This is a genomic window from Citrobacter sp. Cf125 (assembly GCF_030333935.1).
Taxonomy (GTDB): domain Bacteria; phylum Pseudomonadota; class Gammaproteobacteria; order Enterobacterales; family Enterobacteriaceae; genus Citrobacter; species Citrobacter freundii.
Map to the genome: position 1 here is coordinate 230,687 of NZ_JAOWEY010000022.1, position 57,127 is coordinate 287,813.

60 protein-coding genes and 1 pseudogene (2 of these 61 cut by a window edge) are annotated in these 57,127 nt (G+C 50.1%); 26 read left to right on the plus strand and 35 right to left on the minus strand.

Annotated elements, in window-relative coordinates:
• A protein-coding gene (locus OGV89_RS05215) for a putative bifunctional diguanylate cyclase/phosphodiesterase (RefSeq protein ID WP_003840816.1) crosses the window boundary here: on the plus strand, positions 1-720 show its 3' end. The gene continues 1,395 nt to the left of window position 1, outside the view; the window shows 720 of its 2,115 coding nt (coding positions 1,396-2,115); the start codon falls outside the window, past its left edge; the stop codon is at positions 718-720.
• 67 nt (positions 721-787) lie between these two features.
• Positions 788-2,020 (plus strand): sensor domain-containing diguanylate cyclase, encoded by a 1,233-nt coding sequence (locus OGV89_RS05220; protein ID WP_286558245.1) that lies wholly within the window; start codon positions 788-790, stop codon positions 2,018-2,020.
• A gap of 12 nt (positions 2,021-2,032) precedes the next feature.
• On the opposite strand, the gene smrA is transcribed toward OGV89_RS05220, so the two are convergent.
• The gene (gene smrA, locus OGV89_RS05225; RefSeq protein WP_003843940.1) at positions 2,033-2,596 is read right to left on the minus strand and encodes a DNA endonuclease SmrA; all 564 of its coding nucleotides are present in this window, start codon (positions 2,594-2,596) and stop codon (positions 2,033-2,035) included.
• A 225-nt stretch (positions 2,597-2,821) separates the two neighbouring features.
• Here smrA and ogt point away from each other — a divergent pair, with 225 nt between their 5' ends.
• From ogt to uspE, 3 genes are all read left to right on the plus strand, one after another.
• Positions 2,822-3,337 carry a methylated-DNA--[protein]-cysteine S-methyltransferase gene (ogt, locus tag OGV89_RS05230; RefSeq protein WP_003840811.1) on the plus strand — a complete coding sequence of 172 codons (516 nt, stop codon included), beginning with the start codon at positions 2,822-2,824 and terminating at the stop codon, positions 3,335-3,337.
• 194 nt (positions 3,338-3,531) lie between these two features.
• Positions 3,532-4,284 (plus strand): fumarate/nitrate reduction transcriptional regulator Fnr, encoded by a 753-nt coding sequence (gene fnr / locus OGV89_RS05235; protein ID WP_003020397.1) that lies wholly within the window; start codon positions 3,532-3,534, stop codon positions 4,282-4,284.
• Between the two features lie 151 nt (positions 4,285-4,435).
• Complete coding sequence (gene uspE / locus OGV89_RS05240; RefSeq protein ID WP_003840808.1) at positions 4,436-5,386, plus strand: universal stress protein UspE; 951 nt, start codon at positions 4,436-4,438, stop codon at positions 5,384-5,386.
• A 48-nt stretch (positions 5,387-5,434) separates the two neighbouring features.
• Here uspE and OGV89_RS05245 read toward each other — a convergent pair whose 3' ends face one another.
• Positions 5,435-5,695, minus strand: a complete 261-nt coding sequence (locus OGV89_RS05245) for a DUF2534 family protein (protein WP_003020403.1) — start codon at positions 5,693-5,695, stop codon at positions 5,435-5,437.
• Positions 5,696-5,939: 244 nt separating this feature from the next.
• Here OGV89_RS05245 and OGV89_RS05250 point away from each other — a divergent pair, with 244 nt between their 5' ends.
• A complete protein-coding gene (locus OGV89_RS05250; RefSeq protein ID WP_003843943.1) occupies positions 5,940-6,971 on the plus strand; it encodes a mechanosensitive ion channel family protein in 1,032 nt (343 codons plus the stop codon).
• A 36-nt stretch (positions 6,972-7,007) separates the two neighbouring features.
• On the opposite strand, the gene OGV89_RS05255 is transcribed toward OGV89_RS05250, so the two are convergent.
• Positions 7,008-7,517: a zinc-binding dehydrogenase gene (locus OGV89_RS05255; RefSeq protein WP_003843945.1), complete on the minus strand. Its 510-nt coding sequence runs from the start codon at positions 7,515-7,517 to the stop codon at positions 7,008-7,010.
• A 172-nt stretch (positions 7,518-7,689) separates the two neighbouring features.
• The gene (locus tag OGV89_RS05260) at positions 7,690-8,073 is read right to left on the minus strand and encodes a VOC family protein (RefSeq protein ID WP_003843946.1); all 384 of its coding nucleotides are present in this window, start codon (positions 8,071-8,073) and stop codon (positions 7,690-7,692) included.
• Between the two features lie 120 nt (positions 8,074-8,193).
• On the opposite strand from OGV89_RS05260, the gene OGV89_RS05265 reads away from it, so the two are divergent.
• A complete protein-coding gene (locus OGV89_RS05265) occupies positions 8,194-8,964 on the plus strand; it encodes a DeoR/GlpR family DNA-binding transcription regulator (RefSeq protein WP_003843948.1) in 771 nt (256 codons plus the stop codon).
• Here the strand turns inward: OGV89_RS05265 and OGV89_RS05270 are convergent.
• Complete coding sequence (locus tag OGV89_RS05270) at positions 8,961-9,245, minus strand: Rho-binding antiterminator (RefSeq protein WP_003843950.1); 285 nt, start codon at positions 9,243-9,245, stop codon at positions 8,961-8,963. The two genes, OGV89_RS05265 and OGV89_RS05270, sit on opposite strands and share 4 nt — an antisense overlap.
• Positions 9,246-9,311: 66 nt before the next feature.
• Entirely contained in the window at positions 9,312-9,542 is a 231-nt protein-coding gene (locus OGV89_RS05275) for a glutaredoxin family protein (RefSeq protein ID WP_003843952.1), read from the minus strand.
• Positions 9,543-9,656: 114 nt separating this feature from the next.
• Here OGV89_RS05275 and OGV89_RS05280 point away from each other — a divergent pair, with 114 nt between their 5' ends.
• Positions 9,657-10,220 carry a MarR family winged helix-turn-helix transcriptional regulator gene (locus OGV89_RS05280; RefSeq protein ID WP_003840791.1) on the plus strand — a complete coding sequence of 188 codons (564 nt, stop codon included), beginning with the start codon at positions 9,657-9,659 and terminating at the stop codon, positions 10,218-10,220.
• Between the two features lie 37 nt (positions 10,221-10,257).
• Here OGV89_RS05280 and mppA read toward each other — a convergent pair whose 3' ends face one another.
• Positions 10,258-11,871 carry a murein tripeptide ABC transporter substrate-binding protein MppA gene (mppA, locus tag OGV89_RS05285; protein ID WP_003840789.1) on the minus strand — a complete coding sequence of 538 codons (1,614 nt, stop codon included), beginning with the start codon at positions 11,869-11,871 and terminating at the stop codon, positions 10,258-10,260.
• 184 nt (positions 11,872-12,055) lie between these two features.
• On the opposite strand from mppA, the gene mpaA reads away from it, so the two are divergent.
• Positions 12,056-12,784: a murein tripeptide amidase MpaA gene (gene mpaA, locus OGV89_RS05290; RefSeq protein ID WP_003020433.1), complete on the plus strand. Its 729-nt coding sequence runs from the start codon at positions 12,056-12,058 to the stop codon at positions 12,782-12,784.
• On the opposite strand, the gene ycjG is transcribed toward mpaA, so the two are convergent.
• A complete protein-coding gene (gene ycjG / locus OGV89_RS05295; protein WP_003020435.1) occupies positions 12,759-13,724 on the minus strand; it encodes an L-Ala-D/L-Glu epimerase in 966 nt (321 codons plus the stop codon). The two genes, mpaA and ycjG, sit on opposite strands and share 26 nt — an antisense overlap.
• A gap of 115 nt (positions 13,725-13,839) precedes the next feature.
• Here ycjG and tpx point away from each other — a divergent pair, with 115 nt between their 5' ends.
• Positions 13,840-14,346 carry a thiol peroxidase gene (gene tpx, locus OGV89_RS05300; protein ID WP_003020437.1) on the plus strand — a complete coding sequence of 169 codons (507 nt, stop codon included), beginning with the start codon at positions 13,840-13,842 and terminating at the stop codon, positions 14,344-14,346.
• Between the two features lie 53 nt (positions 14,347-14,399).
• Here tpx and tyrR read toward each other — a convergent pair whose 3' ends face one another.
• The 4 genes from tyrR to pspE form a co-directional block, all read right to left on the minus strand.
• Complete coding sequence (gene tyrR, locus OGV89_RS05305; protein ID WP_003843956.1) at positions 14,400-15,944, minus strand: transcriptional regulator TyrR; 1,545 nt, start codon at positions 15,942-15,944, stop codon at positions 14,400-14,402.
• Between the two features lie 146 nt (positions 15,945-16,090).
• Positions 16,091-17,152 carry a YcjF family protein gene (locus OGV89_RS05310; protein WP_048998921.1) on the minus strand — a complete coding sequence of 354 codons (1,062 nt, stop codon included), beginning with the start codon at positions 17,150-17,152 and terminating at the stop codon, positions 16,091-16,093.
• The gene (locus OGV89_RS05315) at positions 17,149-18,546 is read right to left on the minus strand and encodes a YcjX family GTP-binding protein (RefSeq protein WP_003843959.1); all 1,398 of its coding nucleotides are present in this window, start codon (positions 18,544-18,546) and stop codon (positions 17,149-17,151) included. The genes OGV89_RS05310 and OGV89_RS05315 overlap by 4 nt, the downstream gene beginning before the upstream one ends.
• A 142-nt stretch (positions 18,547-18,688) precedes the next feature.
• Positions 18,689-19,006, minus strand: coding sequence for a thiosulfate sulfurtransferase PspE (pspE, locus tag OGV89_RS05320; RefSeq protein ID WP_003020447.1), 318 nt, complete (start codon positions 19,004-19,006; stop codon positions 18,689-18,691).
• A gap of 228 nt (positions 19,007-19,234) precedes the next feature.
• On the opposite strand from pspE, the gene OGV89_RS05325 reads away from it, so the two are divergent.
• Entirely contained in the window at positions 19,235-20,245 is a 1,011-nt protein-coding gene (locus tag OGV89_RS05325) for a LacI family DNA-binding transcriptional regulator (RefSeq protein ID WP_003843961.1), read from the plus strand.
• Positions 20,246-20,277: 32 nt separating this feature from the next.
• On the opposite strand, the gene OGV89_RS05330 is transcribed toward OGV89_RS05325, so the two are convergent.
• The 15 genes from OGV89_RS05330 to pspA all read right to left on the minus strand — a co-directional run bounded on the left by OGV89_RS05330 (position 20,278) and on the right by pspA (position 34,689).
• A complete protein-coding gene (locus OGV89_RS05330) occupies positions 20,278-21,183 on the minus strand; it encodes an OmpG family monomeric porin (protein ID WP_003843963.1) in 906 nt (301 codons plus the stop codon).
• Between the two features lie 67 nt (positions 21,184-21,250).
• Positions 21,251-22,333 (minus strand): ABC transporter ATP-binding protein, encoded by a 1,083-nt coding sequence (locus OGV89_RS05335; RefSeq protein ID WP_003843964.1) that lies wholly within the window; start codon positions 22,331-22,333, stop codon positions 21,251-21,253.
• Positions 22,334-22,343: 10 nt separating this feature from the next.
• The gene (gene pgmB, locus OGV89_RS05340) at positions 22,344-23,012 is read right to left on the minus strand and encodes a beta-phosphoglucomutase (protein WP_003843966.1); all 669 of its coding nucleotides are present in this window, start codon (positions 23,010-23,012) and stop codon (positions 22,344-22,346) included.
• The gene (locus tag OGV89_RS05345; RefSeq protein WP_286558252.1) at positions 23,009-25,285 is read right to left on the minus strand and encodes a glycoside hydrolase family 65 protein; all 2,277 of its coding nucleotides are present in this window, start codon (positions 25,283-25,285) and stop codon (positions 23,009-23,011) included. Before OGV89_RS05345 ends, pgmB begins: the two co-directional genes overlap by 4 nt.
• A complete protein-coding gene (gene ycjS / locus OGV89_RS05350) occupies positions 25,282-26,337 on the minus strand; it encodes a D-glucoside 3-dehydrogenase (RefSeq protein WP_044710888.1) in 1,056 nt (351 codons plus the stop codon). The genes OGV89_RS05345 and ycjS overlap by 4 nt, the downstream gene beginning before the upstream one ends.
• A 10-nt stretch (positions 26,338-26,347) precedes the next feature.
• Positions 26,348-27,136, minus strand: coding sequence for a 3-dehydro-D-guloside 4-epimerase (ycjR, locus tag OGV89_RS05355; protein WP_044710889.1), 789 nt, complete (start codon positions 27,134-27,136; stop codon positions 26,348-26,350).
• Between the two features lie 16 nt (positions 27,137-27,152).
• Positions 27,153-28,205, minus strand: coding sequence for a D-guloside 3-dehydrogenase (gene ycjQ, locus OGV89_RS05360; RefSeq protein WP_139935452.1), 1,053 nt, complete (start codon positions 28,203-28,205; stop codon positions 27,153-27,155).
• A gap of 27 nt (positions 28,206-28,232) precedes the next feature.
• The gene (locus OGV89_RS05365; RefSeq protein WP_003020474.1) at positions 28,233-29,075 is read right to left on the minus strand and encodes a carbohydrate ABC transporter permease; all 843 of its coding nucleotides are present in this window, start codon (positions 29,073-29,075) and stop codon (positions 28,233-28,235) included.
• Positions 29,062-29,943: a carbohydrate ABC transporter permease gene (locus OGV89_RS05370; RefSeq protein WP_003840754.1), complete on the minus strand. Its 882-nt coding sequence runs from the start codon at positions 29,941-29,943 to the stop codon at positions 29,062-29,064. The genes OGV89_RS05365 and OGV89_RS05370 overlap by 14 nt, the downstream gene beginning before the upstream one ends.
• Positions 29,944-29,963: 20 nt before the next feature.
• Positions 29,964-31,256 carry an ABC transporter substrate-binding protein gene (locus OGV89_RS05375; protein WP_286558255.1) on the minus strand — a complete coding sequence of 431 codons (1,293 nt, stop codon included), beginning with the start codon at positions 31,254-31,256 and terminating at the stop codon, positions 29,964-29,966.
• Positions 31,257-31,272: 16 nt separating this feature from the next.
• Positions 31,273-32,979: a sugar phosphorylase gene (locus OGV89_RS05380; protein WP_106902105.1), complete on the minus strand. Its 1,707-nt coding sequence runs from the start codon at positions 32,977-32,979 to the stop codon at positions 31,273-31,275.
• A gap of 164 nt (positions 32,980-33,143) precedes the next feature.
• A complete protein-coding gene (gene pspD, locus OGV89_RS05385) occupies positions 33,144-33,374 on the minus strand; it encodes a phage shock protein PspD (RefSeq protein ID WP_003020493.1) in 231 nt (76 codons plus the stop codon).
• Positions 33,375-33,382: 8 nt separating this feature from the next.
• The gene (gene pspC, locus OGV89_RS05390; protein ID WP_003020497.1) at positions 33,383-33,742 is read right to left on the minus strand and encodes an envelope stress response membrane protein PspC; all 360 of its coding nucleotides are present in this window, start codon (positions 33,740-33,742) and stop codon (positions 33,383-33,385) included.
• Positions 33,742-33,966, minus strand: coding sequence for an envelope stress response membrane protein PspB (pspB, locus tag OGV89_RS05395; protein WP_003843975.1), 225 nt, complete (start codon positions 33,964-33,966; stop codon positions 33,742-33,744). The genes pspC and pspB overlap by 1 nt, the downstream gene beginning before the upstream one ends.
• 54 nt (positions 33,967-34,020) lie before the next feature.
• Entirely contained in the window at positions 34,021-34,689 is a 669-nt protein-coding gene (gene pspA / locus OGV89_RS05400; RefSeq protein WP_003020532.1) for a phage shock protein PspA, read from the minus strand.
• 155 nt (positions 34,690-34,844) lie between these two features.
• Here pspA and pspF point away from each other — a divergent pair, with 155 nt between their 5' ends.
• Together pspF and OGV89_RS05410 are read left to right on the plus strand one after the other, a co-directional pair.
• Positions 34,845-35,834, plus strand: coding sequence for a phage shock protein operon transcriptional activator (gene pspF / locus OGV89_RS05405; protein ID WP_161799276.1), 990 nt, complete (start codon positions 34,845-34,847; stop codon positions 35,832-35,834).
• A gap of 44 nt (positions 35,835-35,878) precedes the next feature.
• A pseudogene (locus OGV89_RS05410) lies at positions 35,879-36,166 on the plus strand (pentapeptide repeat-containing protein); the annotation flags it as partial.
• Positions 36,167-36,174: 8 nt separating this feature from the next.
• Here the strand turns inward: OGV89_RS05410 and OGV89_RS05415 are convergent.
• Positions 36,175-36,498: a hypothetical protein gene (locus tag OGV89_RS05415; RefSeq protein WP_003840736.1), complete on the minus strand. Its 324-nt coding sequence runs from the start codon at positions 36,496-36,498 to the stop codon at positions 36,175-36,177.
• 311 nt (positions 36,499-36,809) lie between these two features.
• Here OGV89_RS05415 and sapA point away from each other — a divergent pair, with 311 nt between their 5' ends.
• From sapA to sapF, 5 genes are read left to right on the plus strand one after another with little or no spacing between them, the layout of a single operon-like run.
• Positions 36,810-38,453 (plus strand): ABC transporter substrate-binding protein SapA, encoded by a 1,644-nt coding sequence (gene sapA, locus OGV89_RS05420; RefSeq protein WP_003840735.1) that lies wholly within the window; start codon positions 36,810-36,812, stop codon positions 38,451-38,453.
• Positions 38,450-39,415: a peptide ABC transporter permease SapB gene (gene sapB / locus OGV89_RS05425; protein WP_003020545.1), complete on the plus strand. Its 966-nt coding sequence runs from the start codon at positions 38,450-38,452 to the stop codon at positions 39,413-39,415. Before sapA ends, sapB begins: the two co-directional genes overlap by 4 nt.
• On the plus strand, positions 39,402-40,292 hold the full coding sequence (gene sapC / locus OGV89_RS05430; protein WP_003020550.1) for a peptide ABC transporter permease SapC: 891 nt from the start codon (positions 39,402-39,404) through the stop codon (positions 40,290-40,292). Before sapB ends, sapC begins: the two co-directional genes overlap by 14 nt.
• Positions 40,292-41,284: a peptide ABC transporter ATP-binding protein SapD gene (sapD, locus tag OGV89_RS05435; protein ID WP_003020556.1), complete on the plus strand. Its 993-nt coding sequence runs from the start codon at positions 40,292-40,294 to the stop codon at positions 41,282-41,284. The genes sapC and sapD overlap by 1 nt, the downstream gene beginning before the upstream one ends.
• Before the next feature lies 1 nt (position 41,285).
• Positions 41,286-42,092 (plus strand): peptide ABC transporter ATP-binding protein SapF, encoded by an 807-nt coding sequence (gene sapF / locus OGV89_RS05440; protein WP_003020558.1) that lies wholly within the window; start codon positions 41,286-41,288, stop codon positions 42,090-42,092.
• A 37-nt stretch (positions 42,093-42,129) separates the two neighbouring features.
• On the opposite strand, the gene OGV89_RS05445 is transcribed toward sapF, so the two are convergent.
• On the minus strand, positions 42,130-42,819 hold the full coding sequence (locus tag OGV89_RS05445; RefSeq protein WP_048217504.1) for an EAL domain-containing protein: 690 nt from the start codon (positions 42,817-42,819) through the stop codon (positions 42,130-42,132).
• 442 nt (positions 42,820-43,261) lie between these two features.
• On the opposite strand from OGV89_RS05445, the gene fabI reads away from it, so the two are divergent.
• From fabI to osmB, 7 genes are all read left to right on the plus strand, one after another.
• Complete coding sequence (fabI, locus tag OGV89_RS05450) at positions 43,262-44,050, plus strand: enoyl-ACP reductase FabI (protein ID WP_003020565.1); 789 nt, start codon at positions 43,262-43,264, stop codon at positions 44,048-44,050.
• 197 nt (positions 44,051-44,247) lie between these two features.
• Positions 44,248-45,393, plus strand: a complete 1,146-nt coding sequence (locus OGV89_RS05455) for a CMD domain-containing protein (RefSeq protein WP_286558262.1) — start codon at positions 44,248-44,250, stop codon at positions 45,391-45,393.
• 89 nt (positions 45,394-45,482) lie between these two features.
• Positions 45,483-47,417: an exoribonuclease II gene (locus OGV89_RS05460; protein WP_016150330.1), complete on the plus strand. Its 1,935-nt coding sequence runs from the start codon at positions 45,483-45,485 to the stop codon at positions 47,415-47,417.
• Between the two features lie 264 nt (positions 47,418-47,681).
• Positions 47,682-49,673: a cyclic di-GMP phosphodiesterase gene (gene pdeR / locus OGV89_RS05465; protein ID WP_286558265.1), complete on the plus strand. Its 1,992-nt coding sequence runs from the start codon at positions 47,682-47,684 to the stop codon at positions 49,671-49,673.
• Between the two features lie 182 nt (positions 49,674-49,855).
• Positions 49,856-50,038, plus strand: a complete 183-nt coding sequence (locus OGV89_RS05470) for a YciZ family protein (RefSeq protein WP_003020577.1) — start codon at positions 49,856-49,858, stop codon at positions 50,036-50,038.
• A 95-nt stretch (positions 50,039-50,133) separates the two neighbouring features.
• Positions 50,134-50,886 (plus strand): DNA-binding transcriptional regulator YciT, encoded by a 753-nt coding sequence (yciT, locus tag OGV89_RS05475; protein ID WP_003020580.1) that lies wholly within the window; start codon positions 50,134-50,136, stop codon positions 50,884-50,886.
• A gap of 268 nt (positions 50,887-51,154) precedes the next feature.
• Positions 51,155-51,373: an osmotically-inducible lipoprotein OsmB gene (gene osmB, locus OGV89_RS05480; protein WP_003020583.1), complete on the plus strand. Its 219-nt coding sequence runs from the start codon at positions 51,155-51,157 to the stop codon at positions 51,371-51,373.
• A gap of 91 nt (positions 51,374-51,464) precedes the next feature.
• Here osmB and yciH read toward each other — a convergent pair whose 3' ends face one another.
• From yciH to pgpB, 5 genes are all read right to left on the minus strand, one after another.
• A complete protein-coding gene (gene yciH, locus OGV89_RS05485) occupies positions 51,465-51,791 on the minus strand; it encodes a stress response translation initiation inhibitor YciH (RefSeq protein WP_286558266.1) in 327 nt (108 codons plus the stop codon).
• Positions 51,792-52,529: an orotidine-5'-phosphate decarboxylase gene (pyrF, locus tag OGV89_RS05490; protein WP_286558267.1), complete on the minus strand. Its 738-nt coding sequence runs from the start codon at positions 52,527-52,529 to the stop codon at positions 51,792-51,794.
• Between the two features lie 189 nt (positions 52,530-52,718).
• Positions 52,719-53,888, minus strand: coding sequence for a lipopolysaccharide assembly protein LapB (gene lapB / locus OGV89_RS05495; protein ID WP_003020592.1), 1,170 nt, complete (start codon positions 53,886-53,888; stop codon positions 52,719-52,721).
• A gap of 6 nt (positions 53,889-53,894) precedes the next feature.
• Entirely contained in the window at positions 53,895-54,203 is a 309-nt protein-coding gene (locus tag OGV89_RS05500) for a LapA family protein (RefSeq protein WP_003020595.1), read from the minus strand.
• A gap of 149 nt (positions 54,204-54,352) precedes the next feature.
• Positions 54,353-55,117 carry a phosphatidylglycerophosphatase B gene (gene pgpB, locus OGV89_RS05505; RefSeq protein ID WP_003840717.1) on the minus strand — a complete coding sequence of 255 codons (765 nt, stop codon included), beginning with the start codon at positions 55,115-55,117 and terminating at the stop codon, positions 54,353-54,355.
• 202 nt (positions 55,118-55,319) lie between these two features.
• Between pgpB and ribA the strand changes: the two genes are divergently transcribed.
• Positions 55,320-55,910, plus strand: a complete 591-nt coding sequence (ribA, locus tag OGV89_RS05510) for a GTP cyclohydrolase II (protein WP_003020601.1) — start codon at positions 55,320-55,322, stop codon at positions 55,908-55,910.
• A 49-nt stretch (positions 55,911-55,959) separates the two neighbouring features.
• Here the strand turns inward: ribA and acnA are convergent, their stop codons facing one another.
• Positions 55,960-57,127, minus strand: partial view of an aconitate hydratase AcnA gene (gene acnA, locus OGV89_RS05515; RefSeq protein ID WP_032935577.1) — the 3' portion only. 1,508 nt of this gene lie beyond the right edge of the window; 1,168 of the gene's 2,676 nt are visible here — the last part of the coding sequence; its start codon lies off the right edge, out of view; it ends in the stop codon at positions 55,960-55,962.

Consider the following 57,127-nt stretch of genomic DNA (forward strand, 5'->3'; position numbering starts at 1 on the left):
GAAGCATTATTACGCTGGCATCATCCGGAACGCGGCATGCTGCTGCCAGCCGAATTTCTTTCTGCGTTGGAAGATACGGGCCTGATTATTCCCGTTGGGAAATGGGTTATCCAGCAGGCATGCCTGCAGTTGCATCAATGGAAATTACAGGGAAATACAGAATGGACGCTCGCCGTTAACCTCTCACCCGCCCAGTTTGAACAGCATGATATTATTGATGTTGTTTGTAATGCCCTGGCGCAGTATCAACTGTCACCTGCCTGCCTCACGCTGGAACTCACTGAAAGCACCGCCCTTAAAAATTTGAAACGCAGTGTGGAAGTCCTGAATGCTTTTTCTGCTTTGGGGATCACCGTATCTATTGATGATTTCGGTACAGGTTATTCAAATATATTGATGCTGAAGTCTCTTCCGGCGCGCGAATTAAAAATTGACAGGATATTTGTCAAAGATATCAGCGAGAACAGCAAAAACACAAAAATTGTGTCTACCATTATTGACATAGCTCACTCCATGAATATGCGTGTGGTGGCAGAAGGAATAGAAACCCAGGAACAGGAAATACTCCTTACTCAGATGGGGTGTAGCATGCTGCAAGGTTTCTTGTTTGCAAAACCGCTGCCAGCACATAAGATTCATGAATTGATACAACAAGAAAACAGCATCAAGCAAAAGCCAGTTGTACCCCCCTTGTCTCACCGACAATCAATAACATTGTGAGACGTAATATCTAAAAATATTCGCCATTTAACAGGCAACACAGCAGATAAAAATAACGGGATTATCGATGAGCACAACCGAGCTGCATTCACTGGATTTATTAACCATTCCGGTGTGGATTGTTTTGCCACATACCGAAGAGCTGGTGTTCGCTAATAACGTTGCACGGGAGCTAATGCAGGGTCTCTGTTTTTCCCCGCTCCGCAAGGGAACATTTTCAACGCATGCTCAAAATGATTTAACTATGTATCTCAGCGACTTGAGAAATCATCACCATGTAGTGGAAATTCTCACGGTTTACCGCGACGGTGAAGAGATTGCGATGGCAAGTCGCCTTTCCATTAAATCCCTACCAGGCATGGGTGAAGTCATCCTTTTCGAAGGCATTGAGACGCCTACTGCACAGGGTCTGAAAGCGAGCCGTTCAGCAACCTATCAGCGGAAAAAGCAGGGATTTTATGCACGCTTCTTCCAGACTAATTCCGCGCCAATGTTACTTATTGATCCGTCACGCGATGGGTTGATCGTGGATGCAAACCTCAGTGCGCTCAATTTTTATGGATACACTCATGATGTGATGTGTCAGAAACATACATGGGAAATCAATATGCTGGGCCGCCATATACTTCCAGTGATGCATGAAATCGCCCATCTGCCCGGCGGCCATAAACCTTTGCATTTTGTCCATAAACTGGCTGATGGGACTTCCCGTCATGTGCAAACCTACGCCGGACCGATCGAAATTTACGGTAATAAACTGATGTTGTGCATTATTCATGACATTACCGAACAAAAGCGGCTGGAACAGGAGCTGGAGCGTGCGGCCCTGCGAGATGTTTTAACGGGATTACTTAACCGCCGACATTTTTATCAGGTAACCGAGCCGGAACAGACGCATGCGATATCATTGACGCAGGACTACAGCCTGTTGTTGATCGATACAGATCGCTTTAAAAGCATTAACGATCTGTTTGGCCATTTAAAAGGCGACGAAGTGCTTTGTGCTCTGGCACGCACCCTGGAATCCTGTGCGCGAAAAGACGATCTTATTTTTCGCTGGGGTGGTGAAGAATTTGTGCTGCTCCTGCCGCGAACGTCGCTGGATGTCGCTCTCAACCTAGCAGAAGTGATCCGTGCGACAGTGGCAAAGGTGACTCTCCCTGGCCTTCCCCGCTTTACCGTCAGCATTGGTGTAGCACGGCACGAAACAAATGAAAGTATCGATGAGTTATTCAAACGTGTTGACGACGCGTTGTACAAAGCCAAGACCGAAGGCAGGAACAGAGTGCTGGCCGCCTGATGTTTACGTCGTTCAGCGACTACGTTTAGCGTGACGCTCCCAGTTATCCTGCTTTGCCTGCGCGGTTTTACGCAATGCCACATAGCATGCCCCGCTGCCGCCGTGATGCGGCAGTGCGGCGCAATATGCTTGCACGTCGTCAAATTCCGTCAACCAGCGCGCTACGTAGCTGCGAATGATATTGGCATGAGAATTATCGTCACGTCCCTTGCCGTGTATCACCAGCACATTACGCAACCCTTCTTGCTGCGCCTGCAGAATAAAGCTAAAGAGCATCTGACGACATGTTTCAACAGGTTGGCGAATAAGATTAAGACTCGCCTGCTGCGGATATTTTCCGTTTCGCAGCTTGTCAGTCACACCGTTCTGTAAACCTTCGCGACGAAACTCGAGCGGCACACTTAACGGGACAATATCGAGAAATCCCGTCGAAAGAAAATTATCCAGTTGAAGCGTATCGATACGCGCCGGAGTGCGAAGATTACGCATGGGCTGCCAGTGTACATCGGTATGGCTTTTCAGCGGTTGAACATCCCCCATAGCGTCAAGAAACAACGATGCATCATCAAGGTTCATGTTTCATCCTCCAGCGTATTGCGACGGGCATTATCATAACCGCGCACTATTATACCGACAACTATACCGGTAACGGTTTACGGTTATTTCCAATAATTAACCGGATCCGTCGCGCTGAACCGATCTACTCACGACAAGTTGATATCCATTTTTAGAGGTATAGCTGCGACGGTCACTGGCGTGATAATGTGTAGCCTCGCCTGAATGCTGTAATGAGAGAAACGGATGCTTAACTTACTGGAAGACACCATCGACACGCCGCTGGGCCCGCTGTGGGTCATTTGTGATGAGCAATTTCGCCTGCGCGCAGTGGAATGGGATCAGCACAGCGATCGCATGGAACAATTGCTGGATATTCATTACCGCACAGAAGGTTATCAGCGCATTACCGCCAAAAACCCAGGTGGATTAAGCGACAAACTCGCTGAGTATTTTGCCGGAAACCTCAGCATCATTGACACGCTGGAAACGGCAACCGCTGGGACGCCTTTCCAGCGTGAAGTCTGGCAAGCGTTACGCACTATCCCCTGCGGGCAGGTCATGCATTATGGTCAACTGGCCGAACAGTTGGGACGCCCCGGTGCTGCAAGAGCCGTCGGCGCAGCTAATGGCTCCAATCCAATAAGCATTGTGGTCCCCTGTCATCGCGTCATTGGACGTAACGGCACCATGACCGGATATGCCGGTGGCGTACAACGAAAAGAGTGGTTATTGCGTCACGAAGGTTATTTGCTACTCTAGATTCCAGGCAATTAATGCCTTATCCATCACACTTCCGCATAATGCGATCCCAAATTAATTGTGATTAATCAAGCATATACAAATATTCACTCCAGTTATGCTTGAATTATTCTCTCTTGGGAGTAGCTCAGGCTTACGTGCTCACCAAAAAGATGTTAAAATTGACAAATATCAATTACGGCTTGAGCAGACCTATGATCCCGGAAAAGCGAATTATACGGCGCATTCAGTCTGGCGGTTGTGCTATCCATTGCCAGGATTGCAGCATCAGCCAGCTTTGCATCCCGTTCACACTTAACGAGCATGAGCTTGACCAGCTCGATAACATCATCGAGCGCAAAAAGCCTATCCAAAAGGGGCAGACGCTCTTTAAAGCAGGTGATGAGCTTAAATCACTCTATGCTATCCGCTCCGGAACGATTAAAAGCTATACCATTACCGAACAAGGCGATGAGCAGATTACTGGCTTCCATCTGGCGGGCGATCTGGTCGGTTTTGACGCGATTGGCAGCGGACATCACCCGAGCTTTGCTCAGGCGCTGGAAACCTCGATGGTATGCGAAATTCCTTTCGAAACCCTTGATGACCTGTCCGGCAAAATGCCAAATCTGCGTCAGCAGATGATGCGTCTGATGAGTGGCGAAATCAAAGGCGACCAGGATATGATCCTGTTGTTGTCGAAGAAAAACGCTGAAGAGCGCCTGGCGGCCTTTATCTACAATTTGTCTCGTCGCTTTGCCCAGCGTGGATTCTCGCCTCGTGAATTCCGCCTGACCATGACCCGTGGCGACATCGGTAACTACCTCGGTCTGACGGTTGAAACCATCAGCCGCCTGCTGGGTCGTTTCCAGAAAAGCGGTATGCTGGCGGTGAAAGGCAAATACATCACTATTGAGAATAGCGACGCGCTGGCAGTTCTTGCTGGCCATACGCGTAACGTTGCGTAATCTTTCCGCAAGCATCTCTGTTATCCTTCTGTCAAATCGCTAAATTATCCCGATTTATTGATCTGGCAGGAGGTTATTCCCTGTTTCAAACCACATTATTGGGTTACTCTTTTAGTTACAAACTGCGATGACAGTTGTAAGGAGACCCTGTATGGCTATGTATAAAAATATGCTGGTCGTCATCGACCCGAACCAGGACGATCAACCAGCATTACGGCGAGCTGTTTATTTGCATCAACGGATTGGTGGCAAAATTAAAGCCTTTTTGCCGATCTATGACTTTTCCTATGAGATGACTACCCTGCTGTCGCCCGATGAGCGTACGGCAATGCGTCAGGGGGTTATCAGCCAGCGAACTGCATGGATACGTGAACAAGCGAAATACTATATCGAAGCAGGGATCCCTCTGGAGATTAAAGTGGTCTGGCATAACCGACCCTTTGAAGCCATTATCCAGGAAGTCATCAGCGCCAAGCATGACCTGGTCCTCAAGATGGCGCACCAACACGACCGCCTCGAAGCCGTAATATTTACGCCAACCGACTGGCATTTATTGCGTAAATGTCCAAGTCCGGTATGGATGGTGAAAGACCAGCCATGGCCTGAAGGGGGTAAAGCACTGGTTGCAGTAAACCTCGCCAGTGAAGAGGCTTATCACAACGCGCTCAATGAAAAACTGGTCAAAGAGACGCTACAGCTTGCAGAACAGGTTAACCATACCGAAGTGCATCTGGTAGGCGCCTACCCTGTTACGCCAATCAACATCGCGATTGAACTGCCTGAATTTGATCCCAGCGTTTATAACGACGCAATCCGTGGACAGCATCTGCTGGCCATGAAGGCGCTACGCCAGAAATTCAGTATTGATGAGAAAGTGACGCACGTTGAAAAAGGCTTACCTGAAGAGGTCATTCCTGATTTAGCCGAGCACCTACAGGCAGGTATTGTGGTATTGGGGACCGTCGGACGTACCGGTATTTCTGCCGCGTTCCTTGGTAATACCGCGGAACAGGTTATCGATCATCTACGCTGTGACCTGCTGGTCATCAAGCCAGATGAATATCAGACGCCAGTTGAACTGGACGACGAAGAAGACGATTAACCACATAATAAAATGCCGGATGGCGATATCATCCGGCATTTTAAACGCCTAGTGTTGCTCCTCGCCGCCGAGGAAATAGATACCAAGCGGGATAGCCAACAGAATCGTAAACACCATGCTGTAGACACAAATCATTGCAGATTGAATGGCATACATTGAAGCGGTCCAGTCGGATAGCGGAATGTCATACTGTTCAATAACGCCGCCGATCGTCGCGCGCGTCACGACCGACGCTGCGATAATAAACACTCCAAGCAGGCACAACAAAAATTTCCGTCCCTTCGCTGTTTTCAGCTTAGCCATGATCATAGTACTGTCCTTTTGCAGATGAAAACCTTGTTACTTTGCGCTAACAATACCATGACATCAACTGACTGTCTGCTACATAAACCGCATACAGGGTTGACGTCAGCACTATTTCGCTGAAAATAATGCTGATTGCATTATTTATCTCTCCTTTTGATTAATGATCTGACCGCCCTAACTGAGTAAAATATCCGGGGATTAAGATGTCAGATGATATTTAGATAACATGGAGTTGCCAGGAAGAATCATGATCGCTGAACTGTTTATGAATAATGCGTTTAATTTGACGGTAATTCTCAGCTGCTGTGCCGCGCTGGTCCTGATGAGTGTCTGGTATCATCGTGGAGAGCGTCGCTGCAAAGGATTCATATTTCATGCCGCACAATTTTTTGTCTATGCCATTATCATTGGGACGTTTGGCAGCATTGCTAATAACGTTATCGAAAGTTACAGCCTGAAATTTATCTCCCCCAGCGTGGTCGACTTTATCTGCACCTCATTGATTGCGTTAATCCTGACCATCAAACTTTTTCTGGTGATTAATCAGTTTGAAAAGACGCAGATTAATAAAGGCAGAGATATCACCAGCGCGAGGATCCTGTCGCGTATCATCAAGATTACCATCGTGGTTGCCATCATTTTACTGTATGGCGAACACTTCGGTATGAGCTTATCCGGCCTGTTAACCTTTGGCGGCATTGGCGGTATCGCTGTGGGTATGGCGGGGAAAGATATTCTGAGCAACTTCTTCTCAGGCATTATGCTCTATTTCGACAGACCGTTTAGCATCGGCGACTGGATCCGCTCCCCGGACCGCAATATTGAAGGCACAGTGGCCGAAATTGGCTGGCGAATGACTAAAATAAACACCTTCGACCATCGTCCGTTGTATGTGCCAAACTCGATTTTCTCCTCCATCAGCGTAGAAAATCCAGGGCGCATGACCAACCGGCGTATTAAAACGGTGATCGGGTTACGATATGAGGATGCCGATAAAGTCGGTGCTGTTGTCGAGTCGGTCAGAGAAATGCTGCAAAACCATCCAGGAATAGACCAGAAACAAACTCTGTTGGTCTATTTTAATGAATTTGCCGATTCATCGTTGAATATCATGGTGTATTGCTTCACGAAAACCACCGTCTGGAAGGAATGGCTCGCGGTACAGCAAGACGTTTATTTAAAGATTATCACGATAGTCCAGGCAAATGGCGCCGACTTTGCGTTCCCCAGCCAGACGCTGTATATGGATAATCCTGAAGCATCGCCGTCGACACACTAACAAAAAAAGACGCGGAAGTCCGCGTCTTTTTTGTACTTATTTCAATGAGGCAATATCAATTACAAAGCGGTATTTCACATCGCTTTTCAACATCCGCTGCCAGGCATGATTAATATCCTGAATATTGATCACTTCGACATCGGCGGTAATACCATGCTGACCGCAAAAATCGAGCATCTCTTGCGTTTCGGCAATACCGCCAATAACTGAACCCGCCACAGACCTACGTCCAAGGATCAGGGGAACCGTATTCAGAAACGGATCCAACGCACCGAGATAACCAACCAGCACCAGCGTACCGCTTAGTGCCAGGGTTGGGATATACGGGTTCAGGTCATGAACGTAGGGCACAGTATCGATAATCAGATCAAACTGATTCGCTGTCGCTTTCATCTGCTCACTGTCAGTGGAAAGCACAACATGACTGGCACCCAAACGTCTGGCATCAGCTTCTTTGCCCGGTGAACGCGTAAACAGCGTAACTTCCGCGCCCAGTGCATTTGCAAGTTTGTTGAGCGTGAGTCCCGCATCCAGTTGGTATTGCATATTCGACTCTCCAGAGCGGTGGCAACATTGCACCACCGGGGGCTGAAAACAGTAAAATTATAGAGACTCGACGTGTCGGTGATTAGAGAGGAAAAGAAGGACAAACTTATGAGCTGAGCTCATCAATAATAAGTAGCAGGTACTCTTTATTTGCAGGTTACTGATTGATGGCTTACGCCACAATTTCAATCAGGTTACCGTCCGGATCTCGTATCACCGCTTCGTAATAACCATCGCCCGTAGTGCGCGGACCTGAGACTAATATCCCCTGTTTCTGCGCTTGCATTGCAACGGCATCAACATTTTCATTGCCGCCAACAGAAATGGCGAGGTGTACCCATCCGCAACGATTATTGTCAGGTTGCTGCCCGACAAGACCCGGTTTGGTCATTAACTCAATTGCAATATCCTCGCCAATTTTGACAAAATAAGATTCAAACCCAGGGTTGGTTTTACTGCAGTATTTCTCGTTGATCTTACCGTCAAAAAATGAGACCCAGAAGCGAGCTTGCTGCTCGAGATTCTGTGTCCATAACGCCATATGCGCAATTTTCATAGCTTACCTCTTTCCGTTGTATCCAGAATAGTACGGTCCCTGTAAGGGATGTTGACATCGTTAATCATAATGCACGATCATGCACTTTATTGCTCGATGTTTATTTTACCTGGAGTATCTATGCTCGATTACGCCGCATTCCCGGAACAGCGCCAGGCGCTTATCTATCAGATCCTGCAAGAAAACGGCAGAGTCATTTGTTCTGAACTCGCGAACCGATTAGGTGTTTCTGAACATACAATTCGTCGTGACTTGCATGAATTGAGCAAAGATGGCGTGTGCAAGAAGGTCTATGGTGGCGCGGTAATTGCACTCCCTGAATCCGAAGACATTGCCGTGCGCAAGGGTATTAATGTGGCCAAAAAGAGCAACATCGCGCAGCGATGTGCCAGACTGGTCAAATCCGGAAGCTGTATTTTTATCGACACGGGTAGCACCAATCTGGCGATGGCAGAAGCTCTGCCCGCCGAACTGGCGTTAACCGTGGTGACAAATTCACCGGAGATTGCCGCCGTTTTGCTAAAAAAACCGCTGTTTGAGGTCATTATGCTGGGCGGCGCGGTACAGAGATCTTCTGGCGGGTGTGTGGGAGCTTCCGCCATCGCGCAAGTGCAGGACATTTTATTCGATCAGGGATTTATTGGCGGCTGTGCGATGTCGCCTGAATCCGGCTTAACGGGGTTTGATTACGCGGATTGTGAGTTCAAAAAAGCGGTGATCAAACAATGTAATGAAACTATCGTCGCGCTAACCGCTGAAAAAATCCCAGCCGTCGCCCGATATGTCGTTACCGAAAGCAGCAATATTGATGTGATTGTTGTAGAGGACAACATCAGCAAAGAGTACGCCACAGCATTCCAGGCGCACGATATTCGGATTTATACCGTCTAACCGCGGCAGGCTCTCTGAAAACTTACTGTGCTAAACGTCGCTCCTGGCGTCAGCGCGGTGATAGCTGACAGACAATCCAGACGGATTTTTTGCTGATTTTCAGATTGCCCCACTACCAGAAATTCTTCTTTTTCCACGGTGGTACACGTCGTCAACGCTTTAGCATCAAAACATGTGCCATCCGTTAGTTCAATGCGCAACCAATAGTGGTACATGCAGGCGATTTCCAGATAATCATGAAGATCGCAATCTATCGGGTGATACTCTTCGGTCGTGTTCATCGCGTTACCTTCCCCAACGTCTTGTATATTCGGGAAATCGCCAACGCAACTTCCCGAACTATCCAGCTATTTCAACGCTTCAATGGGAGCGCCAAAATTAATATGCAGCACATTGCCGTCAATCACCAGCGCCGGAACAGATTTCACGCCAGCCACTTCAGCCTCGGCAACCCGATCAGGATGCTCTCCCAGATGAACCACATCGATTTCAACATCCGCAGACAAGTGCTGCAGAAGAGCTTGTTCTGCGGAAACACAAACCGGGCAACCTGCATGATAGAAACGAGCTTTAGTCATGATACATCTCCTTTAGATTATAGTATCGATTCGATACTATAATTTATAGTACGTTGCTTTTATTCTTTGTCAATATAGTTTTCAATCGATACTATATGCCGAGGAGGATTTGTTATGACCGACATGTCACTTTTCGACGTACTTGACCGGCTTTCCAGCCTGACACGGATGTGGTTTCGCCAGCATCCTTTACTGGTGGATCTCCAGCCAGTACAACTTAGTGCGTTAATGTATCTGGCCCGTTGTAACCGTTATTCCAATACGCCGCTTGGCGTGACAGACTACCTTGGTCTCACCAAAGGTACCGTGTCGCAATCGCTGAAGCTGTTGGAAAACAAAGGGTTGATTGTTCGCAAACCGGATGACCGTGATAAACGTAGCGTCCATCTACACTTAAGTGAGTCGGCCAATACCTTATTGGAAGCCCTGCTGCCCCCCACGTTTTTAGTGGAGGGTGAATCGGCAATGGGTGAACGGGCGAGCGTACTCAGAGAGCTGCTGTTAGAACTGTTACGCGGGATCCAGAGGACCAACAATGTGCCTGGCTTTGGTCTTTGCCATAGCTGTCGGTTCCACCAAAAAATTGACGGCCAGGGATTTTGTAATCTGACGAAAGAGAGATTAAGTGAAGAAGACTCGTTGCTGATTTGCCGTGAGCATCAACCGCCGGAAACGTAGAATGGCTGATGCAAAATCACACCAGCCATTATCTCTGTCAGTGCTTAACGATATACATTGTGCGGCTATAGGCCACATCTTCAGGGTTAGTAATCGGATACCCTTTCAGCCACGGTTTAATTAAACGCCCATTAGTGTACTGATAGATCGGCGCAATAGGCGCCTGTTCCATCAGAATTTTCTCCGCAGCGTTATAATCAGCATTCCGCGCTTTTTCTGTATTCTCCAGAGTAGCCTGGGTCAACACTTTATCGTATGCCGGATTATTAAAGCGGGAGATATTGCCCGTATGGGTCGATGTTAATAGCGACAAGAACGTAGAAGGTTCATTGTAGTCACCCACCCAGGAGGCACGGATCACATCAAAGTTGCCGGTATTACGACTATCAATATAGGTTTTCCACTCCTGGTTTTGCAGTTTCACGTCAACACCAAGGTTTTTCTTCCACATAGAAGCCACTGCGATAGCAATCTTCTGATGATTTTCTGAGGTGTTGTACAGCAGCGTCAGTTTAAGCGGTTTCTGTGGACCATAGCCCGCCGCACGCAGCAGCGTTTTCGCCTGCGCATTCAATTCTTCCTGACTCATTTGCTCAAACGGTGAAGGTTCCGGCACAAATCCTGCCGTTACATCCGGCGTAAAATGCCATGCAGGCTTCTCACCGGTACCCAGCACCTTCTCCGCCATCAGGCGACGATCGATAGTCATGCTGAGCGCCAGACGCACGCGTGAATCGGCAGTCGGTCCCTTCTGGGTATTAAAGGCATAATAATAAGTACCAAGCTGCGGCGGGGTGTAAACCTGACCCGGGATATCCTTCAACAGTTTCTGGTACATATTTTTCGGGAAGGATTCCGTGATATCAATATCACCAGCAAGATAGCGCTTGGTCGCTGCCGATTCCTGGTTAATTGGCAGGAAGGTAACTTTTTGCAGCACTGTTTTGGCGTTGTCCCAATAATGCGTGTTCGGGACAACTTCCAGCTTTTCGTTCACGACGCGATTTTTTAGCACATAGGCGCCGTTACCAATCAGGTTGCCCGGTTTGGTCCACTCTTTGCCGCTCTCAACGTTGGCTTTTTGTACCGGATAAAATGCAAAACTCGCCGTCAGATTGGCAAACCAGGGCAGCGGTTTATCCAGTTGAACTTTCAATGTCCGTGCATCGACAGCACTAACGCCAAGTTTATCAGGCGTGGCTTTGCCATCGATAATAGCCTGAGCATTATTAATACCCGCCAGCGCAGCAAACCAGGCAAACGGCGACAGCGTTTTTGGATCAACCAGACGCTGCCAGCTGTAGACAAAATCCTGCGCCGTTACGGGCGTACCATCCGCCCATTGTGCATTGTCGCGCAGCGTAAACGTCCAGATGCGGTTATCGTTACTCTTCCACTGGGTAGCGACGCCAGGTACGATCTCACCCTTCTCATTCTGGTTGACCAGCCCTTCAAATAAATCACGAATTACCTGAATCTCAGGGAGCCCGACGGCCTTTGCCGGATCAAGCGACGCCGGTTCGTCTTTTATATGACGCACCAGTTCTTGTTTCTCTGCCAGAACCGTTCCGCTGGGAACATCAGCAGCCCAGGATAAAGAAATGCTGCTAACCAACAACGCACAACAGGTTACTGAAACAGAATGCTGCATAAGATACCCTCGATTCCGGCTACTAAGTGAATGTGTAATTATTTGTATCGCCAGCAGGAAATGCAATTAACTTCCGACAAGAAAGTGATATTACACCTGAAAAGATAAGTGTGTGAAAACGATTTGATTATCCATACATTTTGCACAACACTGCGAGTAACAATCCAAGCATTCAGAGATGACTATGACCGTTACCCGTCCCCGTGCCGAGCGCGGCGCATTCCCACCTGGAACCGAACATTACGGACGTTCATTGTTAGGCGCACCGCTAATCTGGTTTCCTGCACTGGCAGCCGATCGTGAAAGCGGCCTGATACTGGCGGGAACGCACGGCGACGAAAACTCCTCGGTCGTAACCCTTTCCTGCGCATTGCGTACGCTTAACCCTTCCCTGCGTCGCCATCATGTGGTGCTAGCCGTAAACCCTGACGGTTGCCAGCTTGGGCTGCGCGCAAATGCGAACGGCGTCGATCTTAACCGTAACTTTCCCGCCGCAAACTGGAAAGCAGGCGAAACGGTGTATCGCTGGAACAGTAGCGCAGAAGAGCGTGATGTGGTGTTGTTGACCGGCGATCATCCGGGCTCGGAACCAGAAACCCAGGCATTGTGTCAGCTTATTCACCGAATTCATCCCGCCTGGGTAGTCTCTTTTCACGATCCACTGGCCTGTATTGAAGATCCCAGAAGCAGCGAGCTGGGCGCGTGGCTGGCACAATCGTTTGAATTGCCTCTGGTCACCAGTGTAGGTTATGAAACGCCCGGCTCTTTTGGTAGCTGGTGCGCAGACTTAAACTTACACTGTATAACCGCCGAATTTCCGCCCATTTCATCGGATGAAGCGAGCGAAAAATACCTGCTAGCCATGTCCAATCTCCTGCGCTGGCACCCTAGAGATGGAGCTGCCCGGTCGTAAAATGCAGGGCTGGCGCCGCATCGGTGGCAAGCCACGTTGGGCCATCAAGATCCGCAAAGCTAACCAGTGGCGTAAGGGGTAACGCCGCGCCGATCGCCCGGGAGGTACACAGCATGCAGCCCAGCATCAGCGCAAATCCCTGCTCGCGTGCTTCGGTTGCCAGCGCGAGCGCTTCCGTCAGGCCGCCTGTTTTGTCCAGTTTGATATTAACCATTTCATAGCGTCCGTGCAGTGCTTTCAGACTGCTACGGGTGTGGCAGCTTTCATCTGCGCAGATGGGCAGCGGATGTACAAAATTCTCAAGCGCGGCATCATCCTGCGCCGGCAGCGGCTGCTCCAGCATCGCAACCCCTAAATCAGCCAGCAGCTGACAGCGTGCCGCAAGGCCTTCTGCCCGCCAGGATTCGTTGGCGTCAACAATAATCGTGGCGTCAGGAACAGCCGCACGAATGGCAACCATTCGCTCACTAATCAAGCGAGCATCCAGTTTAACTTTCAGCAATTTCGCGCCATTTTCCCACAGCGCAGCCGCGCTCGCAGCCATTTGTTCCGGCGAGCCAATCACTACGGTTTGCGCCGTAGTCACCACTTCCGCCAGTTCACTTCCCACTAATTCCGCCAGCGACTGCTGCTGTTGACGCGCGCTTAGATCCCACAACGCGCAATCCACGGCATTACGCGCTGCACCCGCTGGCAGCTGCTTTTGCAGCTCTTCACGCGTCATTCCGTTTTCCAGTTGTGGCGCAATGCTCATAATTTGCGCCAGCACTGAGGCATCGCTTTCACCGTAGCGCGGGTACGGTGTGCACTCGCCTATACCTGTGACGCCGTTTTCTTCCACTTCGACAACCACCACATGCGCTTCGGTCCGGCTCCCACGGGCAATGACAAAGGGAGTGTGCAGCGGCCAGGCTTCCTCATATACCTTAACTGTTCTCATTTGTTTTCCTTAATGCAGTCCCTGAAGCGGATATCCGCAAATAGCGTTTGCCGTGTTAACTGCTGATGGCATAAACTAGCCTCGACGTTAACTATATGTAAACAGGAAGATAACCATGTCACAAACCGTTCATTTCCAGGGCAACCCGGTTGCAGTTGCCGGCTCTATTCCTCAGGCTGGAAGCAAAGCTCAGGCTTTTACCCTTGTGGCTAAAGACCTGTCTGACGTTACGCTGGGCCAGTTCGCAGGCAAGCGCAAAGTGCTGAATATTTTCCCAAGCATCGATACCGGCGTTTGCGCGGCATCGGTACGTAAGTTTAACCAACTGGCGACAGAAATCGACAATACCGTCGTACTGTGCATCTCAGCCGACCTGCCATTCGCCCACTCTCGTTTTTGCGGCGCGGAAGGTCTGAGCAACGTTATCACGCTGTCCACCCTGCGCAACGCTGAATTCCTGAAAAACTACGGTGTTGAAATCGCTGAAGGCCCGCTGAAAGGCCTGGCCGCACGTGCCGTGGTCGTTATTGATGAAAATGATAACGTTGTTTTCAGCCAGCTGGTCAATGAAATCACCAACGAACCAGACTACACCGCTGCGCTGGACGTACTGAAAGCGTAAGCTGCGTCTGCATACAAAAATGCCTCCACATGGAGGCATTTTCATTTACGGCATTACTCTTCGCTTTTTTTCTGCTGGCTCAGTCCATACTCACGCAATTTGTTAGCAATCGCAGTATGCGAAACACCTAGGCGCTTGGCCAGCTTGCGCGTGCTGGGATAATTCATATACAGCTGCGTCAACACGGAGCGTTCAAAGCGGCTGGTGATTTCATCCAGCGACCCTTCCATCACCTCTTCTCCGACAGCAACCGTTGCCGCATCGTAATCCGGCAGCAAAATATCCTGTGGTCGCAGCTCATAGCCTTCTAGCTGGGTCAGAGCCCGGTAGATCGCATTTTTAAGCTGACGCACGTTGCCCGGCCAACCATAACGAGTTAGTACCGTGCTGAGATCTGCGGACAATTTCGGACGCGGCACGCCCTGCTCGTCGGCAAAACGCGCCACAAACAGTTCGGTAAGCGGCATAATATCTTGTGGGCAATCGCGCAGCGGCGGCAGGTTTAGCGTTAGTACATTCAGACGATAATAGAGGTCTTCACGGAAAAGTCCTTTCTGCACCAGTTCCACAAGGTTCTTTTGCGTTGCGCAAATCACGCGAACATCAACATGAACTTCGTGATCTTCTCCCACACGACGGAACGTGCCGTCATTGAGAAAACGCAGCAATTTGGTCTGCATACGCGGCGACATTTCGCCAATTTCATCTAACAGAACCGAACCGCCATTCGCCTGCTCAAAGAAGCCTTTTTTACCTTCCGGCGCATGGCCAAACAGCTCGCTTTCAACCGCATCTTCAGGAATTGACGCGCAGTTCAGCGCCAGATACGGTTTTGACGCACGCGGACTTGCCAGGTGGCAGGCATGAGCAAAGAGATCTTTGCCGGTGCCGGTATTACCGGTAATCAGCAGCGGCGCGCTCAACGTCGCCAGCTTACGCGCCTGTTCCACCACATGTTTCATTTTGGCGCTGACGGCAATAATCTGGCTAAACGCGCTGAGATCCTGCGTAGTCATATTTTGCAGCTGACGTCCCATTCGGATAGTGGAGCGCAACATCACCACCGCACCGGTCAGCATCTGCTCCTGATTTTCGCCCTGCAAATGGACAGGCGTAATTTCCATCAGGAAATTCTGTCCGTTAATCACGACATGTTCGCTATGGGAATCCTGCGGATTGCTTTCCAGCCAGCGCTGGAAGTTAAACCCATTGATTAACTGGGCGGCGGTATGATTGCGCATCCGATCCTGCGTATGCGCGAAAAGCTGACAGCTCGCAGGGTTCGCCATCTCGACTTTGCTTTTCATATCCAGAGAAAGGACCGGTTCTGGCAACGCTTCAAGCAGCGCACTAAGCGCCAGATGTTCACGTTCGGAAGGCATCCAGGGTACGGTACGCACATCCGTAACCCCTGAAATACGGCGGATTTCAGCCATCAGACTGCTGAAGTTGGTGAACTCCAGCTCCGCAAAATTAAGGTAAATTCGCCCGATGGGGTCAATCTCGATACCGCGTAAATCAATGCTTCTCAGCACCAGTAAATCGAGCAGTTCGCGGGTCAGACCAAGACGGTCTTCACAAAAGACTTCCAAACGCATAGGAACCTTCACCTGGACAAGGGATTATGTGTTAAATGATAAGCCAGTATTTGGTTTGCAGGAAGAACTCTGTCAACAAATATTGACAGCGAGCTGGAAAATTGGGCGCCGGGGCGTAAAGTTAAACGATCGGCGCCTGTTTATAGCTAACTTTCGCGCGGAGATTTATTCTTTTGTAAGGTCTCTTTCACCTGACCAATCAGTTGGCGGCGGAAATCGCCCAGCCGTGGCTTATCATCATCGATCCACGGCAATGGTCGGCAAAGTTCCATAGCTTTTATGCCCAAACGCGCCGTTAATAACCCCGCGCCAATGCCCTGAGCTGCACGCGTAGATAAGCGGGCGGCTAAATCCTGCGACATCCAGTCCATTCCTACTTCCCGCACCAGTTCACTGGCCCCGGCAAAAGCGATATTCAACAGCACCAGACGGAACAAACGCAGGCGGCTGTAATAACCCAGCTCAATGCCATACAGCGAAGCAATACGATTAATCAGCCGCAGATTGCGCCAGGCGATAAACGCCATATCCACCAGCGCTAGCGGACTGACGGCAATCATCAGTGTGGATTCTGCCGCTGAACGGCTAATCTCACGCCGGGCTTGCGCATCCAGCACCGGCTGCACCAGATGGGCGTACAGACTAACCACTTCACGATCGTTCTGCGTTTCATGAATTGAGGCATACCAGCGCTGCAATGCCGGATGAGACTGATCGATGCCCGCCTGCTGCGCCAGCTTTTCACTAAATGCACGGCCTTTTCCGGTTCCATGGCTGTGGAGCAGATCTCGCGCTTCATCGCGCTCGTGCGCGCGCTGACGCAATCGCCATAGCCGACGCCATTCGGTCGCCACTGATCCAACCCCTGCACCGATAATCAATGCGCCTGCGGCACATCCTCCCAGCGCGACCCAATCCTGAGTCTGCCAGGCATTCATGGTCCACTGCACACCCTGAGCGACAACGCTCACGCCAAACAGCGCCAGGCCACCCATCACCATCTTACGCCACAGACTACGTTTAGGGCGAAGGGCCGCATCAATAACGGCTTCTGCCTGACCTTCGTCTTCCAGTGGTTCATCCACTGTCGCCGGAGAAAAAGTTTGCGCCTCCGTTTCGTTAAACATCTGCTGCGCTTTAAACGCCGCATTTTGTTCCACGTCCAGCGGACCTGAGAAATCGATACGCGGTTTTAACGGCTCGCTCATCGCAATTTATCTCCTATTAAAAACTCCAGCGCGGCATCAAGACGGATATGCGGTAAGGGCTTATCGACATCCATCACCTGCGGGCGAAACGCCTCAAACTGAAAGCCCTGGTTGTCCCAAAATGCCTGTCCAGGTAAACGCGCGGGCACTTCCCCCGGATAAACGGTTAGCGGTTCGCCATCGCTCAGACGATTACCACGCAGCGCGGGGATCTTTTCACCTTTCACATCGATAAGGCCGCTGGTGGTTGCCTGCACCGATGCCAGGCCCAGACAATCCATGCTGATACCTTCGAACGCAGCGTTTTGCCAGGCATCCTGGATCAACTGCTGTAAAAGCGACACCATATTGGCGTGCTGATCGACCGTGACATGGTCAGCTTTGGTGGCGGCAAACAGCAGTTTGTCGATCACCGGAGAAAACAGCCGACGAAACAGCGTGCGCTGTCCATAATGGAAACTTTGCATCAGTTGGGTCAGCGCCAGACGCATGTCGTTAAACGCCTGTGGCCCGCTGTTGAGCGGTTGCAGGCAATCGACCAGCACAATCTGACGATCAAAGCGCAGGAAGTGATTCTTATAAAATCCCTTCACGACTTTTTCACAGTAGTAATTAAACCTGTCGCGCAGCATGCCCGCATTGGTGTGTTTATCTGCCTGCGCCAGCTTCGTTTCTCCCCAGGCATCAACGTCCGGCCACGGGAAGAATTGCAACGCAGGCGCGCCCGCCATATCTCCTGGCAGAACAAAACGGCCCGGCTGAATAAAGTGCAGTCCCTGCTGCTTGCATTGATGCAGATACTCCGTCCAGGCAGCAGCAATTTCCGCCAGACGGTTTTCGTCAGCAGGTGCCAGTGGATCCAGCCCGTGGCTTAACTGCCGCCATTTTGCCGACCATTCGCCACGCTGACCCTGTAATAATCCGGTCATTTGCCGCGACCAGCCCAAATAATCCTGGGCCAGCATCGGTAAATCGAGCAGCCACTCCCCCGGATAATCGACGATTTCCAGGTACAGCGTGGAGGTGTCTTTAAAGTGGCGCAGTAATGAGTCATTAGACTTGTAACGCAGTGCCAGACGAATTTCACTCACACCGCGCGTTGGTGTCGGCCAGGTCGGCGGAGAGCCATACAGCTGCGCCAGTCCTTCATCATAGGTAAAGCGCGGAATACCAAAGTCGCGTTGTGGAACTCGTTTCACGCCAAGCAGACGCTCTTCGCGCACGCAACTGAGCAACGGCAAACGCGCACCGGCATGAATATTGAGTAACTGATTTACCATTGCGGTGATAAACGCCGTTTTACCGCTCCGGCTAAGTCCGGTGACAGCCAGGCGTAAATGCCGGTCTACGCCGCGATTAACCAGCGAATTGAATTCATTTTTAAGTCGCTTCATCGCCATCCCGTTTTGCTGAAGGAACCGAAGAAATTATAACAAACAGGAAGTAAAGATAGGGGTCAATTCTTACTTATCAACTACCTGAGCTGTATCAGGCGGCATTATTCTTACCGCCTGTAGCAGAATGAATGTGGGCGGTTTATTTATTCTCTACTTTAGGAAGCGCTATCTGGTTGATGCCACCTTCGTTGGTCACCTGCGTGTAGCCCATTTCAGTCAGCATATCTTTCGCCTGCCCTGATTGACGCCCGGAGTTGCAATAGAGCTTCACGGTATCGTTCTTATCTGGAACTTCAGTTACGATACGCGCCTTGATCTCTTTTAACGGGATGTTGACAGCCCCCTGAATATGCTGCTGTTGGTACTGTTCAGGAACGCGAACATCAATCCAGTGCTCGGCAGCATAAACCGGCATGCCAATAACCAGTGCCAACGCTAATACGCTTTTCTTCAACATAATATCTTCCTGACTGATAGTTGGATTTAACCCTTACACTATACGCCAGTTCTTAAGAAAATATTGCGACCGCATTATCACCGTCCGCACCCGTGGACGATTGTTCCTCAGCACGCACATAGTGCGGTTAGCCTTTTGATTTTCCAACTCGCATTCCGAGATTGTTGTCATTCGCCACTTAACTCCATAATATGTCCGCCATTGACTCTCGGACGGAGCTTGGGATCTATGTCTCCTACCATTTATGATATTGCACGAGCCGCTGGTGTATCAAAATCCACGGTATCGCGCGTGCTTAATAAGCAAACCAACATCTCGCCGGAGGCGCTTGAAAAGGTGCTGCGCGCAATTGATGAGTTACAGTATCAGCCTAATAAACTAGCTCGCGCGCTTACCTCTTCCGGATTTGATGCAATAATGGTGATATCTACCCGTTCTGCAAAAACAACTGCCGGTAATCCGTTTTTCTCTGAAGTATTGCATGCAATTACTGCCAAGGCTGAAGAAGTCGGTTTTGATGTCATATTGCAGACGTCGCGAAGCACCGAAGATGATTTACAAAAATGTGAGAGCAAAATTAAGCAGAAGTTGATCAAAGGGATCATTATGCTGAGCTCTCCTGCCGATGAATCATTTTTTGCTCGGTTGGATAAATACAACGTCCCGGTTGTGGTTATCGGGAAGGTTGAAGGTGACTACACTAATGTCTATTCTGTAGACACCGATAATTATCGCGACAGTATTACGCTGACAAATGCACTGATTGAGAGCGGCCACCGTAATATAGCCTGTTTGCATGCACCGCTTGACGTTCATGTTTCTATCGATCGCGTTAACGGTTATAAAGCCAGCCTTCAGGCACATAACATTAAAATGCGTGATGAGTGGGTTATTGACGGGGGGTATACTCATGAAACCGCCCTACTTGCTTCTCGAAAATTACTGAGTCAGCAGCCGTTACCCGATGCCGTATTTGCGACAGACAGCTTAAAGTTAATGAGTTTATATCGCGTAGCGGCCGAGAAAAACATTTCCATCCCAAAACAACTTGCCGTCGTAGGCTATAGTAATGAGCTACTTTCTTTTATGCTCACACCAGTTCCTGGTGGAATTGATGTACCTACTCAGCAATTGGGTGAACAAAGTTGTAATTTATTATTTAATCTGATTGCAGGTGAAAAAGGATTACAGAATATCACGGTGAGCACGCAAATATCGTTGGCCGATTCACTGGTGTAAAAACAGGGGCATAATAATGCCCCTGTTCATTTTTAGAATGCGTAGTTCACGCCTATGCCAGCATAATGGAACCTGTCGCTTTCACCTTCGTCATGATCTTCCCATTCATAAGCATACTCCAGAGACATTGATAAACCGTTCTGGAAATCATACGCATACAATAAACCGAGGCGATTGAAATTATGGCCTTCGCGTTCAGGATCATCCTGCCAGTCCCAGTTTGACCAGCGATCAAGCCCGATACGGGTATACGGCGTCAGGGTTGTATTGCCGAAAGACAGAGGCAGATAAGCCCGAATTTCCTGGGTTGAGAACTCACCATTATTACGCGAATCAGCCAGATTGAAACCGCGTTCAAGGTAATAGTTGACCGTTAACCCTACTGTTTCGTTAAACGTATAATTCAACCCGCTCTCACTTTCGACGCGGCTATCAGAGTAGCCGGTGGTGCTCAAATCATTAACGAATTGATACATCGCAAACCAGCCGCTAAAGCGCAGGTCATCGGTAAGTTTAACATCCCAATCTGGCTGCACTTTCCAGCGCTGCATATTAGCTGTGTCTTTTCCGGGTTCATTGACATAGTGATAACCGTAATTACGGAAGCCACCGGTCAGGCCGAAATTAACATTTTCGCTTTCAAGGAATTGATAGCGGACTTCCAGTTCAGGGCGGTCAAACCACGTACCGCGCTTACCCTCGCTGTAATCAACCGGTCCTTCCTGGTAATAGGCCAGCGATATTTTCCACGGCCCATTGGACGCATTGAAATAGACGGACGGTTCAGCCAGTCCATCCATATCTTCGCCCTGACCTTCAACGTTTTCTATTTCGTACATAGCACCGATATTAAAGTGCCAGTCATTCTTTTCAGCAGCCTGCGCGCAGGCCATTCCCGCGCTCATAATCAGCGCAGTCGCGGACAGTAGGGTTTTCATTATTATTCCTTGTTAAAATACTCGCAAAAATGCCCCAAGGCGCGGGGGATTATTATCCCCCGGAATTTTATTGAATAGCCACTTCAGTTTCAGTATCAAAGAAATGGCATTTCGCCATATCAAAATGAATAGTGATGTTTTCTCCTGCGTGATAATCATTCACTGCCCCAGCACGGACCACTAACTCATGCCCCCCAACAATGGTATAAAGCATAAATTCAGCGCCAGTTAATTCTGCAACGCTAATTTTTGCCGGTACACTATTTTCATTATTAAGCTGCGAAAGTATATCTTCAGGGCGAATTCCCAGCGTGACCGACTGATGTTCATAACCCTGCGTTTTTAATTGTGCTAATTTATTCTCTGGAATCGTTAATTTTAGTGTTTCAGTAACAAACTTATCACCGTCAATCGCGCCACGAATAAAGTTCATGGCCGGTGAGCCAATAAATCCTGCGACAAACATATTTGCTGGGTGGTTATAAACTGTTTTCGGCGCACCGACCTGCTGAACAATACCATCCTTCATAATCACAATACGCGTCGCCATCGTCATGGCTTCTGTTTGATCGTGGGTAACATATATCATGGTGGTATTGAGTTTCTGATGCAGCTTGCTTATTTCTGCCCGCATCTGTACGCGAAGTTTGGCATCGAGATTTGATAAGGGTTCATCCATCAGGAAGACCCCTGCCTCACGAACAATCGCACGCCCAAGTGCCACACGTTGACGCTGACCACCGGATAACGCACCCGGTTTACGTTGCAGATAATCGCGCAGGCCAAGGATTTGCGCCGCCCAGTTGACACGTTCCTCAATCACTGCAGGGGCAATTTTCTGCATTTTCAGGCCAAACGCCATGTTGTCATAGACTGTCATGTGCGGGTACAACGCATAGTTCTGAAAGACCATCGCAATGTTGCGCGATTTCGCCGGCACATCGTTCATCCGTTTACCGTCAATCAGCAGATCGCCACCGCTGATCTCCTCCAGACCGGCGATCATGCGCAACGTCGTTGACTTCCCACAGCCTGAAGGGCCAACAAAAACAATAAACTCTTTATCTTCAATTTCCAGATTGAAGTCTTTAACGACGTGTACCTGGTTGTCGTAAATTTTTTGAATGTGTTGCAACGAAAGCTGTGCCATGTTGAATCCTTTACTTGTCGTGTTGCCAGAAAGCCGATAAGCACGGCCACGTCAGAAATTCGGTTGAAGGAAGTTGCAAGCTTGCTCCGTTCAGCCCCGTACCAATGCCAACAGAGAGCATGCCGCAGGCGTTGATCGCATCAATACCCGCCTGAGCATCTTCTATGCCAATGCACTGCTGCGGGTCAGCGCCAAGGCCCGCACAGGCTGCCAGAAAAATCTCCGGATCCGGTTTCGAGCGAGAAATTAGCGCGGCATCCGCACAGAAATCAAAATAAGATTTAAGATCAAGCGCTTGTAAAATCGCAGGGGCATTGAGCGACACAGAGGCCAGCCCCACCGGAATCCGTTCTTCCCGCAACGTCATCAGCAGCTCACGTATTCCCGGCAATACCGAGTTCACCGTCAACTGGCGCAAAGAATGGACATATAGTCTGTTTTTTCTCTCGGCCAATTGTGCGCAAACCTCAGGTGTAAACTCCCCCGCTTTCCCGCCATATTGCAAAATACGCTGTAGCGATTCGCCGCGACTAATCCCTTTCAGGCTGTCATTAAATGCCTCGTCAATCGCAATCCCTATTTCACCGGCTACCTGCCGCCAGGCGAGAAAATGCAGATGTGCAGTGTCGGTAATCACGCCATCTAAATCAAAAATGATGGCCTGTGGTTTGAGGATCATTCATCACCCCCTTCCGTGGTAGCGGTCCCATTAGTGGGCGAAATAATGGCGTCATTGCAGATAACTATCTCCCCCTGAACAGAGATCTTTTCCCCTTTTACCCAAAGAGTAATCTGCTCGGCGCTGTTAATGCGGATTTCAGTTGCATTGATGGTTACCTGCAAATCGATACCCTGCCAGCGCAGTGGGAAAGACAGTGTTTGCCAATGTTCCGGTAATGCAGGGGCAAGATGTAACTCCCCATGGCGAACATTCACTCCGGCAAATCCCTGGATAGCGCCCAACCAGATTGCGCCCGTTGCCGCCGCATGAATACCATCATCGCAGCTTTGCGGGTCATCCCCGAGATCGATTAGCGAACCTTCGCGCCAAAACCGATACCCCTGATCCGAATCACCACAACGCGCAGCCACAATCCCGTGAATCGCCTTACTCAAAGAGGAGTCGTGAATCGTACGTGGCTCATAATAACGCAGGTTAGCCAGACAGGTTTGCGGGCTAAATTGCTCCGGCAACATGTAGGTCAGCATCACGACATCAGCCTGTTTGAGAATTTGCATCTCATTGACTTCTGCACGGGAGTAATCGAGCAAAATGGTCTGCTTGCCCGCTTTGGCTTTGTACTGCGACAGATCGATAACCGGTTTGTTCAGGAAGGTATCATCCTGAGGAAGCACGCCATCGGGCTGCACTTCCGGTCGCCAGAGATACTGTAAAAAATGCTCTGCGCGATGAATAAACGTGTCATCGCCACAGCCCAACCGACGGGCAAAACCCAGCGCCTGCTCTACGTTGTACCTGGCCATGTAGTTGGTGAACGCATTGTTGTTCACATGCTCAGTGTATTCATCCGGGCCAATCACATCGTGGATCTCTAAACGATCGTTGACCATGACAGCCCTGCTAATCCAGAACTTCGCCGTTTCCAGCAGTAGCGTCATGCCCTCACGGGTCATGAAGTTTAGATCCCCTGTGGCATGCCAGTAATTGATTACCGCCCAGGCAACATCCGCCACGAGGTGATGTTCAGCCTGTGCGGAGGCCACTTTTTGCCGCAGCCCGGTACGGATGTTGATCGCCGCGAATTCAGGCGTTTCCTCATCACCGCTGCGAGCGCTTTCCCACGGGAACAACGCGCCCTGCCAACCGTTACGGCGGGCTTTCTCACGCGCGCCCGGCAAATTATGCCAGCGGTAACGCAATAGACCTCTCGCGGTTTTCGGTTCGGTAAACAAGTGAAACGGTAACAAAAAGACCTCAGTATCCCAGAAGATGTGGCCTTTATACCCTTCCCCCGTCAGACCTTTGGCCGCAATACTGCTGTGCTCATCATGGTCTGGGGTCATCACACGCAGATGATAGAGCGCATAGTCCAGCGCACGCTGATCGCTAATATCAGAGCTGGTAACCTGAACGCGACGAGTTTGCCACCAGGCATGCCAGTTGGCGCTCGACTCAGCCAACAGAGCGTCATATCCCTGTTGCGCGCATGCTTCAATGTTACGCAGCGACTGGCATCCCCAGGTCTCAAGCGACAGGTTGCGTTCGCTCGTCCAGTCAACCCAACTCATTTTCGTCAGCGTGACGCGCTGCCCGGCTTGCGCCTGCACGGTGTTGTGTTGTAACAACCGACGTTCTTTCGCGGTGAAGCAGCGCAGCGCTGCGCCGTCGACGTCACAATATGAGGTGATCGCGATATCGTTGCGATTGTCCTGGGTTGTGTAAATGCCCTGCAGAAGATGCTGACCAAATACTCTAATCTGTGTTTCATCCAGATGCTGACGACCATGATTGGTGATCGTGGCATCAATACCGGTTGAGATACCAATGCTGGCATCGGCATCCAGTGGCGTTACGACCACTTCCATAGCAAACAGCGGCAGCTTCTGTGCTGAGACAAACCGCCGACTCTCAATAGCGAAACGCGCCCCGCCAGGCGCATGCCAGATAAGCGCACGGCGCAATTCCCCGCTGGCAAAATCCAGTTCGCGATGCCAGCTTTCAATCACGCCGCTGGTTAGCGAGAAAATCTCGCCATTAAGCGTGATCTCCACTCCGACTACATCGGGTAGATTAACCAGTTCATTAATTTCGCCTTTACCCGCACGGTGATACAACCCAGCCAGATACATGCCACGAGTCTGTAAGGTGTAAGCTTCCTCGTGGCTGGCGCGAATTCCCATATACCCGTTACCGGTCGTCATGAGTGACGCATATTTATTCAGGCTGTGTGGGCAAAAAGCCGGTTCAGTTAGCATTACTGGCTTCGTCATAAGTCTACGTAGGTCCCTGTTTCAGCCGATTGGTACAGTGCGGCAACCAGTTGTTGAATAACGACGCCCTGCTCTGCGTCAGCAATAGTGACAGGCTCGCCCTGGACATGGTTAACGAAGGCTTCCATGCTGCGATAATGACGGTTGTCATCAGCCATCTCGCGCGCAAGCAGCACGTCAAGCGTACCATCACGGTCGGTGTAAACCTGGGCCGGGAATAACGTCGCCCCCGCCAAATCGCCGCAGAAATTAACGTTCATAATCGATTGTTCAGGAATATTCAGCGCGAAAGAGGTTTCCAGGCGCAGGATACCGCCGTTATGAAATTCAATCGTGCCGAACAAAGAATCCTCCACGGTATATGTAGTGGGATCCCATTTCCCAAACTGACCGCTGTTTTTAAGCGTGCCAATGCGTTGATAGCTGTGCGCGTTAACACGCTTTACCGCCGGGAACCCCAGCACATACATGGCGGCATCAAGCATATGAATACCGAGATCAATCAGCGGCCCGCCGCCCTGCAGTTCTTTGTTGGTAAACACTCCCCAGCCGGGCACGCCGCAGCGGCGCAAAGCGCGGACATTGGTGACATAGATTTCACCCAGAATACCGGCCATCACCTGCTCACGAAGCAGTTGCGTATCCAGCGCAAAACGATGATGAAAATCATAAGCCAGTACTTTTCCCACCCGACGCGCCGTTTTACACATTTCCAACGCCTCGTCTGGCGTCATTGCCGGAGGTTTCTCGCACATCACATGGCATCCGGCGTTCAATGCCAACATGGTGTGTTCATAATGAAAGCGATTGGGCGAGCAGATGCTGACGATATCTGGCTTAGCTTCGCGTAACATCGTTTGCGGATCGTCCCAAACCTGCGGATTACCGTATTTTTCTGCAAACAACCGCGCCTGTGACAGGCGGCTGTCGCAGACAGCCACCAGTTCCAGATCGTTGCGGGTGCAGTAGTACGAAGCATGAACTTTATCCGCCACCTGCCCGGCACCAATAATGGCGACACGTAACGGAGCGCTTGTCAGTGCACTTTTCACGGAAATCCTCTTAGCAAGTACGCAGCCAGGCCAGTGACTGACGATACGCTTCCGGCAGATTCTCTGCTCGTACGCGCCCTTCGTACACAACGTAGCCCTGATAATTATCTTCACGTAACTGGTCAAACAGTGCAGCGAAATCCAGCGTACCGCTTCCCGGCTGATAACGATGGTTATCCGCAATATGGACGTGACCCAGCAGATCGCGATTGTCGTGCAGCGCCTGTGCCATATCGTCTTCTTCGATATTCATATGGTAAAAATCACCAATGATTTGCACATGCTTTAGATTATTTTCCACGATATAGCGACGGGCATCCGCCAGGGTGTTGATCATATGATCCTGATAGCGGTTGAGCGGTTCCAGATACACCACCGTACCCGTACGCTGGGCAACTTTATCAAGATAAATCAATGAATCACTGATAGCTTTACGATCGCCTTCCTGGCTACGCGGAGAGGTCATCGGCGGTAGGCGGAAGGTAAACATGCCCCATGCAGCAGGTACAATAATGCCTTGTCCGCCAACTTCGGCCAGCGCTTCGAGAATGCGGGTAATCTGCCGCAACCCGTTTAAACGACGCTCTTCGATAAAATCACCGATCCAACCGTCATATCCTCCACAGGCAGTGGTAACAGGCAAACCTGTTTCTTTGATCGCCGCTTTTACTTCATCAAGGTTATTGACCAGCAACTTACCGTCAATTTCAAAACCGTCGAATCCCATCTCTTTGATGTAACGGAATTTCTCGAGAATATTTTCCGGGAAAAAAGCCTGATTCTGTGTTCCAATTTTCATCTTCTGCATTCCTTAATTAAAACGCCACACCCATTTTGATGCTCTTTTCCGGATGGCGATCGACATACTGCATATAGCTTTCCGGGCTGCTGGCGAAAGTCACTACCGGGTCGATCAGTTCTTCACAGTTCAGGTAACCGTTCATCAACAGTTCCCAGCAGGTCTCCTCAATACGCTTGCGGCTCCAGCGCGGATAATCTGGATTCGGTTCACTGCAGGCGCGAGAGAAGACAATTTTGGCGTTGTTGAAGTGCGCTTCACGCCCCAGGTTGAAACCTTCAGCAAAAGGTTTCGCGAAAGCGACATAGGAAATGGTTCCACCATAGGCCAGACCGCGTAACGCCGACTGCAGCGCATCTGCATAGCCACTGGTTTCGATGATCACATCTGCGCCCTGCTTACCGGTCAGCTTCTTAATTTCCATGCCTACATCGGTGCCAATCGGATTCAGACAGAAATCCGCGCCATGGCGACGCGCGATATCGCAGCGATGGGCAATCGGATCCACGCCGATGACCACTGAGGCTCCCGCTTTCTTAGCCAGTTGCACGGCAATCTGGCCAATTGCGCCTAAGCCCACGACGACCACAAAGTCACCGACGCGCACATTGGCGTCGCGCACACCGCTCATGGCGAACTGTGCCGGGTCATAGCACACGGCATTTTTCCACGAACTGCCTTCAGGCATTTTGCGCAGTTTGTAGTTGTTCACCGCATTAAAAATAACCGTTTCAGCCAGAGGACCGTAGCCGCAAACTGAATCGCCAACGGCGTATTCGGTCACATCGCTGCCACACTCAATAACATCGCCCACCACCATATTGCCAAGCTGGAATTTACCGAATTCGATCCCGCGTGGTGCCCCTTCCGGACGCGGCATAAACATTTGCCATTCACCGTTAAAATCTTCGTCAATAAACGGGCTGACAGCACGAAAATCGACCACTTCTGTGCCATGTTTCGGCGCGCCAAATTTAACGCGAACTTTAACTTCATTGGCGGATACCGCTTTGTCTTCATATTCCACCAGCGCTGCAACGCGCGGTTCTATGGCAACTAACTTCTTCATTTACAACTCCTTAATTAAACTGGCCGCTTAGCCTTTCACGCCGCCAGCGGTCAAACCACTTTTAATAAAACGTTCGGAAAGCGCATACATAATGACCACCGGCAATGCAGTGACTAACGATGCAGCCATCATGCGTCCCCAGATATAGTCAGGTGTACTGAACAGCGCGTTCAGACCGACCGGTAAGGTAAAATTGCTGGCGCTGGAAAGGAAAATCGAAGCAAACAGATAGTCATTCCACGCCACCATAAAGCAGTACACAAAGACCGAAACCAGACCAGACATTGCCAACGGCACGGTAATACGAAAGATGATCTGCAGACGGTTCAACCCATCCATCATCGCGGCTTCTTCGATCTCATCCGGAATGGTGTCGAAATAGCTTTTCAACATGAACACTGCGGTCGGCAGCGTCTGGGTGACCATAGTGATAATCAACGCCATTTCGGTGTCGTAGATGCCGAGTGCCGTAATGATCTTGAATAACGGCACCACCAGCAGGATCCCCGAAAACATGTACACCGTGTAAAAACTGGCATTGATGGTCATTCGTCCCTTAAAACGCAGGCGGGAAAGCGCATACGCCCCGAGCACGCCCAGAAATACCGCCACCACCGAAGAAGTCACCGATACCACCAGGCTATTACGGAAGTAGTCAACAAACGGGAAAATCATCGGGTTGAAGATGTCGATGTAATGTTCCAGCGTCCATTGCTGCGGTAACAGCGTCGGATGCAGCGAAATCGCCTCTTTTGCGCTTTTAAATGAGGTCATCAGCATCACAAAAAATGGAAATAACGTGATGCCCAGGAAGACAATTAATCCACAGTAAAAGCCAATGCGGCCCAGCGTGCGCTTATTTGTTGCCATTGAGGTTCACCCGTTTTCTGGTCAGCAGGATAACAGCGAAAATGATGACGAAGAGGACAACAGAAATCGCGGCTGCTTTACCTAAGTCATTAAATGCAAACGCTGTTTTATAGAGATAGACCCCGAGAATATCGACTTTAGTGGTCAGCAGATAAACATCGGCGAACATATAAAACATCCAGATCGTACGCAGCGTGACTACGGTCGCCAGTACCGGCATGATCGCTGGCAGCGTGACGATGCGAAACCGTTGCCAGGCGTTCGCGCCATCCATTTCTGCCGCCTCATACAACGATTTATCAATAGTCTGTAAAATCGCCAGAAACGAGATAAAGGCATACGGGAAGTAGCGCCAGATGGCGAACAACACGACCAGCGCGAAGCTGCTACCGGGATTGTCGAACCACAGCGGAGCCTGATCGTAGAGATGCAACAGATCCACGCCGAGGTAGTTCACAATGCCGTAGCCGTTGTTGAACATGTATTTCCAGGCAAACACCAGCGAAATTGATGGCGTTACGTAAGAGAGGATGACCAGTGAGCGCGCAGTTTTCCGCAGACGAAACTCACGGTTAAAAAACATCGCCACTCCCAGCCCCAGCACCGTGCTCCCTGCCACAACCAGCGCGGTATACCAGACCGTCATCCACAGCGAATGCCAGAATCCGGGATCGGATAAGATACGGATATAGTTGCTCAGCCCGACAAACGTAGACTCAATTTGCGGATTAAGCGGCAAACGCATAAAGCTGATTTCGATGTTAGATATCATTGGCCACGCCACTAAACCGCCCAATAACAGCAAGCTGGGCGCCAGCAGCAGCATGGCAAATGGCATATCAGATCGACCTGAAAAGAACTTATTCATCACGGCTTTCCATTTCCCCATTAGCGCTGTTCAACGAGGTCATCCAGTTTTGTCTGGCTTGCCTTGATGGTCGATGAAAGGTCAGCTTTTCCTACCGTGACGTTGTGCACCATGGTACTCACGATGCCGGAGCCGGTTACGTCGCCCATGCGGGTAAAGTTCTTATCACCGACGGCACCAAAGACCTGAATATTTGGCAGTTCGGCAATCAGTTGATCGGGTAATTCACCCAGCGCTTTGATAACAGCGTTATCTTTCCACGTCGAAGTATTCACCACCGCTTTGTTGACCGGCAGCGCCGCCCCTGGCGACATCATGACCCAGTCCGCAATGTTGTCGGCCTGCTCCATAAAGGTGACAAATTTCTCTGCCGCTTCTGTTTCTTCGGTTTTTTGACCTGCGGTAATGGTCAGCGACGTCAGCATGCCGTAAACAGCGGAATTTTTTTCCATCGGCACCATAAAGCCAACATTTTTAGGATCGCCCTCTTTGATCACCGCCGGGAGGATATAGGTGGAATAAATCGCCATTGGCGCCGTGCCGTTCATGAAAGCATCTTTGACTTCCATGATGTCGTTCGAACCAGGCATAGTGTTCATGGCAAGTTGGCGGTAATACTGCAACGCCTGCGCCATTTCAGGTGTGTCGAGCGTAATCTTTCCCTGCGCATCAAAAACGTTGGCCTGGTTAGAGAGCGCAAACTGGGAGAATGACTGTTCGGTCAAAACGCTTTCTGCCGTCGGCAGCGCAATGCCGTATTTCTTACTGCCAGGATTGTTGAGCTTCTGCGCCACGTTTAGCAATTGCTGCCAGTCTTTTGGCTCTTCCAGTCCGGCTTTTGCCAGCACATCTTTGCGGTACCAGATCCCGCCAATCCAGGCGCTGACCGGAACCCCGGTCCATGCACTACCGTCTTCAGTGCGTACAATACGCAGGACACCATCATAAAAAGTTCCCTCACCTACACCGTTGATGACCTGCGCTACCGCTTTACGGTCGATGAGGGATTCTTTATCCATAACTTTCGCGTAGTCATGGCTGGTTTCAATGACTTCAGGTAGTGAACCGCTGCGCGCCAGGGTGATGACCTTGGTGTTGTAAGCATCTTCTTCCACAGGAACCTGTTTGACGCTGATGCCCGGGTTTTCTTTTTCAAAACGCTCAATCAGTTTTGCAATGACCGCCTGCCGCTCCTGCTCAACAGAAGAGTGCATAAATTCAATCGCGACAGAGGACTTTTTATCATCCTTACACCCGGAAACCAGGGCGCAGGAAACCAGTGCTGAAATCAGCACAATTTTAGCTTTAAGCATGAAATGTTCCTTTTTATTACTTAACCCACATGACCTGCCAGGCGTACAACGTTAATTCCTTACCGGAAATAGTTTTACCGCCAATCAAATCAACTCCATTTTCTATATCAATACGAATGGTTTGAGTATGACCGCTGACATTAAATAACCCGGTAATTTCCTCACCTGTTTCCGCAGTACGTTTAATTTGCATTACGGCTGGTGTAATACTGTTAATTTGAAAATCACTATCAGGATGAAATGCTTTATTATTACGACGTATTACAATTAGTCGGGATAACTCATGATAAATAGCGTGACGCAAACTGGTTTCATCTGCCAGCTCCGCTTCTATTTGTCCCACCTGATATTTTTTGCGGTTGATCGCGCGGTTATAACCGAACGTCTCAACACCTTTATAATCATTGCGTGATCCAAGTATGCTTTGAATGTAAACCGCCGGCACGCCTGGAAAACTCAGCAAAATGGCATGTGCGAGAATAAAGCGAGAAAACCGTTCGGCATCGCTACAATTACCAGGGGTTAGCGCATCCATATATGTCACGTTAATTTCATACGGGCTGCGACTGCCATCAGGATTATTTTTCCAGTTAACCAGCGCACCTTCCTGTTGTAGTTCTGTCACCAGCCGCATGATCTCGTCTTCAGGCAACAAACCGCGTAATGGGTTGAGACCAATGCCATCATGTGATGCGAGAAAATTAAACCAGGTTGTCTCACCAGACGGCAGCTCCAGTGATTGCGCCCACTGGCACAATATCGACGTGTCCTGGCGTTGTACCGCATGCAGCACCAGCGGCGGCAGCGAGAACTGGTACACCATATGCGCTTCATCATGGCCATTACCGTAGTAGGACACGTTATCCTTATGCGGGACGTTGGTTTCGGTAATAATCGCCGTACCAGGCGCCGCGCAGTCCGCAATAGCGCGGAATAGTTTGATAAGCTGATGCGTTTTTTCCAGATGAATACAGCTCGTTCCAGGCTCTTTCCACATAAAGCCAACCGCATCCAGGCGAACATAATCTGCGCCCTGCTCAAGATAGCTCAGCAGCACATCGACCATCGCCAGTAACACCACCGGGTTGGCATAGTTGAGATCGATCTGGTCATCGCTGAACGTCGTCCATAAATGGCGCACGGTGTTATCTTTTAGCGTAAATGGTGTCAGTAACGGTAATGCGCGTGGACGTGTGACGTTGCTCAGGTCCGTATCAGGATCCATTGCAATAAAGAAATTTTCATAACCGTCAAGCTGTTGCAAATAATTATTAAACCACTCGCTTTTAGCTGACATATGGTTACAAACAAAATCAAACATCAGTCGACTGGACTCACCTAATTCCTTAATATCATTCCAGTCACCGGTTTCTTCGGCAACCTGATGGTAATTAATCACGGAAAAACCATCATCCGATGACCACGGATAAAATGGCAGAAGATGCACATGAGAAAATGTCGACTTAAACCATTCATTATAAAACTGATTAAACGTCGGCAACGGTTTTTTACCAACCCCGTGGAATTGATCGGCGTAGGTAATAAGCACCACATCGCCCTCATCCCAATGCGCTTTACGGATTTTTTTAATTAATCCCTGTGATTTCTCTAAACGTGCAAACAGCGCTTCATAGTGGCATGAAGTAAATGTATGACCATAAACTTCTGTCAGGCATTTTTGGATTTTTTGGTTCACCTTCGATTCTCGTGGTAGCGGTCCCATGAGCCAAGAGACTACTCTGCGTAAAATAAGCTGTCAATTAGCTGAGGTGGTCTGAAGGGGGGTAAAAAAAGAATTTTGGCAGCCAAAAAATCGTATTTGTGAGCTGCCGCAAATTAACTGAGGGAATGTTGATTAATTGTTGCTTGCTTTTACTGATTCAAATATCAGGTTCGATTACCGGAATATCGTTTCGACAATTTTGCCGCTGCCCGACTCAACACCGGTTCCAGAACCAACGCCAGCAGCATTTTTAGCGGGCGTCGGGCGACGGATTTCACCGCCCACCCTGCTACCCCCGCCGGGCCGTAGCGAAGCGCCGTTAAAAGCACCAGCTTACCTGCTATTTTAAAGCCCGGCTTAACCCTTTGCCCGGCACGTTGCCAGCGATTGTTCATTTCTAACCTCACAATTGGCGGAAACGACTACGTAAGGAAAAAGTATCGGACGTCACATAACGTTCCATTTCACGCAAACGCTTTTCACTAGCCGCCAGCTCGCGATCGACAGCATCCAACAGTTCACCGCTTGATGGCTGCTGCTCGCCGGAAACCACATTATCCGGCATCGGATCCAATACAAACGTCAGCACGATGTAAGCGACGAAGGTGAAAAAGGCCAGACCAAAAAAGACTGACAGCACCACCAGGATCCGTACCAGCTTCACAGGCACATCGAGATAATGCGCAATACCCGCACAAACCCCCTTAACCATGCCCTGCTGCGGAATACGCCACAGTTTTTTGTTCAGATTAACGCCTCCCATTAGCGGTCCCTCCAGTTTGGATGTTCAGCATCAAGGATGTCTTCCAGCGCCTGAATGCGCTCACGCATCCGCTGTGCGTCATCCTTGAGTTCGACCAGACGTTGCTGTTCACTTTGCGACAGTTCGCCACGACTGGAACGGTTGCTGTAATGCAGCCAGAGCCAAATCGGTAAAACAAACAGCACAAAGATGGTTAACGGGATAGCCAGAAATAGCGCGCTCATGAGTACTCCTTACAGGTGATGAGCGGCGGCGCGTTCGGGCGCCGCCAGATGTTATTATTGCTTGTCTTGCTGCATTTTGGCTTTAAGTTGCGCCAGCTGCTCGCTGATTTCATCATCTGCTTTCAGGTCAGCAAATTGCTGATCCAGGGACTTCTGTTTACCGAAATTATGGCTTTCAGCCTCAGCTTCCATCTGATCGATACGACGCTCGAAAGATTCAAAGCGCGCCATCGCTTCATCAAGTTTACCGCTGTCCAGCTGACGACGAACATCACGTGAAGAACTCGCTGCCTGATGACGTAGCATCAGCGCCTGCTGACGAGCACGGGTTTCACTGAGTTTATTTTCCAGCTCACCAATCTCTTTTTTCATACGCGCCAGCGTATCGTCAACCAGCGTGACTTCATGCTCCAGAGAGGCAATCAGGTCAGTCAATTTCTGTTTTTCGATTAACGCAGAACGCGCCAAATCTTCTTTCTCTTTGCGCAGCGCCAGCTCAGCTTTTTCTTGCCACTCTGCCTGTTGCGCGCTGGCCTGTTCGATACGACGAGATAATTGTTTCTTTTCTGCCAGAGCGCGTGCGGAGTTTGAACGCACCTCAACCAGCGTATCTTCCATTTCCTGGATCATTAACCGCACCAGCTTCTGCGGATCTTCAGCCTTTTCCAGCAACGCATTAATGTTGGCGTTCACGATGTCGGCAAAACGAGAAAAAATACCCATAATGTAATCCTCACTTACTGTTCTGATATCGGGCTATGCCCTGCTGATTTCGTAATGCACTTGGCGTGCCAACTTTTTATCTAATTGATTTTAATAATTATATCTAATTTTACCTGGCGAGAGAATTAGGGTAAATTGGTGAATAACACTAACAAATGGTGAATTTCATCATGGCAGGATACAAAGATAATCTTCTGGGTGAAGCAAACAGCTTTATTGAAGTGCTGGAGCAGGTTTCTCATCTGGCGCCGCTGGATAAGCCTGTCCTGGTTATCGGTGAGCGAGGTACTGGGAAAGAGCTTATTGCCAACCGCCTGCACTATCTCTCCACCCGTTGGCAAGGCCCGTTTATTTCGCTTAACTGCGCAGCGCTCAACGAGAACTTGCTTGATTCCGAACTGTTTGGTCACGAAGCAGGTGCCTTTACCGGCGCTCAAAAACGCCATCCTGGACGTTTCGAACGCGCCGACGGCGGTACGCTGTTTCTCGATGAACTGGCAACCGCCCCGATGTTGGTGCAGGAAAAATTGCTGCGCGTTATTGAATATGGAGAGCTGGAACGTGTTGGCGGCAGCCAGCCGTTGCAAGTTAACGTACGACTTGTTTGTGCAACCAATGCCGACTTACCTCGCATGGTCAACGAAGGCACTTTTCGCGCGGACCTGCTGGATCGTCTGGCCTTTGACGTAGTGCAACTCCCACCGTTACGCGAACGCCAAAGCGACATAATGTTAATGGCCGAGCATTTTGCCATTCAGATGTGCCGCGAGATCGGGTTACCACTGTTTCCAGGGTTTAGTGCCGAAGCCAGAGAAACGCTCCTCCACTACCGTTGGCCGGGTAATATTCGTGAACTGAAAAACGTCGTGGAGCGATCCGTTTATCGACATGGGACCAGTGATTACCCGCTGGATGAGATAATCATTGATCCCTTCCGCCGTCATGTCGTGGAATCTCAGGTGCAGGAAGCAAAACCAACATCTGTAGCATTACCGCTGGATCTTCGTGAATTCCAGCAGCAACAAGAGAAAGACTTTCTACAAACCAGCTTACTGCTGGCTAAATTTAACCAGAAAAAAGCCGCTGAATTACTGGGTCTCACTTATCATCAGCTACGAGCCTTGCTGAAGAAGCACCAGATCTAGCACGCATTTGCAAGTGTCATACTGGCGGGTTTGACGCATAACCTCATCTAAGCTACGCCAATTTTTCGAAAGTCGTGTTGGAAAAGTGTGAGCTGCGGGAGAACCGCTGGATGGGGACTCAGGTACTGGGTGCGACATTCAGTGGCTCAGATCTCTCCGGCGGCAAGTTTTCTACTTTCGACTGGCAAGCAGCAAACTTCGCACATTGCGATCTGACCAATTCGGAGTTAGGTGACTTAGATATTCGGGGTGTTGATTTACAAGGCGTTAAGTTAGACAACTACCAGGCATCGTTGCTCATGGAGCTACTTGGTATCGCTGTGATTGGTTAGCCCAGCGTTTACACCGGGAGATGCGTTTGACGATTTACTTTTAACCAGTACGACTCCTGGCAAGCATTGTGAAACGTTTTCTCCAGTGGACGAATATCCTGACCTGCCGCATCAACGACATGCCATCTAATGCTGCATTCTGGACAGGCATTTGATGAATATTTAACCAATTCATTTTCGCGAGAACAACGAATAACCACTCCCGAATCATGAAGCCATGTCTTATTTATAATCTCAACTTCAGCCATGTCATCCCGTTTACTGACATCCTCAATACAAATAACATTTTTGCCTATTTTTATAGCATTGACATAATCCGCTAAGTTGCTCATTTATTAAATATTCCCGTTGATTCGTACACTAACGCATTGTAATCGCTTACGCATTTTGTCACAGCGAGGAAACCGTAACAAATTACGCCAACTGTCCACATCCTGCACCGCGTTTATAGCAAGTCAGATGGGGCATGAAAATGCTAAGATAGTTAACAGAGTAGATTCAAAGTGGATAGCAGGTATGAATTTTGACCATGACGCGGTGTTGAACTCGCGCTTATCGAACCTGTTGCTCCCAAAAACAAACGGTAATGGCAAATGTCATTAAGTATTAGTAAGATAGCCTCTTTATATAATCCATTAAAATTATGCGCCTGGTTTTATCATCTCTGATCGTGATGGCTGGATTTCTGAGTGGTCAGGCTGCTGCTGCGCCTGAGCAAGCTTCGCACGCTGATATCCGTGACAGTGGGTTTGTCTATTGCGTCAGCGGGCAGGTCAATACGTTCAACCCGCAAAAAACGAGCAGTGGTCTCATCGTCGACACGTTAGCGGCCCAATTGTATGACCGACTGCTTGATGTAGATCCCTACACCTATCGACTGGTGCCTGAGCTGGCTGAAAGCTGGGAGGTGCTGGATAACGGCGCAACCTACCGCTTCCATCTGCGTCGTGACGTACAGTTTCAAAAGACCGCCTGGTTCACTCCCACCCGCAAACTGAATGCAGACGATGTGGTGTTTACCTTCGAGCGCATCTTTGATCGCCACCATCCATGGCACAATGTGAACGGCAGCAATTTCCCCTACTTCGACAGCCTGCAGTTCGCCGATAACGTCCAAAGTGTGCGCAAACTGGACAACAACACCGTTGAATTCCGCTTAACTCAACCTGATGCCTCCTTTATGTGGCATCTTGCCACACACTATGCCTCCGTAATGTCGGCGGAATATGCGGCTAACCTGGCAAAACAGGATCGTCAGGAACTGCTCGACAGACAACCTGTCGGCACAGGACCGTACCAACTTTCGGAGAATCGTGCCGGCCAATATATTCGGTTGCAGCGGCATGAAAAATTCTGGCGTGGTACTCCTCTGATGCCGCAGGTGGTAGTGGACCTCGGTTCTGGCGGAACCGGACGGTTATCAAAGTTACTGACCGGCGAATGTGACGTTTTAGCCTGGCCTGCCGCCAGCCAGCTCAGCATATTGCGTGATGACCCTCGCCTGCGTCTGACGCTGCGCCCGGGGATGAACATTGCCTACCTGGCGTTCAACACCAATAAACCGCCGTTGAATAACCCTGCCGTGCGGCATGCGCTGGCGCTAGCGATCAACAACCAACGGTTAATGCAGTCTATCTACTACGGGACGGCAGAAACCGCAGCATCTATTTTGCCTCGCGCCTCGTGGGCTTATGATAACGAAGCTAAAATTACAGAGTACAACCCGGCAAAATCGCGCGAGCAGCTAAAAGCGCTGGGGCTGGAGAATCTGACGTTACAACTTTGGGTTCCTACCAGCTCTCAGGCCTGGAACCCCAGTCCGCTGAAAACCGCAGAGCTGATTCAGGCAGATATGGCTCAGGTGGGTGTGAAAGTGAAGATCATCCCGGTAGAAGGCCGTTTTCAGGAGGCAAGATTAATGGATATGAACCATGATCTGACGTTATCCGGCTGGGCGACGGACAGTAACGATCCTGACAGTTTTTTCCGGCCGTTGCTCAGCTGTGCCGCCATCAATTCACAGACCAACTTTGCCCACTGGTGTAATCCGCAGTTTGACAGCATTCTGCGCAAAGCCCTCTCTTCGCAGCAGCTTTCATCGCGAATTGATGCCTATGACGAAGCGCAAAATATTCTTGCGCAAGAGTTACCGATCCTGCCGCTGGCCTCTTCACTGCGTCTACAGGCTTACCGCTACGACATCAAAGGGCTGGTGCTCAGTCCGTTCGGCAATTCCTCTTTTGCCGGGGTGTCCCGGGAAAAGAAAGATGAGGTGAAAAAACCATGATTATCTTCACCCTGCGTCGATTTTTGTTGCTGCTGGTCACCCTGTTCTTTCTGACCTTTATTGGATTCAGCCTGAGCTACTTCACACCTCATGCGCCGTTACAGGGCGCATCGTTGTGGAACGCTTGGGTATTCTGGTTCAATGGTCTCATTCACTGGGATTTCGGCGTATCCAGTATCAATGGTCAGTTGATCTCAGAACAGCTGAAAGAGGTGTTCCCGGCCACAATGGAACTGTGCATTCTTGCCTTTGGTTTTGCACTAATGGTCGGGATCCCCGTTGGTATGCTGGCAGGCATCACGCGCAACAAATGGCAGGATCGTTGCATCAGCGCATTGGCTCTGATGGGGTTTTCTATCCCCGTTTTTTGGCTGGCTCTGCTGCTGACATTGCTCTTCTCACTGACCCTCGGCTGGTTACCCGTTTCCGGGCGTTTTGATCTTCTCTACGAGGTGAAACCCGTTACCGGTTTTGCCATTATTGATGCGTGGATCTCCGACTCACCCTGGCGCGATGAAATGCTGGTCAGCGCTATCCGTCATATGGTGCTCCCGGTGCTAACGCTCTCCGTTGCGCCCACCACCGAAGTCATCCGCCTGATGCGTATCAGCACCATTGAGGTCTTTGATCAGAACTACGTCAAAGCGGCGGCCACACGCGGTTTGTCACGCTTAACGATTCTGCGCCGTCACGTTCTGCACAACGCCCTGCCGCCGGTGATCCCGCGTCTGGGCTTACAGTTTTCCACCATGCTGACGCTGGCGATGATCACCGAGATGGTCTTTAGCTGGCCTGGTCTTGGCCGTTGGTTGATTAACGCGATTCGCCAGCAGGATTACGCGGCGATTTCAGCGGGCGTTATGGTGATTGGCTCACTGGTTATCATCGTCAACGTTATCTCTGATATTTTGGGTGCTATGGCTAACCCTCTGAAACATAAGGAATGGTATGCCTTACGATAGCGTCTATAGCGAAAAACGCCCGCCAGGTACGTTGCGCACCGCATGGCGCAATTTCTATGGTGATGCAACTGCGATGATCGGCCTGTACGGCTGCGCGGGATTGGCTGTTTTGTGTATTTTTGGTGGTTGGTTTGCCCCTTACGGCATCGATCAGCAATTTCTCGGCTATCAGCTTTTACCGCCGTCATGGTCACGCTATGGCGAAGTCTCTTTCTTCCTCGGAACTGACGATCTGGGACGAGACGTTTTAAGTCGTCTGCTCAGCGGCGCGGCCCCGACCGTTGGAGGCGCGTTTGTCGTCACTCTTGCCGCCACACTGTGTGGCCTTGTATTGGGCGTAGTTGCCGGTGCGACGCACGGCTTGCGCTCCGCAGTGCTGAACCACATTCTGGACACCCTGCTGTCGATCCCTTCTCTGCTGCTGGCGATTATTGTGGTGGCCTTTGCCGGACCGCATCTGACACACGCCATGTTTGCGGTCTGGCTGGCGTTGCTGCCGCGCATGGTGCGCTCCGTTTACAGCATGGTGCATGACGAGCTGGAGAAAGAATACGTCATTGCCGCTCGCCTGGATGGTGCAACCACACTGAATATTCTGTGGTTTGCCGTTCTGCCGAATATTACCGCCGGTCTGATTACTGAAATCACCCGCGCACTGTCGATGGCGATTCTGGATATCGCCGCGCTGGGTTTTCTCGACCTTGGCGCACAGCTGCCATCCCCGGAATGGGGGGCCATGCTCGGTGACGCGCTGGAGCTGATTTATGTCGCACCGTGGACGGTCATGCTGCCAGGCGCAGCGATTATGATAAGCGTGCTGCTGGTTAACCTACTGGGTGACGGCGTGCGCCGCGCAATTATTGCGGGGGTGGAATAATGCCATTACTGGATATCCGCAACCTGACGATTGAATTCAGAACCGGTGACGACTGGGTTAAGGCAGTTGATCGCGTCAGCATGACCCTCAACGAGGGTGAAATCCGCGGGCTGGTCGGCGAGTCGGGTTCCGGCAAAAGTCTGATCGCTAAGGCCATTTGCGGCGTCGCTAAAGATAACTGGCGCGTAACCGCAGACCGTATGCGTTTTGATGATATCGATCTGCTACGCCTTTCCGCGCGTGAACGACGCAAACTGGTCGGTCATAACGTCTCCATGATCTTTCAGGAGCCACAGTCATGTCTCGATCCGTCTGAGCGGATCGGACGGCAGCTAATGCAAAATATTCCTGCCTGGACTTACAAGGGCCGCTGGTGGCAGCGCATCGGCTGGCGCAAACGCCGTGCGATTGAACTCTTACACCGCGTCGGGATAAAAGACCATAAAGATGCCATGCGCAGCTTCCCATATGAGCTAACCGACGGCGAATGCCAGAAGGTCATGATCGCTATCGCATTGGCGAATCAGCCGCGTTTGCTGATTGCCGATGAACCGACGAACGCGATGGAGCCAACCACCCAGGCGCAAATTTTCCGTCTGCTAACCCGTCTGAATCAAAACAGCAATACCACCATTTTGTTGATAAGCCATGACCTGCAAATGCTCAGCCAGTGGGCTGACAAAATCAACGTGATGTACTGCGGACAAACGGTGGAAACCGCGCCAAGTAAAGATTTGGTGACCATTCCGCATCATCCTTATACTCAAGCGTTGATTCGCGCTATTCCTGATTTTGGTAGCGCAATGCCGCACAAAAGCCGCCTGAATACCATGCCAGGAGCAATTCCATTGCTGGAACAATTACCCATCGGCTGTCGTCTGGGGCCGCGCTGCCCTTATGCACAACGCGAATGTATTGAAACCCCAAGACTGACCGGAGCAAAGAATCATCTCTACGCCTGTCATTTCCCGCTGAACATGGAGAGAGAGTGAGATGGTAGAAACCCTGCTCGAAGTTCGTAATCTGAGCAAAACCTTTCGCTACCGGACAGGTTTATTTCGCCGCCAGACCGTGGAGGCCGTCAAGCCCCTGAGTTTCACCCTGCGCGAACGTCAGACGCTCGCCGTCATTGGTGAAAACGGTTCGGGGAAATCTACGCTGGCAAAAATGTTGGCGGGTATGATTGAACCTACCAGCGGTGAGCTGCTGATTGACGATCATCCGTTAAAATATGGTGATTATTCATTTCGTAGTCAGCGGATCCGTATGATTTTCCAGGATCCGTCAACATCGCTTAATCCTCGGCAACGTATCTCGCAGATCCTCGATTTTCCGCTACGTCTGAATACCGACCTCGAGCCTGAGCAGCGTCGTAAACAGATCGTGGAGACCATGCGTATGGTCGGACTGCTGCCCGATCACGTAAGCTATTACCCGCATATGTTAGCGCCGGGGCAAAAACAGCGTCTGGGCCTTGCCCGTGCGCTCATTTTACGACCCAAAGTCATTATCGCCGACGAAGCCCTGGCTTCTCTGGACATGTCGATGCGTTCGCAGCTCATCAATCTGATGCTGGAATTACAGGAAAAACAAGGGATTTCATATATCTATGTGACTCAGCATATTGGCATGATGAAGCACATCAGCGACCAGGTATTAGTCATGCATCAGGGCGAAGTTGTTGAGCGCGGCAGTACAGCGGACGTTCTGGCCTCCCCGTTGCATGAACTTACCCGTCGCCTGATTGCAGGTCATTTCGGCGAAGCGCTTACCGCCGACGCCTGGCGGAAAGATCGCTAACAAACGACTGCCCCCTCAACCGGGGGGCATTCTGCCATCAGTGACACAACGTAGGTAAGAGCAGCGTATCAACTTCGGTAAACGTGACTGACGGATAAAGGGCACCCTGCATTGCCCAGACACCTGCAGCACTGGCCTCGTCGACAAGTTGTGCTGTTTCGACTCCCTTCACTACAACACGGTCGCAATATTCCCTGATATTTTTGATCAGCACCGGGAACATCGGTTTTTCTACCTGTTCCAGGAAAAAACCGCGATCCAGTTTAACAACGTCAAAATGACCGCAAACCAGCGGGCTGGCCCCTACGCTGCCGGAGCCAAGATCGCCTAACCACAATGCGTTTGGGCCGTCGCGAAGTGAATTAATCAACAGACTATTCAGGCACACGGTATTCGTCAGAAAACGTTCTGAAAGTTCCAGTGCAATAAATGGTAGTGCCTGTAAGGCCGACTTGATGGCTGGATCACCAATCGCCAGCAGCGCCATTTCGTCAATGAGTTTCAGGGTACAAATAAGGCTGTTGCGCTCAAACCAGTCACGCTTTTCGGCAATTAATCGAATTTGCTCGAGCATGAAATTACGCTTTTGTTCGCTATCCCACGCTGAAATGATGAAATCTGGATGCAACGGTTGAACCGTATCTGAAGTAAACCGGGTGTTGATCTCTACGCCCAGTAATTTATCTGTTGTGTCTCTCATCGTTTCCGCGATGAAATGATAGTGCATAAGACCACTCCAATTGATCATAACGTCATGATAATGCACTTCTAATCACAATCAATCAATAATATCGATCAATGCGTCGATATTGATCGATAAAAACAATATATCATAACAAGCTGAATATTGTCATATTTTTTGTTTTAAGAAAGTTCCTACCTTGCTATGTTTATTAACATCAGCTAGCAATGAAATAATACCATTTCAATGCCTTTGAAACCTTGCATTTTCTCTGATTCACCGACGTTAAATGCCTGAACGAAGCATAACCGGAGGGGAATGATATACTCCCCACATGCAATGAAGTGACAGGTCACGTGAGGTTGATAACCATTCCTCAGGGAAAAGGCGTGGGATATAATTTCAGACCAATTTCGAGTGAGCTTAACGCGTCAATCATAATTCATTGATTGGTAAAAGATAAGTGTTAACAAAAAGGATTAAAGCCATGGGTTTTTTATCAGGTAAGCGTATTCTGGTGACAGGCCTTGCCAGTAAATTGTCTATCGCATGGGGAATCGCTCAGGCGATGCATCGCGAAGGTGCTGAACTGGCGTTCACCTACCAGAACGACAAGCTGAAAGGTCGTGTGGAAGAATTTGCAGCGCAATTAGGCTCCAACATTGTTTTGCAGTGTGATGTGGCTGAAGATGCCAGCATTGACGCCATGTTTGCTGAACTGAGCAAAACCTGGCCGAAATTCGACGGTTTCGTACACTCAATCGGCTTCGCACCTGCTGACCAACTGGATGGCGATTATGTGAATGCAGTTACCCGCGAAGGATTTAAAATTGCGCATGACATTAGCGCTTACAGCTTTGTTGCGATGGCAAAAGCATGTCGTTCCATGCTAAACCCTGGTTCTGCGCTACTGACGTTGTCCTATCTGGGCGCAGAGCGTGCAATCCCTAACTATAACGTCATGGGCCTGGCGAAAGCCTCCCTGGAAGCGAACGTCCGTTATATGGCTAATGCGATGGGACCTGAAGGCGTGCGTGTGAATGCCATTTCCGCAGGTCCAATCCGTACACTCGCCGCTTCTGGCATTAAAGATTTCCGTAAAATGCTGGCGCACTGTGAAGCGGTTACACCGATTCGCCGCACCGTTACCATTGAAGATGTGGGTAACTCCGCAGCATTTCTGTGCTCCGATCTCTCTGCCGGTATCTCTGGTGAAGTCGTACACGTTGACGGTGGCTTCAGCATCGCCGCAATGAACGAGCTGGAACTTAAATAATCCTAAGACCTCGATGGGCGGTCTTGCACCGCCCATGACACTCCCCTCAGCCACCACATATGCCTTTCTGATATTTATTATCACGTAACAATCTTTCATCCCCTCATTTGCTTACGTCAGGATATTGCAGCGCAAACGATCCGGCGTAGTAGTATGACGACAAGTCCGGGTCGCCACTTTTAGACCAAGGAACGCCCATGGAACAACGCCGAATTGAAGGCAAAAGCCACTGGTATCATGAGACGCAATCCAGCACGTATCCGCATGATGTTCTGCCGCTGGTCCCGGAAGCCGCTCATGTCGACGACAGTTTTTTACTGGATCTGGCATTACCTGATGACGCTCTTTCGCCCTTTCAATCCTGGTTAACCCCTGCCCGTAAACTTGCCCAGATGCTCTTCCCGGCTCATGTAAACCTGAATCAGATGCATACGTTCAGTGCCTATGAACGGATGAGTACAGCCCTGACCGTCGCTCAGGTGTATGGTGTGCAGCGATTATGTAATCACTATGCCGCGCGTTTAACACCGCTTCCCGGTCCGGACTCCTCGCGGGAAAGTAACCATCGACTGGCACAAATCACCCAATATGCTCGCCAACTTGCCAGCTCTCCTGCCGTGATAGGCGAACGCGACCGTCAGCATCTGGAAGCGGTCGGACTGACCACCAGCGATAATATTCTGATGAATCAAATCATCGGCTTCATCGGTTTTCAGGCCCGAACCGTGGCCCTGTTTCAGGCCTGGTCTGGTCATCCGGTACGCCGAATACCGGGGCTGGATATTCAGCAATTTGCTCACGCTTCGTTATTTAACGCCACAAAGACAACCTGGCATGCTGCACCATTCCCGATCGAAAAATATCCCCCCCATGCTGAGAATTCTGCCAGAGGATATCCCGATGAACTGCAAGCGTTGGTGCCATTATTGATACATTCACCGGTCATTTTAGATTTACTCACGACGCTGATTTCCTCTGTCCGGCGCAGCACTGTATCAGTACAGGAATTTTCACTGGCAGCGCTGGTGACGTCACGAATTAACGGCAGCGTGGCCTGCTTTAACGAGCAGGCGCATACAGCAAATGAATTAGTCGACGTTATCGCCCTGCTTCGCCTGGATGAACGTGAATTACAACGTTGGGAACAACGACATCCGGTTGAGCGCGTTACCCTACAGGCGGTACAATGGCTGACCCGGGCGCCCGACCGCTTTAGCACCGCACTGTTAACGTCTTTGTTCGAGCAGGGAATCTCTTCAGAGCAGGCCATCAACCTGCTAGCCTGGAGTGGATTGTGCGGATGGTTGAATCGCTTGAAAATCGCGCTGGGCGACACTGATTAACCGATCCACTTACTGAAAGAGCGCTTGCTGCCACTGGCAGAATCGCGTAAAACTGTCAGCCGCTCTTTTAGCCACGAAAATAGACAATTATGCTTCAGGACAACCCGCTGCTAGCGCAGCTTAAACAGCAACTACATTCCCAGACGCCACGTGCTGAAGGGGTGGTAAAAGCCACGGAAAAAGGCTTTGGCTTCCTGGAAGTCGATGCACAAAAAAGCTATTTCATTCCACCGCCGCAGATGAAAAAAGTGATGCATGGCGACCGCATTGTTGCGGTTATCCATACAGAAAAAGATCGTGAGTCTGCAGAGCCGGAAGAACTGATCGAACCCTTCCTGACGCGCTTCGTGGGTAAAGTTCAGGGCAAAAATGATCGTCTGTCCATCGTACCGGATCATCCGTTACTGAAAGATGCTATTCCTTGTCGTGCCACCCGTGGCGTTGAACATGAATTTAAAGAAGGCGACTGGGCGGTTGCAGAAATGCGCCGTCACCCGCTGAAAGGCGATCGCACCTTCTACGCCGAGTTAACCCAATTTATCACTTTTGCTGATGACCACTTTGTCCCGTGGTGGGTCACACTGGCACGCCATAATCTGGAAAAAGAAGCACCGGACGGCGTAGCAACCGAAATGCTGGACGAAGGCCTGGTTCGTGAAGATTTAACCGCCCTTCATTTCGTCACCATCGACAGCGCCAGCACCGAAGATATGGACGATGCGCTGTATGCTGAAGAACAAGCTGACGGCACGCTACAATTAACCGTCGCCATTGCCGACCCAACAGCCTGGATTGCAGAAGGCAGTAAGCTGGATAAAACGGCAAAAATTCGCGCGTTCACCAATTATTTACCGGGGTTCAATATCCCGATGTTGCCACGTGAATTGTCTGACGATCTCTGCTCTCTGCGCGCGAACGAAGTGCGCCCGGTTTTAGCTTGTCGTATGAGCATTACCGCCGATGGCGCGATTGAAGACAACATCACCTTTTTCGCTGCGACAATTGAGTCAAAAGCGAAGCTGGCCTATGACAATGTTTCCGACTGGCTGGAAGGTACAGGCGAGTGGCAACCAGAAAACGACGCGATTGCGGAACAGATCCGTCTGCTGCATCGTATTTGTCTGAGCCGAGGAGAGTGGCGCCATAACCACGCGCTGGTCTTTAAAGATCGCCCGGATTACCGTTTCGTTCTCGGTGAAAAAGGTGAAGTACTGGACATCGTCGCTGAGCCACGCCGCATCGCAAACCGTATCGTGGAAGAATCCATGATTGCGGCAAATATTTGCGCCGCCCGTGTGCTTCGCGACAAGCTGGGCTTCGGTATTTATAACGTCCATATGGGATTCGACCCGGCCAACGCCGACGCTCTGGCCGCGCTGCTGAAAACCCACGGTATGCACGTCGATGCCGAAGAAGTCCTGACTCTGGAAGGTTTCTGCAAACTGCGCCGCGAACTGGATGCTCAGCCATCAGGCTTCCTCGACAGCCGAATTCGCCGCTTCCAGTCTTACGCTGAAATAAGTATTGAACCAGGTCCACACTTTGGGCTGGGTCTGGAGGCATATGCCACCTGGACTTCCCCAATCCGTAAGTATGGCGATATGATCAACCACCGTCTGCTTAAGGCTGTCATCAAAGGCGAAACCATCGCCCGACCTCAGGATGATACCACCGTGCAAATGGCAGAACGTCGTCGCCTGAACCGGATGGCTGAGCGTGACGTGGGTGACTGGCTTTACGCCCGTTTCCTGAGTGATAAAGCCGGTACCGACACCCGCTTTGCGGCCGAGATCATTGACGTCAGCCGCGGTGGCATGCGCGTGCGTTTAGTTGATAATGGCGCTGTTGCCTTTATTCCTGCTCCCTTCCTGCACGCCGTTCGTGATGAACTGGTATGCAGCCAGGAAAGCGGCACCGTGCAAATTAAAGGTGAAGTGGTTTACAAAGTCACAGATGTGATTGACGTAACTATCGCTGAAGTACGGATGGAAACCCGCAGCGTTATCGCGCGTCCAGCCGCGTAACACGCATAAATCAAGCGACCTTTCTCATTTTTGAAAGGTCGTTTTCTTTTTACCTCCCAAATTTCAACCGCGCACTACACTTCTTTCATCCAGTCAAAAAATTTATTTACTATTTTTCAGCTCCGTTGGCTTTGCTTTTTACGGATTCTGGATTACACATAAATATATAAAAAAAACAATACGTTCAGCCATAATCAGCCTGAATGAATCATGGCTACCCATACTTTTGAGGCTCTATGCGCTTTAATCGGGATAGTACACATCATGAAAGACGTCCGGGAGCTGATTACGTTGTATAGCTATGTTGGCACTTATAACCCTTACTGGCGTTTGTCAGAGGATTGCAACATCCTGCATTTCTCTGTCGAAGAAACGTCAGAGGCCGATCAGACCATCGAATTATCCCCGGAACAAGCCGAACGCATTCGCGAGATGACGGTAATTACGTCAAGTTTATTAATGACGTTACCGATTGAAGATGACAACATTCCCGTGCATCTGGTCGGCCGAAAAATCAATAAGCGTGAATGGGCCGGTAGCGCATCCGCCTGGGATGACACCCCTTCCGTCGCCCGTGACCTGGCTCATGGCCTCTCTTTTGCCGAACAGGTGGTTTCTGAAGCCAATTCAGTCATTGTCATTCTTGATCGCATGGGCAACATTCAGCGGTTTAATCGACTGTGCGAAGAGTATACCGGACTCAAAGAACGTGAAGTCATTGGCCAAAGTGTATTCACATTATTTATGAGTCGACGTGAAGCTGCCGCGTCACGACGCAATATCGAGGTCTTTTTTCGCGAAGGTAACTCATATGAAGTTGAACGCTGGGTGAAGACCTGCAAAGGACAGCGTCTGTTTTTATTTCGTAATAAATTTGTGCATAACGGTAGCGGCAAGAACGAAATATTTCTGATCTGTTCCGGGACCGATATCACTGAAGAACGCCGCGCCCAGGAGCGTTTGCGGGTGTTGGCGAATACTGACTCGATCACTGGATTACCCAATCGCAACGCTATTCATAATCTGATCAGCAATGCGATTGAGAACGCGGGCGATACGCAGGTCGGGATTGTGTACCTCGATCTGGATAACTTCAAAAAGGTAAACGATGCCTACGGGCATATGTTTGGCGATCAGCTATTGCAAAGCGTATCGCTGGCAATACTCAGTTGCCTTAGCGAAAACCAGTTACTGGCACGGTTTGGCGGCGATGAGTTTATTGTCCTTGCCACCGAAACATCCCAGGGTTCACTGGAAGCCACCGCGTCGCGTATTCTGACACGCCTGCGTCAACCTTTTCGCATCGGCCTGATTGAAATCTATACCGGATGCTCTATTGGTATTTCCCTCGCCCCACAACATGGTCAGGACTGCGAGAGCGTCATTCGTAACGCCGATACGGCCATGTACACCGCAAAAGAAGGTGGCCGTGGACAGTTTTGTGTTTTCTCTCCGGAAATGAATCAGCGGGTATTTGAATATCTGTGGCTGGATACTAATCTGCGCAAGGCGCTGGAAAACGATCAACTGGTTATCCATTATCAGCCAAAGATAACCTGGCGAGGCGAAGTGCGCAGCCTGGAGGCGCTGGTTCGCTGGCAGTCTCCGGAACGAGGCCTCATTCCACCACTGGAATTTATCTCCTACGCCGAAGAATCAGGGCTTATCGTTCCTCTGGGTCGCTGGGTTATTCTGGACGTTGTGCGTCAGATAGCAAAATGGCGCGCAAAGGGAATCAATCTGCGCGTGGCGGTAAACGTTTCTGCCCGGCAGCTCGCCGATCAGACGCTATTTACCGATCTCAAGCAGGTGCTTCATGAACTCGACTTTGAATATTGCCCCATCGATGTCGAGTTAACGGAAAGCAGTTTAATTGAAAATGAGCAACTGGCACTGTCCGTGATTCAGCAGTTTAGCCAGATGGGGGCGCAAATCCATTTGGATGATTTTGGTACCGGTTATTCGTCACTGTCTCAACTGGCCCGGTTCCCACTTGATGCAATTAAACTGGATCAAACCTTTGTCAGGGATGTACACAAACAACCTGTTTCGCAGTCGCTGGTACGTGCCATTGTTGCGGTCGCACAGGCACTCAACCTGCAGGTCATCGCCGAAGGTGTTGAAAGCGCGAAAGAGGATGCGTTTTTAACCAAAAATGGCGTCAACGAGCGTCAGGGTTTTTTGTTTGCCAAGCCAATGCCAGCAGTTGCATTTGAACGTTGGTATCGACGGCACCTGAATAAAAAAACACGCTAATGCAGTGGGATCAAACGTTGAGAATAGCCATAAATGGACATTACGTAACGATCCTATCTGCATGTAATCACAGAATATATAATATTCTTCTATCGTTGAAGTTAATACTATTTTTCCCTTCTCTTTTGCCATGAAATTCTGCATCATGAAATTCAAACTCTATTGCCATTAGGATGATAACCATGTCTGATATCGACGCTCAGCGTCTGGCCGAACGCATTGATACTGTGCTGGATATCCTCGTTGCAGGTGATTACCACTCAGCTATCCATAATCTCGAAATTCTGAAGGCTGAGCTGCTAAACATGACCAAAGAAGATGCCGAATCTTTGCCCAAAAAGCACAAGGCTCCCTGGGAGATCTGATGACATTACCCCTTTAATGTCGCTGCTATAAGCAAACTGCACGTGAGGCAGTTTCCGTTTAATTTCCGATACGATATCGCAATAAAATTAATATTATGAATTCCCGACAACAATCTATTTTGCAGATGGTGACTGATAAAGGTCAGATGAGCGTTGCCGAACTGGCAAAAATCACCGGTGTCTCAGAAGTGACGATTCGACAGGATCTGAACACACTGGAAAAACAGAGTTATTTACGCCGTGCGCACGGTTTTGCTGTTTCATTGAACAGCGATGATGTGGAAACGCGCATGATGACTAATTTTACGCTGAAGCGTGAGCTGGCTGAATTCGCCGCATCGCTGGTAAGCCCAGGCGAGTCCGTATTCATTGAAAACGGCAGTAGCAATGCGCTCTTAGCCAGAACGCTCGCGGAGCAAAAAGATGTCACCATCATTACCGTCAGCAGCTATATAGCCCATCTGCTGAAAGAAACCCCTTGCGAAGTGATTCTCCTTGGCGGCATCTATCAGAAAAAAAGCGAAAGTATGGTTGGGCCCTTAACTCGCCAGTTTATCCAGCAGGTACACTTCAGCAAGGCCTTTATCGGCATTGATGGCTGGCAGGCTGACACCGGCTTCACCGGACGCGACATGATGCGTTCTGATGTGGTTAACGCGGTGCTGGAAAAAGGTGCAGAAGTTATTGTGCTTACTGACAGCTCAAAATTCGAAGCCATTCACCCGTACACGCTGGGTCCATTAGAGCGATTCAGCCGCGTAGTCACGGACTCCAGACTTAGCGCCAGCGTACAAATGCAGCTTGAGCACTCCGGATTAACCGTCAATATCATTGATGCCCACGCGTAACATCTTCAGCAGATGATTTGTCAGTTGGCAAATCATCTCCTCTCTGAGAGTTATCTGACAGCCCAATTAAGACTTTTTACCTGTCGTTAACAGGATTAAGTCGTAAAATTAATGTTAGCGATATAACAGGAACGAACCTCCAACTTCAGGATAGTGTTTGTAATGCCTTCGCTAAACGGTTTCACGGAAATATCTTCGTTAGCCTAAATTTAGCGCTATTCTTAAAGAACACTGGATTCCGTGAATCAATAATTCAGGAGAAAGTATTATGTTAGTAACGAGCAAAAAAATGACCGCTGCCATTCTGGCGATTACTCTGGCAATGTCGCTGAGCGCCTGCTCTAACTGGTCCAAACGCGATCGTAACACCGCAATCGGTGCTGGTGCAGGTGCAATAGGTGGTGCAGTCCTGACTGACGGCAGCACGCTGGGTACGCTGGGTGGTGCTGCAGTAGGTGGTATCATTGGCCACCAGGTGGGTAAATAATCTACGGTTGAACGGCTCGATATAATAATACGTTTACTTTTTCAGGTCTGTATTATTAAAAAGCCACGGAAAAATTCCGTGGCTTTTTTTATTAACCGCCAGCCAGTTTAACTTTCATTCCTTTGGCTTCCAGCAGCGATTTAATCAGGTCGCGTTTATCACCCTGTATCTCAATCACGCCATCCTTCACTGCCCCGCCGCAACCACATTTTTTCTTCAGTTCCGCAGCTAATTTGGTCAGTTCGGCATCATCTTGATCAATACCGGTAATCAAACACACGCCCTTACCTTTGCGGCCACTGGTCTGGCGCTGGATACGAACAATGCCATCGCCTTGTGAGCGCACAGGAGCAGCTTTTGGTTCATCAATGCGCCCGGAGTCGGTTGAGTAGACCAGGCGAGAGTTTGAGTCGTTCATTTACGCACCTCGTTTCAGTGAGGCATTAATCATCTTCAGCGTCTGAGCCGGATCTGCCGACTGCGTGACCGGACGACCAATAACCATATAATCCACACCAGCTGACTGTGCTTGTTCCGGCGTCATAATGCGACGCTGGTCGCCCGCCTCGCTGCCTTCAGGACGAATACCCGGCGTAACCAATTTAAATGCCTGGCCAAACGCCTGCTTGAATCGCACCGCTTCCTGCGCGGAGCATACAACGCCATCCAAACCACAATGTTGAGTTAAGCGCGCCAGCCTTTCAGCATGCTCTGCAGGTGACAACGTCACGCCGAGATCGGCGAGGTCGCTGTCTTCCATACTGGTCAGAACCGTTACCGCAATCAGCAGCGGTGCGTCCTTGCCAAAAGGTAATAAGGCTTCACGTGCGGCGGTCATCATACGCGCCCCACCAGAAGCATGAACGTTAACCATCCACACGCCAAGCTCAGCCGCTGCCGCAACGGCATGCGCGGTAGTGTTGGGAATATCATGAAATTTCAAATCAAGAAAAACGTCAAAACCACGCTGTTGTAAATCGCGAACCAACTGAGGTCCAAAAAGCGTGAACATCTCTTTGCCCACTTTCAAACGGCAATCACGAGGATCAATTCTGTCGACAAAAGCTAATGCTTTATCACGATTGGAATAATCGAGAGCGACAACGACAGGAGAATCAGTAACAGCACGAGAAGAAGATGAAGCAGTAAACGTCATGACCAGACCTTCTTGAGGATGGGCGCCGACAGTAGCGCGAAATGGGTAAACGGCGTGCATTCTACCTGCGGTAATAGAAAATTAACAGGCGCGATTCCATTTCTGCCAGGCGAATTTGGCAACGGTGGCTGAGGATGGCTTTGTTCTCATCATTAGTATGTTGTAACTAAAGTAAGATTTTTTTAAAAATTACAACCCATCAAGTCCGCGAATAGGCTTAATGGTTGACCATGAGCGACAAGATGGGCAGTGCCAGTACAGTGTATATGCGGTAAATCCGCACTTCTGGCAACGATAGCGCGGCTTGCTGCGCACCTGCTCCCCGACCATATCGCGCAGAACCATCAGGCTCTCTTTCGCGCGCCCTTCTTCTGCTTCGTTAAGATGGTAATCCATTAATTTGTGGAAAACGCGCATCGTAGGATGGCGTTGTAGTTGGCGGGTAATATAAACCTGAGCGGTATCAGTCCCCTCACGCGCTTCAAGAATATCGGCCAGCATCAGCTCGGCGGCGGCGCCAGTATTCTCTTCAACGGCCCGACGTAAAAACTCTGCCCACTCATCGGTTTTCCCCAGATGCTGGTAGCAGCTTTGCAGCATTTCCAGCGTTTCGCTGACCAGTTCTTTATCCTGAGAAATCACGCGTTGCAGACTTTCAACGGCCTTCGCGTACTCGCCTTTCACCATGTACACACGGCCCATCATGATAGAAACCCGGGCACTGTTTTTGTCTGCCGCAGCCCCTTTTTTCAACAGCGCCATGGCGCGATCCATATCGTCGCTGCCCATCTGCTGTAAGGCCAGTTCGCAGTAGAAGTGGGCTATCTCAATACGCTGTTTATCTTTGCCTAGCTTCACCAGACGTTCTGCGACATCAATGGCTTTCTGCCAATCGCTGGTCGCCTGATAAATTTGCAGCAGTTGCTGTAATGCACCGACGCGAAAATCTGTTTCATCGGTAAGCTGATTGAACATGTCTTCCGCGCGGTCGTACAGACCTGCGGCCATGTAATCGCGCCCCAGCTGTTGTACGGCCAACAAACGCTGCTCGTAGGTCAGCGAAGCACTTTCCATTAACGTTTGATGGATGCGGATTGCGCGATCGACTTCACCGCGCGAGCGAAACAGGTTTCCGAGAGTGAGATGAGCCTCAACGGTGCCCGTATCCTCTTTTAGCATATCGAGGAACAGATCCACCGCTTTGTCTTGTTGGTTGCTCAGGAGGAAGTTAACCCCGGCGACATAGTCACGGGAAAGACGGTTAGCTTCATCCTGCTTGGTTTGTTGCGCACTTCTGCGACCCATATACCACCCATAGGCAGCGGCTACAGGTAAAAGCAGAAACAACAACTCCAACATAAATAATTATTCCTTCACAACCGACGAATCGGCAGAAACCGCAACGTCGGTCGCAGGCGTAAGCTGGTTTTCCAGTCGTTTGATTTTACGTTCGGCGCGCGCAAGAGACACACGAACCTTCAGCCAGAAAAGGCCGCAAATTAACCAACCAATCGCAAAACCTGCGGCAAACAATACAGCAAGCAGCGTAGAGATACGATACTCACCCTGAGCCAGCAGGTAATTAAACGTAACCTGTTGATCGTTTTGCGCACCTAATGTCACCGAAATAACAAAAATCGCCAACACCAGTAAGAAAATGAGTAAATATTTCACATTACTTCCCGTTATGTGGTTTAAGCGAATAAATCGTGTACAACTTACCGCGTTGAGCCCTTTAAATTACCATTTTCACAACGAGTGCGAAATGGAAAAGCGCTTTCCGCTTTCTGATTTAAGGGCAAAATTTGAAAAATCAATCATAGCTAGCTTTCTTGCTCGCGTTGCGCGATTTCTTTTGCCTCCTGCACAGGCGGCGTAAGTGGTCCGCATACTCGCTGCGCGAGCCAGGTCGCCAGCGTTACCAGCAACCATGAAATCAGCGTTGCAACGACCAAATCACGCGGCCAGTGCATGCCCAACAGCAAGCGGCTACCCATAACACCTGTCGCCCAGATAAGCAAAAACACAATCGTCAGCGTACGTCGGCGTGGCCATAACAGCCCTACTGCCAGTAAAGCCCAACTGGCAGCAAACATCGTATGTCCTGACGGAAAGGCAAAACCCGTTTCTTTTTGCCAGTGCTTACGTAGAAACGTCGGAATATCCTGTTGTTCGGCCAATTGCTCTTTAACTAAGTTGCCACGATCTTTACGTTTTAAAGTGTAGAACTCATCAACCGGGATATGGTGCGTTTTTTCCAGCCATACGACAAAGGGCCGAGGTTCCTGCACCCTGTCTTTAACCCAGGACTTCACACCCTGACCGACTAAAATTGCCACGGCCAGGATCGCAAACAGCATTACCGCAGCTTTCAGACGAAAACGCAGACACCACAGAAACCATGCGCAGAGCACAACGTGAGTGATAATCCCCCACGGCTGCGTCACCGTTTCCGTTACCCAGTACAGAGATTTTAGCCACCAAACGTTGTGTCCCGGCTGCCAGCTCCAACCCGATACCCATACAGCAACCGGCATAATAAGTAGCAGCCCGGCCCCGACCGCAGTGCGCTTTGCAATTGACAGCATTACCTCTCCTTTCGTCGATAAGTCTCACAATCATAACTGAAAAAAGTGCATGCCGGGAAAATTGACATTTTTGTGCCATTCCAAAGGCGAATCCGTTGTCGCGATTAGGTGAACATCGTTGCCTTATGGCAAAATAGTGCAATACAGAACAAGAAGCCAACAGGCGACGGCACGACAGTGCCAGCATAATCTGGAGAATTACATGCAGCTTAAACGTGTGGCAGAAGCCAAACTGCCAACCCCCTGGGGTGATTTCCTGATGGTGGGATTTGAAGAACTGGCAACCGGACACGATCACGTCGCACTGGTTTTTGGCGATATCACTGGTCAAACGCCTGTTCTGGCGCGTGTCCACTCCGAATGTCTGACTGGCGATGCATTGTTTAGCCTGCGTTGCGATTGCGGCTTCCAGCTCGAAGCGGCTCTCACCCACATTGCTGAAGAAGGGCGCGGTATCCTGCTTTATCATCGTCAGGAAGGACGCAATATCGGCCTGCTCAATAAAATCCGCGCCTACGCGTTGCAGGACCAGGGTTATGATACCGTTGAGGCTAACCATCAGTTGGGCTTTGCGGCAGATGAGCGTGATTTCACGCTGTGTGCGGATATGTTCAAGCTGCTGGGCGTGGACGAAGTTCGTTTGCTGACCAATAACCCGAAAAAAGTGGAAATTCTGACCGAAGCGGGAATCAATATTGTTGAACGCGTGCCGCTGATTGTGGGTCGTAACCCGAACAATGAACATTACCTGGACACCAAAGCCGCCAAGATGGGGCATTTGCTGGGCAAGTAATGGCTGTTACCGCCGATAAAAAAGCCTGCTCTCGCAGGCTTTATGCATTTTAATTCAACATATTACGAATCACGTAGTGCAGAATACCATCGTTTTGGTAGTAAGTTAGCTCCGTCGCGGTATCGATACGGCAGCGGCATAAAATCACCTCTTTACGTCCATCTGAGCGAACCATATTCACCGGCACTGTTGCGCCCGGCTTGATGTTTTGCAGGTCCGTAATATCGATCGCTTCCTCACCTGTTAGCCCCAGCGTTTTGCGCGTGACGCCCTGCGGAAATTCCAGCGGCAAAATCCCCATACCAATCAGGTTAGAACGGTGAATTCGCTCAAAGGACTCAGCGATAACTACGCGAATCCCCAGCAAGCGCGGGCCTTTTGCCGCCCAGTCGCGACTGGAGCCAGAGCCATACTCTTTCCCGGCAATAACCGCCAGGGGGATATTCTCCTGTTGATATTGCATAGCCGCATCATAGATAGCCACTACCTCGGTTCCCGGCAAATGACGCGTCATCCCACCTTCCACGCCGGGTACCATCTCATTACGAATACGAATATTGGCAAAGGTACCGCGCATCATCACTTCATGATTCCCGCGGCGTGAACCATAGGAGTTAAAATCTTTACGCTCAACGCCGTGGCTTTGCAGATAACGACCTGCCGGGCTATCCGGCTTAATACTGCCGGCAGGAGAAATATGGTCGGTGGTGACGGAATCCCCAAGCATCGCGAGGATACGCGCACCATGAATGTCCTGGACCGGATCCGGCGTAGCCTGCATTCCATCGAAGAACGGCGACAAGCGGATATAAGTTGAGTCAGACTGCCAACCATAGGTATCAGCCCGATCAACCTGGATAGCTTTCCATTCTGGCGTACCTTCAAAGACTTCAGCGTACTCTTTATGGAACATGGCGGTAGAAACCTGCTCCACGGCACGGGCAATTTCCTGAGCCGTCGGCCAGATATCTTTCAGATAAACGGGATCGCCCTTTCTGTCATGGCCTAACGGATCTTTCGTCAGATTGATATTCATATTCCCTGCTAGCGCATAGGCCACCACCAGCGGCGGAGACGCCAACCAGTTGGTCTTCACGAGCGGATGGATACGCCCCTCAAAGTTTCGGTTGCCGGAAAGTACGGCGCCAACGGTGAGATCGCCTTTTTTGATGGCTGTCTCGATAGGATCGGGTAACGGACCCGAGTTACCAATACAG

Coding starts and splice junctions, on each gene's coding strand:
- OGV89_RS05220 (WP_286558245.1), top strand. CDS start 788: ATGAGCACAACCGAGCTGCATTCACTGGATTTATTAACCATTCCGGTG.
- smrA (WP_003843940.1), bottom strand. CDS start 2,596: ATGAACCTTGATGATGCATCGTTGTTTCTTGACGCTATGGGGGATGTT.
- ogt (WP_003840811.1), top strand. CDS start 2,822: ATGCTTAACTTACTGGAAGACACCATCGACACGCCGCTGGGCCCGCTG.
- fnr (WP_003020397.1), top strand. CDS start 3,532: ATGATCCCGGAAAAGCGAATTATACGGCGCATTCAGTCTGGCGGTTGT.
- uspE (WP_003840808.1), top strand. CDS start 4,436: ATGGCTATGTATAAAAATATGCTGGTCGTCATCGACCCGAACCAGGAC.
- OGV89_RS05245 (WP_003020403.1), bottom strand. CDS start 5,695: ATGATCATGGCTAAGCTGAAAACAGCGAAGGGACGGAAATTTTTGTTG.
- OGV89_RS05250 (WP_003843943.1), top strand. CDS start 5,940: ATGATCGCTGAACTGTTTATGAATAATGCGTTTAATTTGACGGTAATT.
- OGV89_RS05255 (WP_003843945.1), bottom strand. CDS start 7,517: ATGCAATACCAACTGGATGCGGGACTCACGCTCAACAAACTTGCAAAT.
- OGV89_RS05260 (WP_003843946.1), bottom strand. CDS start 8,073: ATGAAAATTGCGCATATGGCGTTATGGACACAGAATCTCGAGCAGCAA.
- OGV89_RS05265 (WP_003843948.1), top strand. CDS start 8,194: ATGCTCGATTACGCCGCATTCCCGGAACAGCGCCAGGCGCTTATCTAT.
- OGV89_RS05270 (WP_003843950.1), bottom strand. CDS start 9,245: ATGAACACGACCGAAGAGTATCACCCGATAGATTGCGATCTTCATGAT.
- OGV89_RS05275 (WP_003843952.1), bottom strand. CDS start 9,542: ATGACTAAAGCTCGTTTCTATCATGCAGGTTGCCCGGTTTGTGTTTCC.
- OGV89_RS05280 (WP_003840791.1), top strand. CDS start 9,657: ATGACCGACATGTCACTTTTCGACGTACTTGACCGGCTTTCCAGCCTG.
- mppA (WP_003840789.1), bottom strand. CDS start 11,871: ATGCAGCATTCTGTTTCAGTAACCTGTTGTGCGTTGTTGGTTAGCAGC.
- mpaA (WP_003020433.1), top strand. CDS start 12,056: ATGACCGTTACCCGTCCCCGTGCCGAGCGCGGCGCATTCCCACCTGGA.
- ycjG (WP_003020435.1), bottom strand. CDS start 13,724: ATGAGAACAGTTAAGGTATATGAGGAAGCCTGGCCGCTGCACACTCCC.
- tpx (WP_003020437.1), top strand. CDS start 13,840: ATGTCACAAACCGTTCATTTCCAGGGCAACCCGGTTGCAGTTGCCGGC.
- tyrR (WP_003843956.1), bottom strand. CDS start 15,944: ATGCGTTTGGAAGTCTTTTGTGAAGACCGTCTTGGTCTGACCCGCGAA.
- OGV89_RS05310 (WP_048998921.1), bottom strand. CDS start 17,152: ATGAGCGAGCCGTTAAAACCGCGTATCGATTTCTCAGGTCCGCTGGAC.
- OGV89_RS05315 (WP_003843959.1), bottom strand. CDS start 18,546: ATGAAGCGACTTAAAAATGAATTCAATTCGCTGGTTAATCGCGGCGTA.
- pspE (WP_003020447.1), bottom strand. CDS start 19,006: ATGTTGAAGAAAAGCGTATTAGCGTTGGCACTGGTTATTGGCATGCCG.
- OGV89_RS05325 (WP_003843961.1), top strand. CDS start 19,235: ATGTCTCCTACCATTTATGATATTGCACGAGCCGCTGGTGTATCAAAA.
- OGV89_RS05330 (WP_003843963.1), bottom strand. CDS start 21,183: ATGAAAACCCTACTGTCCGCGACTGCGCTGATTATGAGCGCGGGAATG.
- OGV89_RS05335 (WP_003843964.1), bottom strand. CDS start 22,333: ATGGCACAGCTTTCGTTGCAACACATTCAAAAAATTTACGACAACCAG.
- pgmB (WP_003843966.1), bottom strand. CDS start 23,012: ATGATCCTCAAACCACAGGCCATCATTTTTGATTTAGATGGCGTGATT.
- OGV89_RS05345 (WP_286558252.1), bottom strand. CDS start 25,285: ATGACGAAGCCAGTAATGCTAACTGAACCGGCTTTTTGCCCACACAGC.
- ycjR (WP_044710889.1), bottom strand. CDS start 27,136: ATGAAAATTGGAACACAGAATCAGGCTTTTTTCCCGGAAAATATTCTC.
- ycjQ (WP_139935452.1), bottom strand. CDS start 28,205: ATGAAGAAGTTAGTTGCCATAGAACCGCGCGTTGCAGCGCTGGTGGAA.
- OGV89_RS05365 (WP_003020474.1), bottom strand. CDS start 29,075: ATGGCAACAAATAAGCGCACGCTGGGCCGCATTGGCTTTTACTGTGGA.
- OGV89_RS05370 (WP_003840754.1), bottom strand. CDS start 29,943: ATGAATAAGTTCTTTTCAGGTCGATCTGATATGCCATTTGCCATGCTG.
- OGV89_RS05375 (WP_286558255.1), bottom strand. CDS start 31,256: ATGCTTAAAGCTAAAATTGTGCTGATTTCAGCACTGGTTTCCTGCGCC.
- OGV89_RS05380 (WP_106902105.1), bottom strand. CDS start 32,979: ATGGGACCGCTACCACGAGAATCGAAGGTGAACCAAAAAATCCAAAAA.
- pspD (WP_003020493.1), bottom strand. CDS start 33,374: ATGAACAATCGCTGGCAACGTGCCGGGCAAAGGGTTAAGCCGGGCTTT.
- pspC (WP_003020497.1), bottom strand. CDS start 33,742: ATGGGAGGCGTTAATCTGAACAAAAAACTGTGGCGTATTCCGCAGCAG.
- pspB (WP_003843975.1), bottom strand. CDS start 33,966: ATGAGCGCGCTATTTCTGGCTATCCCGTTAACCATCTTTGTGCTGTTT.
- pspA (WP_003020532.1), bottom strand. CDS start 34,689: ATGGGTATTTTTTCTCGTTTTGCCGACATCGTGAACGCCAACATTAAT.
- pspF (WP_161799276.1), top strand. CDS start 34,845: ATGGTGAATTTCATCATGGCAGGATACAAAGATAATCTTCTGGGTGAA.
- OGV89_RS05415 (WP_003840736.1), bottom strand. CDS start 36,498: ATGAGCAACTTAGCGGATTATGTCAATGCTATAAAAATAGGCAAAAAT.
- sapA (WP_003840735.1), top strand. CDS start 36,810: ATGCGCCTGGTTTTATCATCTCTGATCGTGATGGCTGGATTTCTGAGT.
- sapB (WP_003020545.1), top strand. CDS start 38,450: ATGATTATCTTCACCCTGCGTCGATTTTTGTTGCTGCTGGTCACCCTG.
- sapC (WP_003020550.1), top strand. CDS start 39,402: ATGCCTTACGATAGCGTCTATAGCGAAAAACGCCCGCCAGGTACGTTG.
- sapD (WP_003020556.1), top strand. CDS start 40,292: ATGCCATTACTGGATATCCGCAACCTGACGATTGAATTCAGAACCGGT.
- sapF (WP_003020558.1), top strand. CDS start 41,286: ATGGTAGAAACCCTGCTCGAAGTTCGTAATCTGAGCAAAACCTTTCGC.
- OGV89_RS05445 (WP_048217504.1), bottom strand. CDS start 42,819: ATGCACTATCATTTCATCGCGGAAACGATGAGAGACACAACAGATAAA.
- fabI (WP_003020565.1), top strand. CDS start 43,262: ATGGGTTTTTTATCAGGTAAGCGTATTCTGGTGACAGGCCTTGCCAGT.
- OGV89_RS05455 (WP_286558262.1), top strand. CDS start 44,248: ATGGAACAACGCCGAATTGAAGGCAAAAGCCACTGGTATCATGAGACG.
- OGV89_RS05460 (WP_016150330.1), top strand. CDS start 45,483: ATGCTTCAGGACAACCCGCTGCTAGCGCAGCTTAAACAGCAACTACAT.
- pdeR (WP_286558265.1), top strand. CDS start 47,682: ATGAAAGACGTCCGGGAGCTGATTACGTTGTATAGCTATGTTGGCACT.
- OGV89_RS05470 (WP_003020577.1), top strand. CDS start 49,856: ATGTCTGATATCGACGCTCAGCGTCTGGCCGAACGCATTGATACTGTG.
- yciT (WP_003020580.1), top strand. CDS start 50,134: ATGAATTCCCGACAACAATCTATTTTGCAGATGGTGACTGATAAAGGT.
- osmB (WP_003020583.1), top strand. CDS start 51,155: ATGTTAGTAACGAGCAAAAAAATGACCGCTGCCATTCTGGCGATTACT.
- yciH (WP_286558266.1), bottom strand. CDS start 51,791: ATGAACGACTCAAACTCTCGCCTGGTCTACTCAACCGACTCCGGGCGC.
- pyrF (WP_286558267.1), bottom strand. CDS start 52,529: ATGACGTTTACTGCTTCATCTTCTTCTCGTGCTGTTACTGATTCTCCT.
- lapB (WP_003020592.1), bottom strand. CDS start 53,888: ATGTTGGAGTTGTTGTTTCTGCTTTTACCTGTAGCCGCTGCCTATGGG.
- pgpB (WP_003840717.1), bottom strand. CDS start 55,117: ATGCTGTCAATTGCAAAGCGCACTGCGGTCGGGGCCGGGCTGCTACTT.
- ribA (WP_003020601.1), top strand. CDS start 55,320: ATGCAGCTTAAACGTGTGGCAGAAGCCAAACTGCCAACCCCCTGGGGT.